We start from the raw sequence: 56,600 nt of genomic DNA, 5'->3' as shown, positions 1-56,600 counted from the left end.
CCTGGGGCGGCATCTCCTCGCTGCAGCTGGGCCTGTCCGCGGTGTGGACCGAGGCCCGCAGGCGCGGCCACACCCTCGTCGACGTCGCCCGCTGGATGGCGGCCGGCCCCGCGGCGCTCGCCGGGCTCTCCGCCAAGGGCGCGATCGCCCCCGGCAAGGACGCCGACTTCGCGGTGCTCGACCCGGACGCCGCCTTCACCGTCGACCCCGCCCGGCTGCACCACCGCAACCCCGTCACCGCCTACGCCGGCCGCACCCTGCACGGCGTGGTGCGCGAGACCTGGCTGCGCGGGCGCCGGGTGGCCCGCGACGGCGCCCCCGCCGGGCCGCCGTCCGGGCGGTTGCTGGCCCTGGCAGCGGAAGAGGGGTGACGCACCGGCGGGAAGCCGGTGGCGTCACCCCTCGCGCTGCGCCGGGTCAGGCGGCGCGGCGCGCCCTGCGGTGGTGCGCGGCGATGATCTCCGCGTACCGGCGGCCGCTGCCCTTGACGGTGCGCTTCTGCGTCGCGTAGTCGACGTGGACGAGGCCGAAGCGCTTGTCGTAGCCGTACGCCCACTCGAAGTTGTCCAGCAGCGACCAGGCGTAGTAGCCCGCCAGCGGCACGCCGCGGCGGACCGCGCGGGCGCAGGCCGCGAGGTGCTCCTCCAGGTACTGCGTGCGCTCCGGGTCGTCGACCTGCCCGTCCGCGCCGACCGTGTCGCGGTAGGCGGAGCCGTTCTCGGTGACGTAGATCTTCCCGGCGCCGTACTCCTCGTGCAGCCGGACCAGCAGCTGCTCCAGGCCGTCCGCGTTGACCTCCCAGTCCATCGCCGTGCGGCGCACGCCCGGCAGGTACACCGACGTGGCGTGCGGTGCGGGTCCGGTCGGGTCGTCGGCGACGACGTTGCGGAAGTAGTAGTTCAGGCCCAGCCAGTCCAGGGGCGCCGCGATGGACTCCAGGTCGCCGTCCTTGACCGGCAGTTCGACGCCGTAGTGGTCGACCATGTCCTGCGGGTAGCCGCGGCCGTGGATCGGGTCGAGCCACCAGCGGTTGGTGTGGCCGTCGGCCCGCCGCGCCGCCGCGACGTCCGCCTCCCGGTCGGTGGCCGGCTCGCACGGGCTGAGGTTGTTGACGATGCCGACCTGGACGTCGGAATACGCCGCCCGCAGTGCCTGCACCGCCAGGCCGTGCCCGACGTGCAGGTGGTACGACGCGCGGACCGCCGCGGTCAGGTCCGTCCACCCGGGGGCCATGGTGCCCTCCAGGTGGCCGATCCAGGCCGAGCACAGCGGCTCGTTGAGCGTCGCCCAGTTCTTGACGCGGTCGCCCAGCGCCTGCGCGACCACGGCCGCGTAGTCGCCGTACCGTTCCGCCGTCTCCCGCTCGGGCCAGCCGCCCCGGTCCTGCTGGGCCTGCGGGAGGTCCCAGTGGTAGAGGGTGGCGTTGGGCGTGATGCCCGCCTCCAGCAGGTCGTCGACCAGCTTGTCGTAGAAGGCGAGACCGGCCGCGTTGACCTCGCCGGACCCCTGGGGGATGACCCGGGGCCAGGCGACGGAGAAGCGGTAGGCGTCCAGGCCGAGGGTCTTCATGAGCCCGATGTCCTCGGCCGTGCGGTGGTAGTGGTCGCAGGCGACGTCGCCGGTGTCGCCGCCGTCGACCTTGCCGGGGGTGTGGGAGAAGGTGTCCCAGATGGACGGGGCCCGGCCGTCCTCGTCCGCGGCGCCTTCGATCTGGTAGGCGGCGGTGGCCGCGCCCCAGACGAAATCGGCGGGAAGAGCGCTCAGGTCGTTCACAAGCTGCCTTTCGGGAGGGGTCACTTGACCGCGCCGGCGGTGAGCCCGGCGACCAGGTAACGCTGGAGGAGCAGGAATCCGGCGACCACCGGCACGCTCACCACGATGGAGGCGGCCATGACCTGGTTCCAGTACACGTCGTTCTGGGTGGCGTACTCGCGCAGGCCGACCGCCAGCGTCCTGGTGGACTGGTTGGTCATGACCGACGCGAACAGCACCTCACCCCAGGCCGTCATGAACGCGTACACGCTCACGGCGACGATGCCCGGCACGGCGGCCGGCACGACGACCTGGAACAGCGCACGGATCGGGCCGCAGCCGTCGACCTTCGCGGCCTCGTCGAGGTCGCGCGGGATCGAGTCGAAGTAGCCCGCCAGCATCCAGATGGAGAAGGGCAGCGAGAAGGTGAGGTAGGTGATGACGAGCCCGAGCCGGCTGCCGTTGAGCGTGATCCCGGTCGTGTTGCCGATGTTGACGAAGATCAGGTACAGCGGCAGCAGGAAGAGGATGCCCGGGAACATCTGGGTGGACAGCACCGAGACGGTGAAGATCTTGCGGCCCGCGAAGCGGTAGCGGCTCACCGCGTAGGCGGCGAAGATCGCCAGCAGCACCGAGAAGACGGTCGCGCTCACGCACACGATCAGCGAGTTCACGAAGTAGTGCGCGAGCGGGATGGTCTTCCAGATGTCCACGTACGGCTTGACCGTCAGGCCGTGCGGTATCCACTTGAAGGAACCCTGCACGTCCTGGAGGTTCTTCAGGGACGAGCTGAACATCACGTACACGGGGATGAGCACGAAGGCCAGCAGGAGCGTCAGGACGATGCGCCGGGTCCACACGAAGGACCTCGGCTGCGCCATCGGGGACGGCTGCTCGGAGAACCTAGACATCGTTCTCGCTCCTTCCCCTGGACGTGACCAGCAGGTAGACCGCCGTCACCACGAGCAGGAAGAGCAGCAGGAGCACCGACATGGCGGAACCCGAGCCGAAGTTCCAGTTGATGAACGACGACTGGTAGATGTGGATGGAGATCAGGTCCGCCTGCCGCGGCGGGTTCTGGCCGAACATCACGAACGGCGTGTTGAAGTCGTTGAAGGTCCACAGGAACAGCACCAGCACGATCACCTGGTTGACCGGCCGCAGGGCCGGCATGGTGATCTTGCGGATCTGCTGCCAGACGCCGGCGCCGTCCATGGCGGCGGCCTCGTACAGCTCGCGCGGGATGTTCTGCAGACCGGCCATCAGGGCCAGGAAGGCGAACGGCCAGGACTTCCAGACCGATACGATCACCATCGACCAGAACGCGTTGTCGCCCAGCAGCCAGAAGGACTTGCCGGAGGTGACGTGCAACTGGTCGTGCAGGACGTGGTTCACCAGACCGGTGTCGTGCTGGAACATGAAGGCCCAGGTGATCAGCGCCGCGTACGCCGGGAGCGCGTACGGCACCAGGAAGACCGTGCGGATCAGGCCGCGGCCGCGGAACTTGTCCTGGAGGAGGATCGCGGCGGTGACGCCGAGCAGCCAGGACAGCGAGACCGACAGCAGGGTGTAGGAGAGCGTCACCCAGAACGAGTGCAGCAGCTCCTGGCCGATCGGCTGGTGGATCCTGACGGCGGCCTTGTAGTTGTCGAAGCCGTACCAGGGGGCCCTGTCCCAGTGGTGGATGTAGAACAGGGTGAGGTTCTTGAAGCTGATCAGGATGCCGAAGACCATCGGCACGATGTGGATCAGCAGTTCGACGAGGACGGCGGGGAGCAGGATCAGGTACGGGAGTCCGCCGCGGCGGACGCGTTCGATGACACGCGGCCGGAGCCGGCCGCCGGCAGCGGGTTTCCCGCTGTCGGGGCCGGCTTCGGGCACGCGCCTCGGGGGGGCGGTGGCAGTCATGGAGGAGGGCCGATCCTTAGGACGTCGGCATCTGCTGCTGCGCCTTCTGCAGCGCAGCCTTGACGGTGTCGTCCGTGACGGGCTTGCCGGCGGCGGCGTCGGCGAACAGCCCCTTCACGGCCGGGCCGACGAGGTTCTCGAACTGGCTCTCGTTGGCGACCTGCGGCAGCGGGGCGGCGGACTTCTGGAGGACCTGGGTCAGGACCTTCAGGTCCGGGGTCTGGAAGGCCGGGTCGCTCTGCGCCTCGATGACCGGCGGGATCGAGGCGTACTTGGTGTTGAGCACCTTCTGCTCGTCCGTGCTGGTCATGAACTTCACGAAGGCCTCGGCGGCCTCCTTGTGCTTGGTGTCGTTGAAGACGGCGATGTTGATACCGGCCACCATCGACGTCACACCCGCGTCACCGGTTGCGCCCGCGGTCTGCGTCGGCACCGGCACCACGCCGTAGTCCTCGGGCTTCATGCCGTGCGAGGCGATGCTCGCGGCGGCCGTCTGCCACATCATCATCGCGGCCTTGCCGGTCGCGAAGTCGGTGATCGTCTGGTTCTGGTCGTACTCGGCGTCGCCCTTGGCCGCGACCTTGTTCTTCGCGATGAAGTCGACGTACTGCTTGACGGCGGCGACCTGCTGCGGACCGGTGAAGGTCGCGTTGCCCTTGTCGTCGAACCAGCTCGCGCCGCGCTGCTTGGCGAGCACGAAGATGTGGTGGATGTTCTCCGCGGCGTTCGCGCCCTCGACCGCCAGGCCGTACTTGCCGCCGGTGGTGAGCTTGGTGGCGTCCTGGACCAGCTCGTCCCAGGTGGCGGGCGGGTTCTGGATGCCGGCCGCGGCGAACATCTTCTTGTTGTAGTACAGGCCGTACGCCATCGAGTAGATCGGCACGGCGGCCGGGTCCTTGCCCGCGGCACCCGCCGAGGCGATGGCCGACGGCATGAACCGGTCCTTGCCGCCGATGGTCTGGAAGGCGGCGTCGTCCCACGGCATGAGGGCACCGGTGGCCTGGAGGGAGGCCGACCAGGTGTTGCCGATGTTCAGCACGTCCGGGCCCTGGCCGGAGGTGGCGGCCGCCAGGATGCGGTTGAGCAGGTCCGCCCAGCCGATGACCTCGACCTTGACCTTGATGCCGGTCTGCTGGGTGAACTTGGCCGTCTCGGTGGCCAGGGTCTTCTTGTCGGCGTCGATGCTGGTGCCCTGGTTGCTGGCCCAGTACGTGATGGTCTGGCCCTTGAGGCTGCCGCCCGAGGACTTGCTGTCGCCGCTGTCGTCGTCGCCACCGCCACAGGCGGCGAGCGTGAGACCCAGCGCGGCCACGAGGGCGGTGGCCGCGACGAGTCTGCTGGAGGTGCTGGTGCGCATAACGGTTCCCTCTCAGGGGTGGGATCGCTTCAGGAAGTGAACAGCGCCTGTGCCTTATTTCAGGCCGTGATTTAACTTGTGAGAAAAGGTGGCGTCAAGACCCTGTGCAGCGATAGATTCACGCCGGACCCCCCGGGAGGGAGACTCGATGGCTGAGCGGAGCAAGCGCACCGTGCGTGACCTGCGGCGCGGCAACCGTGCATCGCTTCTGCGTCATTTGTATTTCGAAGGTCCCCTGAGCCGGCAGGAGCTGGGACGCGACACCGGGCTCAGCGCCGGGTCGATCAGCAACGTCGTCGGAGAACTGATCGCCGACGGCATGGTCGAGGAGGCCGGCGCCGTCGAGTCCGACGGCGGACGCCCGCGGACGCTGCTCCAGGTCGCCCCGGGCTACGGCTACGTCGTCGGCGTCGACGTCGGCGAGACCCGGGTCCGGGTCGAGCTGTTCGACCTCGCCCTGACCGAACGGGCCTCCGCCGACATGCCGCTGTCCGACAGCGGGCACGACGTCGACCACGTCGTGCGCCTCGCCCTCCAGGGCATCGCCGGGGTCGTTCGGGAGGCCGGGATCGACGACAGCGAGGTGCTCGGCGTCGGTGTCGGCGTACCCGGCATCGTCGCCCACGACGCGGCCCCCGGCGCCCTCCCCGGCGACGGGGAGGACATCGTCGTGCACGGCCAGACCATCGGCTGGGACGCCGTACCGCTCGGCCGGCTGCTGCGGGCCGGCACCACGCTGCCGCTCTTCATCGACAACGGGGCCAAGACCCTGGGCCAGGCCGAGATGTGGTTCGGCGCCGGACGCGGCTCCGACAACGTGGTGATCGCCCTCATCGGCTCCGGCGTCGGCGCCTGCGTCGTCACCAACGGCAAGCCCTACCACGGCGCCAGCAGCAGCGCGGGGGAGTGGGGCCACACCACCCTGCGGGTCGGCGGGCGCACCTGCCGCTGCGGCTCGCGCGGCTGCCTGGAGGCCTACGTCGGCGCCGAGGCGCTGCTCGGCCGCTGGCCCGCCGCGCCGCGGGACGTCAGTGAGGAGACCGCGCTCGCCGCGCTGCTCGCCGCCGCCGACACCGACCCCGAGGCCGACGCGCTGCTCGCCGAGGCCGCCGAGTACCTGGGCGCGGGCATCGCCGACCTGATCAACCTCTTCAACCCGCACCGCATCGTGCTCGGCGGCTGGGCCGGGCTCATGCTCGGCCCGCGCATCCTGCCCGCCGTCCGGGAGGTCGCCGCCGAGTACGCGCTGCGCCACCCCTGCGCCCAGACCTCCATCGAGCTGGGCCGGCTCGGCACCGACGCCGTCACCGTCGGCGCGGCCACGCTGCCGCTGGCCCGCTTCCTGGACACCGGCGGGGAGCGTACGGTACGGCTGGCGGCCCGGGCGGACACGGAACGGACCGGCGACGCGGCCCTCCCGGCGCGGAACCGGATCGCCCGGGCGGTACGTTGACGGCAGGGGCGTGAACCGTACCGGTTTCGCCCCTTTCCGCATCGTTCGTTTCAAGGAGTCCTGCGGTGACGCTCCAGCAGCAGATCGTCGGCAACGCCATGCAGATGGCCGTCTGCACCCTCAACCCCGGGCAGACGGTCTACTGCGAGGCCGGGAAATTCCTCTTCAAGACCGCCAACGTCTCCATGGAGACCCGGCTCGGCGGACGGCCCGGCGGCGGGGGCCAGCCGGGAGGCGCCGGTGGCGCCGGTGGCGCCGGTGGGGCCGGCGGCATGGGCGGCCTCCTGCGGCAGGCCATGGGCACCGCCATGCAGGTCGGCCAGCGCGCGCTGGCCGGCGAGTCGCTCGCCTTCCAGTACTTCACCGCCTCCGGCGGCGAGGGCACCGTCGGCTTCGCCGGTGTCCTGCCCGGCGAGATGCGCGCCCTGGAGCTGTCCGGATCGCGCGCCTGGTTCGCCGAGAAGGACGCCTTCGTGGCCGCCGAGGACACCGTCCAGTTCGGCATCGCCTTCGTCGGCGGACGGCAGGGCATGAGCGGCGGCGAGGGCTTCATCCTGGAGAAGTTCACCGGCCACGGCACCGTCATCATCGCCGGCGCCGGCAACTTCATCGACCTCAACCCCGCCGACTTCGGCGGCCGCATCGAGGTCGACACCGGCTGCATCGTCGCCTTCGAGGAAGGCATCCAGTACGGCATCCAGCGCATCGGCGGCCTCAACCGCCAGGGCATCATGAACGCCGTCTTCGGCGGGGAGGGCCTCTCGCTCGCCACCCTGGAGGGCAACGGGCGGGTCATCCTCCAGTCCATGACGATCGAGGGCCTCGCCAACGCGCTCAAGAAGGCCCAGGGCGGCGACAAGCAGGGCCCCACGGGGGGCCTCTTCTCCACGCACTCCGGGTGAGGCACCGCCGCGGTGCGGGTGCCGCCGGGGCGGGGGCGGGTGCGGGTGCCGCCGGGGCGGGGGCCGGGCGCGTGGTGCGGTTCGGCTGCGCGCCGGGCGTGGTGGGGGCTCGACTTCGCGCCGGGCATGGTGTTCGTGGTGCGGTTCGGCTTCGCGCCGGGCGTGGTGGGGCTCGGCTGCGCGCCGGGTGCCGCTCGCTGTGCGGCTCAGGTGTGTGCGCCGGGTGCTGTGCGCCGTGCGGCTTGGCTGTTTGTGTCGGGCGTGGTGTTCGTGGTGCGGCTCGGCTGCGCGCCGGGCGGGGTACCGCTCGGCCGCTGGCGTTGCGTGCCCGCGGATGCCCGGCGTTCGTCCTGTCGCCGCTGGCCACCACGGCTCGCGTTACGCGCGAGGATGCTTGCCCCGGCCGTGTCACGGTGCGGTGACAGCTGCGGGAACGCCTGGCGGACGGCCCCCGCCGTGCGGGTAGCGTTCTGCTCGCGCTCTCCCCAACCTGCGCACCTGCACTCCCGTGCACGACCGGGCAGCACCGTTAGGGAAGGACCGAGATCCTCCGTGTACCGCTGGGAGACCACCCGGGCCGCGCTCGCACAACGGGTCTTCGCCACCATCCGCACCGAGACGTACGACCAGGCCGCCGCCACCGCCGACACCCTGCTCTCCGCCGGGCTCACGACCCTGGAGATCTCCCTCACCACGCCCTTCGCGCTCGAAGCGGTCACCACGCTCGTGCGTGAGGTGGGTGACGACGCGATCATCGGGGCCGGGACGGTACTGGACGAGGTGGCCGCACGGCTCGCCATCGAGGCGGGGGCGCGCTTCCTGCTGACGCCCAACCTCGACGAGGGCGTGCTGCGCACCGGGCACCGCTACGGGGTGCCCGTCTTCCCCGGGGTCGCCACCCCGGGCGAGGCGGTGCGCGCGCTCGAACTCGGCGCCGACGCCCTGACCGTCTACCCCGCGGTCTCCCTCACCCCCGAGTGGGTGGCCGAGCTCCGCGCCGTGCTCCCGCAGGCGCCGTTCGTTCCGATCGGCGGTATCTCGCTCGCGGCGGCGCCCGAGTGGATCGCCGCGGGTGCGGTGGCGGTGGGGCTGGGCTCCGCGCTGACCGCCGGGGACCGGCTGACGGTGAGCACGCGCTTGGCGGAGCTTCTGGAGCGGCTCGCCGCGTAGCCCCTCCGGGGGGTGGGCCCAGGGTGGGGGCTGGTGCCGTTCTTTCCGCGTCCGTGCGGTGGGTGGGGGTGCTCCCGGAGTTCCCCGCGGGGCCTCTGCGCTGCGGGGTGCCTGGTGCGGTGCGCCGCGCGATCTTCTGCCGGTGGGGGCTGGTCGCGCCGTTCCCCGCGCCCCCAGGTTGCCCGGCGGGGCATCGCGCTCTTGCTCGGGGGGTGGGGTCGGGTGCCACTCCGGGGGTACCTCCTCGGAATGCGCGTCTGACCTCTCCCTTGTCCGGTGAGCGGCGGGGGTGCGCATTCCTGCGGGGGCACCCCCGGATCGTCCCCCTCCCGGGCCGGTGTGGCGGCTGCCTGCCGGTGGGGGTGAGGTCTTCTCGGGGACTGCGGTTCGCCCCCGACGGCGGCGCACCCCGACGAGAAGGCCGTCAGCCGACGTCGAATCTGCACGGGTGGTGGGGGTGGGAACACCCCGCGCCGCCAGGCGCGGGAAACCCCGGCGGCGGGTCAGCCGCTCACGCACCCCGGGCGGGCACCGCCCGAGTGCGGCGCCGCCAGGCGCGGGAAACCCCCGCGGCGCGAAAGCCGCCCACGTACCGGCAACCGGGCACCGCCCGGAGCGGCGCGCCGCCAGGCGCGGGAAACCCCGGCGGCGGGTCAGCCGTACGCACCCCGGGTGGGCATCGCCCGGGCGCGGCGCCGCCGACCGCGGGCTGAGACGGCGCGGGCGGGGCGGTGGCGGCGCCGTAAGATCGGGGCCGCCGGGGGGAGTGACCCGCCGGGGAGAACGGGAGGCAGTGGTGATCGTCGCCGTACCGGGGTCGAAGTCCGTGACGGCCCGGGCGCTGTTCCTGGCGGCCGCGGCGGGCGGCGAGAGCGTGCTGCGCAGGCCCCTGCTGTCGGACGACACCGACGGCTTCGCGCAGGGCCTGGCGGCGCTGGGGTACGGGGTGGCGCGGGCGGAGGACGCGTGGCGGGTCACCGGCAGCCCGGAGGGGCCGCCCGCGCCTGCGGCGGAGGTCGACTGCCGGGACGCGGGCACTGCGGCCCGTTTCCTGCCCGCGCTCGCTGCCGCCGGGCACCGCGGTGTCTACCGTTTCGACGCCTCCGCGCAGATGCGCCGCCGCCCGGTCGCCCCGCTGACCGGGGCGCTGCGCGCGCTCGGCGTGGACCTGACGCACGACGAGGCCGAGGGCCATCTGCCGCTGACGGTGCGGGCCTCGGGTGTGGAGGGCGGCGAGGTGGTGCTGGACGCGAGCCTGTCGTCGCAGTTCCTGACCGCGCTGCTGATGACCGGCCCGCTCACGCGGGAGGGCCTGCGGATCAAGGTGACGGGCATCGTGTCGGTGCCGTACGTCGAGATCACGCTGGCGATGATGCGGAGTTTCGGTGTCGAGGTGGCGCGTGAGGGCGATACTTTCGTGGTCCCGCCCGGCGGCTACCGGCCGGCCGATTACGCGGTGGAGCCGGACGCGTCGGCGGCCAGTTACGTCTTCGCCGCGGCTGCGCTCGCGGGAAGGACGGCGACGGTGCCGGGCCTGGGGCAGGGCGCCCTGCAGGGCGACCTCCGGTTCGTGGAGGTGCTGCGGGAGATGGGCGCCGACGTGGAGATCGGGGCGGAGGGGACGACGGTCACCGGGACCGGAAGGCTGTCCGGTGTGACGGTCAACATGCGCGACATCTCCGACACGATGCCGACGCTCGCGGCGATCGCCCCGTACGCGGACGGTCCGGTGCGGATCGAGGACGTCTACAACACGCGCGTCAAGGAGTGCGACCGGCTGGACGCGTGCGCGGAGAACCTGCGGGCGCAGGGCATCGAGGTCGCGACCGGCAGGGACTGGATCGAGATCCGCCCGGGTACACCGCGCCCGGTGGAGATCGCCTGCCGGGGCGACCACCGGATGGCGATGAGCTTCGCGGTCGCGGGCCTGCGCAACCCCGGGACGACCTTCGACGACCCGTCGTGCGTGAAGAAGACCTTCCCGGGCTTCCACGAGTTCTTCGCCGGCCTGCGGGCGCGCTGGGACGTCTGAGCCGGCTCCCGTACGGCGCCGGACCGGCGGCCTCCCGCCGCGGCGCTCACACGCGTGCCGGCGCGGGCAGGTAGGGGCTGATGCTGCGCCAGGCGCGGGCGACGTACTCCTCCTTCTCGCCGACCGGCGCCACGTAGTGCAGGGCCTCCTCGGCGGCGGCGGGACCGGCGAGGCGGGCGATGACCCAGCCGGCGAGGTAGGGGGAGGCGAGGCAGCCGCCGGCCGTGGCGAGGGCGCCGTCGGCGTAGAAGGGCTGGTCGAGGACGTCGACACCGGCGGCGACGACCCACGGCCTGGTCGTCAGGTCGGTGCAGGCGGGGATGCCGTCGAGGAGTCCGAGCCGCGCCAGGACGAGCGCGCCGGAGCACTGCGCGCCGATGAGCTGGCGGGAGGGGTCCAGGCCGCGCAGGACACCCATGAGCGCCGGGTCCTCGACGACCTCGCGGGTGGCGATGCCGCTGCCGACGATCACGGCGTCGGCGGCGCACGCTTCCTCGAGGGTCGACATCCCCTCGACGGTCACCCCGTTCATCGACGTGACCCTGGGGCCGGGGGTGGCCAGGGTGACCCGCCAGCCGTCGGCCCGGACGCGGTTCAGGACGCCGAGCGCGATGAGGGAGTCGAGTTCGTTGTAGCCCTCGAACGTGAGGATGGCGATGTGCACGGCGGCTGTCCTTCCCGGTGAGTGGGCTTTGACGGTAGGGATCCGCGGACGGGACAGTCAAAGAATTGTCATGGATACAATCCGGTCCATGGCGGCCTCGCGGTACAAGTCCCTGGTCGACGCCTTCGCGTCGGACATCCGGGCCGGCCGGCTCGCTGCGGGCGAGCGGCTGCCGACACACCGTGCGCTCGCCGCCCGTGAGGGGGTCGCCGTGGTGACCGCGACGCGGGTGTACGCCGAGCTGGAGGCCATGGGCCTGGTCAGCCGGGAGCAGGGCCGCGGCACCTTCGTGCGCGACACCGCGCTGCCCCCCGGCCACGGCATCGACCAACGGGCCGTGGCCAACGGCGCGGCCGACCTCAACTTCAACTACCCGGTGCTGCCCGAGCAGCCCGGCCTCCTGCGCCGGGCGCTGCGGGAGGTCGCCGCCTCCGGCGACCTCGACGCGCTGCTGCGCTACCAGCCGCACCCGGGGCGCCCCCAGGACCGGGCCTGCGTCGCCCGGCACCTCGGGCGCCGGGGGATCACCTGCGACCCGGACCGGATCCTCCTCGTCAGCGGGGCCCAGCACGGCCTGGCCGTCACGGTCATGGCCGCGCTCGCCGCCGGCGACGTCGTGGCGGTGGACGCGCTCACCTACCCGGGCTTCAAGGTGCTCGCGCACGCCTTCCACCTCGACCTGGAGCCGCTCCCGGTCACTGCCGCCGGGCCGGACCTCGACGCCCTGGAGCGGCTGTGCGCCACCCGGCCGGTGCGCGCCGTCTACACGATGCCCACCCTGCACAACCCGCTGGGCTGGGTCGTGCCGGCGGCCGACCGGGTCCGTCTGGCCGGGATCGCCCGGCGCCACGGCGCGCTGGTGATCGAGGACGCCTCGTACGCCTACCTCGCGGAGGACCCGCCACCGCCGCTGGCCGCCACGGCGCCCGACATCACCGTCCACGTCTCGGGGCTGTCCAAGAACGTCGCCACCGGGCTGCGCGTCGGCTTCGTCGTCGCACCGCCGTCCCTGGTGCCGGCGCTCGGACGCGCGGTGCGGGCGACGGTCTGGAACACCCCGGCGCTCAGCACCGCGATCGCCTGCCGCTGGCTCGACGACGGCACGGTGGACCGGCTGGAGGCCGCGAAACGGGAGGACGCCAGGGCCCGGCAGGCGATCGCCCGCGAGGAACTGGCGGGCCTGCCGCTCGTCGGCCACCCCTCGTCGTACTTCGCCTGGCTGCCGCTGCCCGACGACGCCCGCGCCGACCGCCTGGCCGCCACCCTCGCGCGCCGGGGCATCTCGGTGGCCACCGCCGAGCCCTTCTCCACCTCCGCCCACCCGCCGCAGGCGATCCGCCTCGCCCTCGGCTCGACCGGCCCCGACCGGCTCCGCCCGGCACTGCGCACGCTGCGGCGGCTCGTCGCCGAGGACGCCTACGCCTGAACCGCGCCGACCACCGGTTCGCGGTCGAGGGTGATGCCGAAGTGCTCGCGGTAGACGGGCAGGACCTCGCTCGCGGCCAACTCCCTTTCCTCACGGCGCCCTTCGGCGTCGGTACGGACGAGCGTGCGGCCGCTGAGGGTGAGACGGCCCCCGTCGCCGGTCAGACGTGAGCAGACGAGCGACTGCCGGAAGTGCGAGCCGGGCCAGGTGCGCTGGTACCAGCACGTCGCCGCGAAGTCGCCCAGCTCACGCGGGCGCTGCTCCAGCCGGTAGGCGGCCGCACCGTTGTGGAGGACGTCCAGGTCGCCGTGCGGGGCGTCGGCGAGACGGAAGCTGCCGCCGGGGTCCTGCTGCTCGTCGCGGCTCGCGTAGTCGAGCGGGAAGGTGCTGTGCCGTCCGAAGCCGACGTCCGCCAGCCACGGCCCGCCGCCGTCCGCGCCGGTGACCCGCAGCGCCATGTGGTCGTACGGCGGTCCGAGCCGCCCGCCGTCGCCGAACACGCGCGCCGCCAGCAGCTCCACGCCGAAGCCGAGGGAGCGCAACAGGGCGGCGAAAGCGCCGTTGAGTTCGTAGCAGAAACCGCCGCGGCGGGCGGTGACGAGCTTCTCCGTGAGGGCGTCCCCGGTGAGCACGATGTCCTCGCCGAGGTGGATCGACAGGTTCTCGAACGGCACGCTCACCAGGTGGCGGCGGTGCAGCTCGCGCAGCGCCTCCGCGTCGGCGGCCGCCGGGCGGACGGCGCCGATCCGGCGGAGGTAGGCGTCGGTACGGGCGGGGTCCATGCCCTTACCGTACGGACCCGGGCCGGCGTCCGGGCGGTCCGCCCCGGCGGCCTCCGCGACGCGCGGGTCCTCCCAGCGCAGCCGCCAGGGCCGCGGCCCGCCGCGGCCCCCGGAGTGCGGCGCCTCCTCCACGAGGCCGTGCCGGGCCAGTTGCCGCAGGTGGAAGGAGCACAGCCCGGAGCTGTGGCCCAGCCGGGCGGCCGCCTGCGTCGCGGTGACCGTGCCCTCCTCGGCGAGCAGGTCCAGGAGCGCGAGCCGTACCGGGTGGTCCGGCAGCTCCCGCCGGGCGCGGCTCGGCCGGGCCGCCGCCCTCCGCATCTCGTCCTCGGTCATTTGCAAAGAGTGCTACTTTGCAAATCGATTGGCAAGCCGGGGAGTTGCCGGCCGAACGGAGGGGCTGGGGATGAACGAGGACGTGCGCGAGGTGCGGGTGCAGGGGAAGCGCGTGGCGTCGTACCCCGCGCTGCCGCCCGAGGTGGAGCGCGGCACGGTGCGCCGCATCACCGTCGTCGGCGAAGAGGTGCTGCACCGTGCGTGCGCGGACGTCACGGACTTCGGCTCGCCCGAACTGGCCGGGCTCGTCGACGACATGTTCGCCACCAACGCCGTCGCCGAGGGCGCCGCCATCGCCGCCAACCAGATCGGCGTGCCGCTGCGGCTCTTCGTGTGGGACATGGCCGACGAGTGGGGCGTGCGCCACGTCGGCCACATCGCCAACCCCGTCCTCGACGAACTCCCCGCCGACCGGCGCCGTCTGGTCGAGGAGTCCGAGGGCTGCCTGTCCGTACCCGGCCCCCACCGCCCCCTCGCCCGCCCCGACACCGCCGTCGTCCGCGGCCAGGACATGCACGGCAACCCCCTCGTCGTCGAAGGACGCGGCTACTTCGCCCGCTGCCTCCAGCACGAGACCGACCACCTCTCCGGCAGCCTCTACGTCGACCGCCTCTCCGCCCGCGAACGCCGCTCCGTCCTCCGGGAGATGAGCCGCACGCAGGACGAGGTCCAGGCGCGCCGGGTCGCGCGGGCTGCCGGTCTCGGCAAGGAGATGCCCCTGCCCTGACACGCCCTGTCCCCCCGCCCGGCACCCATGACCCGGGGGTGCGCCCTCCACGGCCCCTCCGCGTCGGCCGCGGCCCCGGACGCCGGGTGTGCTGTCCCGGCGGAGGCGTGGGCAGGGCAATTCGAGTCCGGAGAGCCGGGTCGCCGAAAGCCGATCGAGTACGGCGTGGAGGGCCGTAGCGTGACCGGCATGTCGAACGCGAACTCCTCCTCCGCCCCCGCACCGCTCGCGCAACGGCTCAGGGCCGCGCTGCCGGCCGCCGTGCGGGCCCGCGACAAGGCGACGCTGGCCCTGCTCCGCTCCACGCTCGCCGCGATCGAGAACGCCGGGGCCGTCGAAGCGCCCGCCGCGACCGGCGGGGGTCCGGCGATCGAGCAGACCCCCGTGGGGGCGGGTGCGGCCGAGGCGGCCCGGCGGGAGCTGACCGACGCCGACGTGGAGCGGATCGTCCGCGCGGAACTGGCCGAACGGGAGGCCGCGGCCCAGGCCTACGACCAGGCGGGCCGGCCCGCCCAGGCCGAGGAACTCCGCGCCGGGGCCCGCGTTGTCGCCGCGTACCTGGAGCCCGGCGGCCGCTGAGCCCCCGGGGCGCACCCGCACCCGGCGTGCGGCGCCGGAGACTTCACCCCCACCGGCAGGCAGCCGCCCACGAGACACCGGGAGGGGGACGATCCGGGGGTGCCCCCGCAGGAATGCGCACCCCGCCGCCCACCAACTCAGGGAGAGGCCAGACGCGCATTCCGAGGAGGTACCCCCGGAGTGGCACCCGACCCCACCCCCGCACGGACAGCGCGATGCCCCGCCGGGCAACCCGGGGGCGCGGGGAACTGCGCGAGCAACCCCCCACCCACCGCAAGGTCGCGCGGCGCAGCGCACCACCCACCCCGCAGTGCAAGAGGCCCGCGGGGCGAGCCGCGAGCGCCCCCCACCGGCGGCAAGGTCGCGCAGCGCAGCGCACCACCCACCCCGCAGTGCAAGAGGCCCGCGGGGCGAGCCGCGAGCGCCCCCCACCGGCGGCAAGGTCGCGCAGCGCACCGCACCACCCACCCCGTAGCGCATGAGGCCCGCGGGGCGAGCCGCGAGCAGCCCCAGCCCACCGCGAGATCGAGCGAAGCGATCAGCGGGCCCCGCCCGCAGCCAACCGCTCCATCAGCACCGCACTCCGCGCCAGTACCCCCCGCTCCTCCTCCGTGAGTTCGGACTCGATCGCGAGGGCCAGCCACCCCGCCCGGCGGCCGCGTTCGGCTTCCAGGGCGGCCCGCCCGGCGGGGGACAGTTCCACGAGGGACTTGCGCCCGTCCGTGGGGTGGGCGCGGCGCGTGACGAGGCCCTGGTCGAGGAGGAGGCCCACCGCGCGGGCCATCGACTGCGGCCGCACCCGCTGGTCGGCCGCGAGGTCGCTCGTCGTCATCGCCCCGTCGCGGTCGAGCGCGCCGAGCACGGCGATCTGGCCGAGCGGGATGACGTCCTCGCCCTTCACGCGCCGGGTGAGCTTGCCCATCGCGGTACGCAGTTCGGCCGCGACGGTGGCGGCATCCGGGGTCGGCATAGGGCACTTTAACCCGTAACGCAACTATACAGCTGCACTGTACAGATCAGCTGAACAGCAGAACTGAACAGCAATACTGCACAGCCATGCTGTAGAGTTCATCGTGTCAGCCCGAGCGCCAGCGCCGCCGCAGCCGGGCCGCCCCCAGGCGAAGAGGGAAGGACCCCCCATGCCCGCACCCAGCAGCCCCACCACCATCCGCACCGTCACCGCCCGCCCCGTGCTCGACAGCCGCGGCAACCCGACCGTCGAGGTCGACGTCGTCCTCGACGACGGGTCCCTCGGCCGCGCCGCCGTGCCCTCCGGCGCCTCCACCGGAGCCCGCGAGGCGGTGGAGCTGCGCGACGGCGACCCCGGCCGCTGGCACGGCAGGGGCGTGGACCGGGCCGTGGCCCATGTGAAGGGCGAGATCGCCGACGCGGTGACCGGGCGCGACGCCCGCGACCAGGCGGCCCTGGACGCCGCGCTCGTCGCGCTCGACGGCACGCCCGCCAAGGCACGCCTCGGCGCGAACGCGCTGCTCGGGGTGTCCCTCGCGACGGCCAAGGCCGCCGCGGCCTCCCACCGGCAGCCGCTCTACCGCTACGTCGGCGGGGCGGACGCCCGCGTGCTGCCGGTCCCGATGATGAACATCGTCAACGGCGGCGCGCACGCCGACAACCCGCTGGACTTCCAGGAGTTCATGATCGCCCCGGTCGGCGCGGCCACCTTCGCCGAGGCCGTCCGGATGGGCTCCGAGGTCTTCCACACCCTGCGCCGCGACCTGCTGGCCGCCGGCCACTCCACCGGAGTCGGCGACGAGGGCGGCTTCGCACCCGCGCTGCGCACGGCCGAGGAGGCCCTCGACTTCGTCATGGCCGCGATCGAGCGGACCGGCTACCGGCCGGGTGCGGACATCGGGCTCGTCATGGACCCGGCGTCGTCGGAGTTCTACCGGGACGGCGTGTACGCGTACACGGGGGAGGGCGTGCGGCGGACCACGGCCGAGCAGGTCGACTACCTCGCCGGGCTCATCGACGCGTACCCGGTCGTCTCCGTCGAGGACCCGATGGCCGAGGACGACCACGACGGCTGGCGCGAGCTGACCGCCCGGGTCGGCGACCGGTGCCAGCTGACCGGCGACGACGTCTTCTGCACCAACGAGGCGCTGGTGCGCGAGGGCATCCGCACGGGGGTGGGCAACGCCGTCCTGGTCAAGGTCAACCAGATCGGCACGCTGACCGAGGCGCTCGGCACGGTGGCCACGGCCCGCCGCGCCGGATGGAAGGTCGTCATGTCCCACCGCTCCGGCGAGACGGAGGACACGACCATCGCGGACCTGGCCGTCGCGACGGGCTGCGGCCAGATCAAGACCGGCTCCCTTTCCCGCTCCGACCGCACGGCCAAGTACAACCAGCTCATCCGGATCGAGGAGGAGCTGGGCGAGTCCGCGCTGTACGGCCACGCGGCGGCGTAGCGCCCCGCGGGGGTGCGGGGGTGCGGGGAGCGGGCAGGTGCACGGCACCCGGGGCGCGCCCGGCGCATCGTGCGCGCGGGGCGAGCGTCGGTGCCCGGCGAAACGTGCGCACGGGGCGGGCGTCGGCACCTGGTGCACCGTTCGCGCCGGCGCAGCTCCGTACCCCGCGAACGACGGCCCCGGCGAAGCGGGCGCACGCTCAGAGGGTCAGCCGCGCCGCCACCGGCAGGTGATCGCTCGCGGTGGCGGGCAGTACCCACGAGCTGTCCGCCCGCACGCCCCGCACCAGGATCTGGTCGATCCGGACCACCGGGAATTTCGCGGGCCAGGTGAAGCCGAAGCCCATGCCGGCCGCGCTCTGCGCGGAGTGCAGCTGCGCGGTCAGGCCGCTGAACGCGCGGTCGTCCACCGTGCCGTTGAGGTCGCCGAGCAGCACCACCCGCGCGTCACCCTCCGCGGCGACCGCCTCGGTCAGCGCCTTCGCGCCCGCGTCGCGCTGGTCGGTCCAGAAGCCGTTCCGCGGGAAGACGCGCACGGAGCCGAGGTGCGCCACGTACACCGCGACCGGCCCCTCGGGCGTGGTGACCGTGGTGCGCAGCGCACGGGTCGCGTCCGTCGCGGTGGAGGCCGCCGTGCCGGTGTCCTGCGGCGGCGTCCGGTGCACGGCCCCGCGCAGGCCCCCGGGCCCGCGGCCCGGCCCGGAGCCGTACACCTTGACGTCGATCGGCCGGGTGCCGGACAGCGGCAGCCTGCTCCACAGCCCGACCGTGCCCTGCACCGTGTGGTACGGGTACGTGGCCGCGAGCGCCTGCTCGTACGCGGGCCGGGCCTGCGGCGTCAGCTCCACCAGGGCCACCACGTCCGCGCCGGAGGCGGCGAGGCCGCGGGCGGTGCCCGCGGGGTCGGGGTTGGCGTCGCTGACGTTGTGCTCGGCCACGGTGAGGTCGCCGCCCGGGCGGGACTTGTCCTGGAGCGCCCCGCCGAAGAGGTTCAGCCACACGACGGCGGGCAGCAGCAGCGCGACCACCGCTGTGGCGGAGCGCCGCCACAACGCCCCGGCCAGCAGGGCCGGGACGAGCGCGCCGAACCACGGCAGGAAGGTCTCGGCGAGGCTGCCGAGGCCCCCGGCCCCGTTCGGGATCCGCGCGTGGAGCAGCAGGAGCAGGCCGAGCGCGAGCGCGAACCCCGCGAGCACCCGGCCGCGCCTCCAGGGCCCCGGCCGTGAGGCCGCCCGTACCGCCCGCCGGGCGTGCGCGGGCCAGGCCCGGGGCCGCAGCCGCTCGCCCCACACGCGGGCCCTCAGGTTCCGCCGGACGCGCTCGCGCCTGCCCACGGCGCCGGGGGCAGGGCTGCCGTGGCTGCCCTCCTCCGTACCGGCGCGGCGCTCGCGCCTGCCCCCGGCGCCAGGGGCCGGGCGTACGGCACCGGCCCCTGGCGCTTCCGCGGCGGCCTTCCCCGCGTCCGCAACGGTCTTCGTTCGTGCTGGTGGTGCGGTCTCGTGCATGCCGCAAGCCAAGGCGGCACGGTGTTGCCACCGCGTATGCGCTTTTCGATACGCGGACGATATGTACCCGCTTGTAGCATCCGTGCCATGCGCGTGCTGATCGTCGAGGACGAACCCTTCATGGCGGAAGCCATCCGCGACGGCCTGCGCCTCGAAGCGATCGCCGCCGACATCGCCGGGGACGGCGACACCGCGCTGGAGCTGCTGGGCGTCAACACCTACGACATCGCCGTCCTCGACCGCGACATCCCCGGGCCCTCCGGCGACGAGGTCGCCCGCCGTATCGTCGCCTCCGGGAGCGGCATGCCGATCCTCATGCTCACCGCCGCCGACCGGCTCGACGACAAGGCCTCCGGCTTCGGGCTCGGCGCCGACGACTACCTGACCAAGCCCTTCGCCCTCCAGGAACTCGCCCTGCGGCTGCGGGCGCTGGACCGCAGGCGGGCCCACAGCAGGCCGCCCGTACGGGAGATCGCCGGGCTGCGGCTCGACCCCTTCCGTCGTGAGGTCTACCGGGACGGGCGTTTCGTCGCGCTGACCAGGAAGCAGTTCGCGGTGCTGGAGGTCCTGGCAGCAGCCGACGGGGGAGTGGTGAGCGCCGAGGAACTCCTCGAACGCGCGTGGGACGAGAACGCCGACCCGTTCACGAACGCGGTGCGCATCACCGTCTCCGCCCTGCGTAAGAGGCTCGGCGAGCCGTGGGTCATCGCGACGGTGCCGGGCGTCGGCTACCGCATCGACGCCGGGAGGGGCGGAGGAGCCGCCGGGCCGGGGGAAGCCCCCGGAGCACCCCGTGGCTAGACCCCCGGGCATGAGCGTCCGCCTCAAGCTCACCCTCAGCTACGCGGGTTTCCTCATGATCGCGGGCGCCCTGCTGCTCGCCGCCGTGTGGCTGTTCCTCCTCCGGTACGTCCCCGAGCGCGCCCTCATCGTCCCCGGCGGTACCCCCACCAGGCACGGCGTCTTCCCCATCCGCTCCCGGCTGCTGGACGTATTCGCCCCGCGGGCCGCCGCCGTCATGGCGCTCCTGCTGCTCTTCGGCCTGGCAGGCGGATGGTTCCTCGCCGGGCGCATGCTCGCCCCGCTGACCCGGATCACGGAGGCGACCCGTACGGCCACGGGCGGCACCCTCGCGCACCGCATCCGGCTGCCCGGCCGCAACGACGAATTCCGCGAACTGGCCGACGCCTTCGACGCGATGCTCGAACGCCTCGAAGCGCACGTTGCCGAGCAGCGGCGGTTCGCCGCCAACGCCTCGCACGAGCTGCGCACCCCGCTGGCGATCTCCCAGGCCCTCATCGACGTGGCCCGCACCGACCCCGACCGCGACACCGGCGAGATCCTCGACCGCCTCCACACCGTCAACACCCGGGCGATCGATCTCACCGAGGCGCTCCTCCTGCTCAGCCGCGCCGAGCAGCGGTCCTTCACCCCGGAGCCGGTCGACCTGTCGCTGCTCGCGGAGGAGGCCGCCGAGACGCTCCTGCCCCTCGCCGAGCGGCTCGGCGTCACCCTCGAAACCTCCGGCGGGATCGCCACCGCGAGCGGATCGCCCGCACTCCTGCAGCAACTGACCACGAACCTCGTCCACAACGCGATCGTCCACAACCTCCCGGACGGCGGCACCGTCCACGTCACCACGACCGCCACCGCCCACCCCCGGGGCGTCCGCCTCACCGTCGAGAACACCGGTGACCCCCTCCCCCCGCACCTGGTCGCGACCCTCACCGAACCTTTCCGCCGCGCCACCGACCGCGTGCGCAGCGACCACCCGGGCACGGGCCTCGGCCTGGCGATCGCCGAGACCATCACCCGGGTCCACGACGGCACCCTCACCCTCACCCCGCGCCCCGGCGGCGGCCTGCGCGCGACCGTCGAACTGCCCGCGGCGGACGGGCGCTGAGCTGGAGCGAAATGGTGCTGCGAGCAGGCCTTTCGCCTCGTAGCATGCGTCGGGGCCCGCGGGCCGGTGCACGGTCGTGCGCCGCGGCGGGCACGATTGGGGAGGGAAAACATATGAGAAGCTCATGGCGAGCACGTACGCGTGCGGGCGTGGCAGCGGGGGGTGCTCTCGGGCTGGCACTGCTCGCGGCCCCGCAGGCGGTGGCGACCGGCGGGACGCCGACGACACCCACCGAACTCTTCAACGGCTACAGGGCCTGCTCGACCGACCCGGCCGCGCCCGCGTACCTGTCGGGGAACGGGGGCGTCGAGCTGGAGGGCATCCCGGCGCTCATCGGCGACGAGGGCATGCCGACGGTGACCGCCACCGAGGAGTTCCAGGTCCACCCGGTGGCCGACCCGGCGCGGGTCACCAGCCTGATCCTGGGGACAGCTGTCCTCGGCAACGAAGGCTGGGTCACCGTGCCGGTCTCCGCGCTGACCGACGGCCAGGCCTACGCCTGGCAGGCGCGGACCGTGGCGGGAACGGCCGCTTCGGACTGGTCGGCCCCGTGCTACTTCGTCGCCGACAACACCAGGCCGTCCACGCCCCCGGCCGTCACCTCGGACAACTACCCGCAGGACCAGATCTCCGACGGTGGCGACCCCGTCCGGTTCACCTTCGACGCCAACGGCGTGGACGACGTCGAAGGCTACGAGTTCGCCTGGCAGGACCCGCTCCCCGTCCATGTCGTGGGTTTCGGTGAGCATGCAGTCCCGCAGCCGTCGGACCCGTACGCGGACAGCAGGTACTACGTGCGCGCCGACCACCTCGGCGGCTCCGCCACGGTGAGCCTGATCCCGCCGGCCGGCTTCGGTCCGGTGACACTCCACGTGGTGAGCCTGGACCGGGCCGGCACCCGCTCGTTCGACGAGGCCACGTACGGTTTCCGCCTCACCTCGCAGGTGCCGACGGTGACACCGCCGGCCAACCCGGCCTTCGACGAGCCCGCAACCTTCCGGTTCACGCCCAACGCCCAGCTCCAGGCCAAGAGCCCGACCGTGAGCTACACCGTTCGGACCCTGGGCGGGCAGCACGACCAGACCGTCGAGGTGCCCGCGGACGAGGACGGCAGCGCCAGGATCACGCTCAAGCTGGATGGCATCTACGGCGAGGAAGACGTGCTTGTGAGCAGCACGAGCGCCAACGGGTGGGTCAGCGACGAGGGCGGCTGGAGCGGCAGCTTCGACACCGAGACCACCGTGACCTCGGACGTCTACCCCGAGGACGCGTCGGGCGGCGGCGTCGGTGTCCCGGGGGCCTTCACCTTCACCCCGAAGGTCCCGCACGTGGTGAGCTACACGTACTCCTTCAACTACGGCGAGCCCGTCACCGTCAAGGCCGGCCTCGGCCACGCAGCGCGCGTCACCTGGACTCCGGAGGAGAGCGGCTTCACCTCGCTGACCGTCGACGCAACCTTGGCGGACGGTACGCAGCTTGCCACCAGGTACTACTACTTCACCGTCAACTGACACACCCGCACCCGCACTCCAGGGGCGGCCGGCGGCGCGACGAGCGCCGCCGGCCGCCCCTGCCGTTCGAGGCGGCCTCTCCGGAGGCCCTTGACCCTCACGCGGCGTCATGCCGCATGGTCGGGGGCGTGGAAGAACTCCTGACCGTGGGGCGCGTGGCCGGGCTGACCGGAGTCAGCGTGCGCACGTTGCACCACTACGACGAGATCGGGCTCGTGCGGCCGTCCGCCCGGACGGCGGCGGGCTACCGGGCCTACGCGGCGGCGGACGTGGAGCGGCTGCGGGAGGTGCTGGGGTACCGGCGGCTCGGGTTCGGGCTGCGGGAGATCGCCGACCTCGTCGACGACCCCGGCACCGACGCCGTCGCGCATCTGCACCGGCTGCGCGGGCTGCTGCTGGAGCAGCGCGACCGGGCCGCCGCCACCGTCAGGGCCATCGACCGGGAACTGGAGGCACGCGCCATGGGGATCAAGACCACACCGGAGGAGCAACTGCAGGCGTTCGGGGCGCAGTTGTACGAGAGGATCGGGTCCGGCTACCCGGCGACGCGGCGCACCGAGCCGCGGATCGCCGCGCAGATCTGGGAGGCGCTCGGGGACGCCCGGACGGTGCTGAACGTCGGGGCGGGCACGGGCTCCTACGAGCCCGCCGACCGCGAGGTCACGGCCGTGGAGCCGTCCGCCGTCATGCGGGCGCAGCGGCCCGCGGGCGCGGCGCCGTGCGTGGCCGCCGCGGCGGAGAGCCTGCCCTTCGAGGACGGGTCCTTCGACGCGGCGATGGCGGTCAGCACCGTCCACCACTGGCAGGACGCCGTCGCCGGGCTGCGCGAGATGCGGCGCGTCGCCCGCCGGGTGGTGGTGCTCACGTACGACGCGAGCAGCCCCGGCTGGCACGACCGCTTCTGGCTCTCCCGCGACTACCTGCCGGAATTCGCCGACATCCTGGTCCACTGGCCGTCCTTCTCCGAGCTGACCGCCGCGGTCGGCGGCCACGCCGAGCCCGTCCTCGTCCCCTGGGACTGCACCGACGGCTTCTTCGAGGCCTACTGGCGCCGCCCCGAGGCCTACCTGGAGGAGCACGTCCGCCGCGCGGTCTCGGTCTGGGCGCGGGTCGGCCCCGAGGCCGAGCACCGCGCGGTCGAGGCCCTGCGCGCCGACCTCACCTCGGGCCGCTGGGCGGAGCGCAACCGCGACCTGGCGGCGCTGGAGGCGGCGGAACTGGGCCTGCGGCTGCTCGTGGCCTGAGCGGCCCGTGGCAGCCGCCGAACGGGCTGCCGCCGATCCGCCCGCCGGGCCCCGAAGAGCAGCGCCGGAGCGGCATCGCCGCCGGGAGGACCGGCCTCCCGTGAGCGGGGCTCCCGGCGGCAGACGCCCTTGAGGAAGAGGGCGGCGTGCCTGCGCCGCGGGCGATGCGGACGAGGTCCTCGGGGCGCAGGTCCCCACGGAGGAGTCCGGCGTCGAGGGCGCGCGGCACGACGCGCCCGGGGACGGCCGTCATCCGGGCGATCACCTCGACCGTCTCACCGGGCCGGTGCCCGGCGTTGCGCGGCTCCGGCCGGGGCGTCACCAGTTCAGGGCGTCGTCCATCGTCTGCTGCCAGTAGGTGGTCCTGAGGGTGCTGTCGATGTACAGGCCCTTCGCGGGCAGCGGCGGGTGGGCGGCGGCGCCGGTGCTCTCGGTGCCGGACCGGCCGTAGAAGTGGACCGTGAGGGTCTTGGCGGTGTAGCCGTCCTGTCCGCTGCCGTCGGCGGCGGCCAGCGTCACCGAGGCGTAGCCGGACTCTCCGGGGCGGAGGGTCACGACGGCCTGGGGGTGGGAGTCGTCGATGACCGGCGGCACGGCCTGGGCTCCGGTGAACTGGAGCGCCGGGTAGGCGTAGAGGTAGCAGGTCGTGCTGCCGGTGTTGGTGACGGTGAGCAGCATGTGGTTCACGGGGCGGTTCAGTGGTGCCGCGACCGTCCTGGTGTCGGAGCCCTCGCACGTGACCGGCTTGCGGGACGAGGCCGGCGCCTTGGCGGTGGTGCTCTTCGGTGCCGCCTTCGGGGCGGCGGACCCCTGTCGGCCGGGGCTGCCGGGCGCGGTGGTCGGCGTGGCGTCCGCCGTGGAGGGGGAGGCGGACGGGGCCGGGGCGGTGGTGGGCGCCGTGGAGGCGTTCGTCGCCGTCTTCGCCGCGCGCGGGCCCGTTCCGTCGTCGCCGCACGCGGTCAGGGAGAGCGCGGCGACGGCGACGGACGCGGCAGCGGCGGCGAGCCGGACGCGGGAGGTGCGGATGCCGGTCATGGTGCGGACCTCTTTCACTGGTGGCGGTGGTGTGCTGCTCGGATGCCAGGAGCGTGTCCGGTGATCCGTCCCGGTCGCCACGCCCGCCGGGCAGTTGGGGATACTGGAACGGCGAAACGGGCTCTGACCAGGGCGCGTTGGACGAGGTTGGAACGCCGGAACGGGACACGGGGGGACGCTGTCCGATGGAGGAACACGTGGCAGGAGCGGCGGAAGACGGGCCCGCGGAGCGGTTCGCGACGCTGCTGCACGAGCTCAAGGACCGCTCGGGGCTCAGTTACGGGACGCTGGCGAGACGGCTGCACATGAGCACGTCGACGCTGCACCGCTACTGCAACGGCACCGCGTTCCCGAACGACTACGCGCCGGTGGAGCGCCTCGCACGGGTCTGCAAGGCGTCGCCCCGGGAACTGGTGGAGCTGCACCGCCACTGGGTCCTGGCGGACGCGGCCCGGGCGGCGGCGCAGGAGCGGCGCAGGAACCGGGACGGCCGCCCCGGCGCGGTCCTCGCGGCCGGCGGCCCTGAGACGGCCGCTCCCGGCGAGGCACCTGCGGCCACGACCCCGGACGCTCCCGCCGGGCCGGATGCCTCCACGACCCCGGATGCTCCCGCCGGGCCGGACGCCTCTGCCGCGCCCGGCGCAACCGGCGCACCTGCCGGGCCGGACGCGCCGTCCGGCCCGGACGAGCCGGTCGTCGTCAGCGTGACGGGCGGGCCCGCCGCGCCGCGGCGGCGACGCTCGGTGCTGGCCGCCTCCGCCGCCGCGGCCGTGCTGGTGGCCGTCGGGCTCGCGGTGCACCCGCCGTGGGCGGGCGGCGCGGGGAGCGGCGAGCAGGACCCGGGCGACGCGGGGAAGCAGAAGGCGGTCGCGGCCTCCGCCCCGCAAGCGACCCCCACGCCGGAGACGCCGAGTCCACCGACCCGCGGCCCGAGCGCGTCCCCCCACCGGAAGGCGGCCGTCGCCTCCGCCGAGCCGAGCAGCCCGGCCCCGGGCACCTCCGCCGCGCCCGCCGACGGCGGCACCGCGGTACCGATCACCGTCCGCACCCGTGCGTACGTCTACGACAACCCGTGCAGCCAGCACTTCCTCGTCGACAGCGAACCCGCGCAGATGGGGCCGCCCGCCAACGAGGAGAACGCGCCGCGCTGGGCCGCAGCCTACGGGGCCGTCGCCTCCGACGAGCAGCGGGTCGCTCTCACCGTCCAGGGCACCGGCGCGCAGACGGTCGTCCTCGAGGCGCTGCACGTGCGCATCGAGTCCAGGAACGCGCCGCTCGCCTGGAACGACTACGCGATGGGTTCTGGCTGCGGCGGCGACGTCGAGAGCGCGTCCTTCTTCACCGACCTGGACAGCGGCAGCCCCACCGTCACGGTCAGGAACGGCCAGCGCGACTTCCCGTACAGCGTCACCGAGTCCGATCCCGAGGTCTTCTACGTCACCGCCCGCACCAGGGCGCACGACGTCCGCTGGGACCTCACCCTCGACTGGTCGAGCGGCGGGCGGCACGGCACCGTCCGCGTCAGCAACGACGGCACCCCCTTCCGTACCAGCGCCGACGTCAACCGTCCCGGCTACGACTACCCGCCGGGGTACAGCGACTGGATCCCCCGCACGAGCTGAGCGCCGCGTCCGGGACGGGCCGGCTACTCCACCCGCTCCAGCGCCTCGCGTCCCACCGCGTGGAGCAGCGGCTCGCCGCGCAGGTGGCGGGCGATCTCGGCGACCGTGCTGTCGCCCAGAGCCTGGCGGCCCTCGGCCGTCGCCGCCGCCTGGTGCGGGGTCAGCAGCACGTTGGGCAGGGTGCGGAAGGCGTGGTCCGGGGGGAGGGGTTCGGCGTCGAAGACGTCGAGAGCCGCGTCGAGGCGGCCGGTGCGCAGTTCCGCCAGCAGGGCGGCCTCGTCGACGAGCCAGGAGCGGGCCGTGTTCACCAGACCCGCGCCGTCCGGCATCAGGGCGAGTTCGCGGGCGGCCAGCAGGTGGTGGGTCTCCGGGAGGGCGGGAGCGTGGACGGCGACGACGCGGCTGGTCGCCAGCAGGTCGTCCAGGTCCGTGGCGCGTACGCCGAGGGCCCGGGCGTCCTGTGCGGTCAGGTACGGGTCGTAGACGCTCACGTCGGCGCCCAGGGCGCGGGCCAGCGCGACGTACGCGCGGCCCGTGCGGGAGGCGCCGACGACGCCGACCGGGCAGCCGCCGATCTCGTGGCGCTCGGGCGCGGCCGAGGCCTCCTCCCAGGGAAGGCCCGCGTGCAGGGCGTGGGTGAAGCGGTGGACGCGGTGCAGCAGCGCCAGCGTGAAGGTGAGGGCGACCTCGGCGACCGGGCGGGCCATCGCCGCCCCGGCCTGCGTGACGCGCACCCCGCGGTCGAGGACGGCGCCGGTCACGTACGGGCTGACGGCGCCTCCGGTGTGGGCCACCAGCCGCAGCCGCGGGGCCCGTTCGAGCAGGGCGGCGTCCAGCCGGGCGGTGCCCCACGCGGTCACCAGGATCTCGGCGCCGGCGAGGGCGGCGGCGAGCGCGGCCGGGTCGGAGTGGTCCTCGACCACGGTGACGTCGGCCAGCAGCTCCAGCCGGCGCCACGCGGCGGGCGTGAAGAACTGCGCGCGCAGCCGTGCGGGCACCGCGACCACTGCGCGCGGGGCCTCAGCGGAGCCAGTCATCGCGGTGCTCCGCCACGAAGTCGTCGTCGGTGAGCCACGGGTACGCCGCCGCGACGGCGGCGATCTCCTCCGCCTGGCGGGGGGAGAGCCGCTCGTCCGGGTCCAGGCACCAGGTGCCCTCCAGCAGGCCCTGGCGACGCAGCACCTCGTGGACGCCGGGGATGCAGCCGCGGAAGGCGTTGCGGACGTCGAAGACCGCGGCGTTGGCCTGGCTGAGCTGGGGCGCCCGGCGCAGCAGGTCGGTCATCAGGGCGTGGTCGCCGGCCCGCGCCGCCCGTACCTCTTCCAGCAGCGCGACCGCGCCGCGGGTCCACACCGCCCACTGGCCGAGCAGACCGCCCGCGAACCACTTCAGGTCGCCGCCGGGGGTGCGGTACGGGGTGAGCAGGTCGTTCAGGATCGCGTCGTCGTTGCCGGTGTAGAGGGCGACCTCGTCGGCCCGGTCGCTCGCCCCGACCGCGGCGATGACCTCGGCGGTGCGGTAGCGGTCGAAGGGGGCGGTCTTGACGGCGACGACCGAGGGCAGTTCGGCGAAGGCCCGCCAGAAGGCGGGGGAGAGGTAGCGGCCGCCGACGGCGTCCTGGAGGTAGAAGCCGATGACGGGCAGCACCTCGCCGACCGCCCGGGCGCGGTCCAGCAGCCCGGCCTCGTCGGCGCCGGGCACGGCGGGGCTCAGCAGCACCGCGTCGTAGCCCAGTTCGGCGGCGAGGGTGGCCTCGGCGACGGCCTGCGCGGTGTAACCGCAGGCGCCCGCGACCTTCACGACCGGGCGCCCGGCCTCCCGGTCGGCGGTCTCGGCGGCGAGCGCGAGGACGGGGCGCAGCAGGTCGACCCCGGCGTCCCGGACGGCGAACTGCGTGGTGTGGACGCCGACCGCGATGCCGCCGGCGCCGGAGGCCAGGTAGTAGCGGGTCAGCGCGCGCTGGCGGCGTTCGTCGAGGCGGCGCCCGGCGTCCAGCGCGAGGGGGTGGGCGGGGATGACCGTACCGGCGGCGAGCAGTGCCAGCGGGTCGGCGGCCGCTTCGGCGGCGGGGACGGCGGCGGGTGTGGGGAGGGACACGGCGGGTCAGAACCTTCCGTCGCGGACGTGGAATTTGGTCGGGCGGCCGGACAGCGGGAGCCCGCGGCGCAGCCACTCCGCCTGCCAGCCGACGAGGGTGCGCAGGGACACCGGCGGGTAGCCGAAGAGCGCGTGGCAGTGGCTCGCGTCGGACAGCAGCGCGGTGCCGGACTCGGTGCCGGCCGTCACCGCGCCCTCGCGCTCGGCGCCGAACTCCGCGGCGAACAGGCCGGCCAGCCGCCGCACCGAGGCCGTCTCGGGGCCGGTCAGGTTGAGGGTGAAGACCTCCTCGTGGGCGTGCAGCAGTGCGCGCAGCGCGACCTCGTTGGCGTAGCCCTGCCACACGACGTTGACGTGACCGGTCGTCACGTCGACCGGCTCGCCCGCCTGCACGGCCGCGGCGATGTCGGCGAGCACGCCGTAGCGCAGGTCGACGGCGTAGTTCAGCCGCAGCAGCGCGACCCGGGTGTCGTGGACGGCGGCGTGGTAGCCGAAGACGCGCTCGCGGCCCAGGCAGGACATGGCGTACTCGCCGACCGGGCCCACGGGGTCGGTCTCGGCGGAGCCGGCCGAGGCGGTGTCGACCAGGGGGTAGACGTTGCCGGTGGAGAAGGCGGCGATCCGGGCGTCCCGGTAGCGGCGGGCGATCCGGTCCGGCAGTGCGGCGTTGACGGCCCAGGCGTGCGCGGGGTTGCCGGCGGAGCCGAACTTGGCGCCGACCATGAAGACGACGTTGCCGGCCTCGGGCAGGGCGGCCGGGTCGCCGTCGAGCAGATCGGCGGTGACCGGGCGGACGCCGTCGGCGGCGAGCGCCTCGGCGGCGGCGCGGTCCGACCAGCGCGACACCGCGTGCACGGCGAGGTCGGTGCGGCCCGCGGCGTCCAGGGCGCGGCGGGCGAGCCGGGCGAGGCTGGGGCCCATCTTGCCGCCGGCGCCGAGGATCACCAGGTCGCCGTCCAGCCGGGCGGCGTCGGCGACCAGCGCCGGCGAGGGGGTGGCGAGGAGGTCCTCCAACTGCTGCTCGTCCGCGGGGAATGCGGGGGCGGGAGGGAGTGGGGTCGGGTGGGTCATGTGCGGGGTCATCCTTTGACGGCCGAGCCGGTGACGCCTTCGGTGAAGTAGCGCTGGCCCGCGAGGTAGGCGGCGAAGATGGGGACGAAGGCGATCACCGATCCGGCGAGCACCTGGCTGAGCGGCACCTGCTGCTGCTGGAGGGAGGCGATGCCGACGGTGAGGGTGCGCATGTCGCTGCTCTGGCCCATGATGAGCGGCCACAGGAAGTCGTTCCAGTGCCACAGGAAGACGAACGTCCCGAGCGTGGCGAGGATCGGCTTGAGCAGCGGCAGCACGAGGCTGACGAAGATCCGCAGCTCGCCGCAGCCGTCCAGCCGGGCCGCCTCGAACATCTCGTCGGGCAGGTCGCGGATGAACTGCCGCATGAGGAAGACCGCCTGGGCGTTGGCGAGGGTCGGGATGATCAGGCCCCAGTACGTGTCCACACCGCCGAGCTTCGCCATCATGATGAACGTCGGGATCATCGTGACGTGGTAGGGCACCATCACCATCGACAGGAACGACCAGAACATCGTCTCCCGGCCGCGGAAGCGCTTCTTGGCGAAGGCGTAGCCGGCGAGCGACGCCAGGGCGAGCACGCCGACCACCGACACCACCGAGTAGACCAGGGTGTTGAGCAGCCAGCGCGGCACGTCCTGCGCGTCGAGCACCGCGCTGTAGGAGGAGCCGCTCAGGTGCCACGGCAGCAGGCTGCCGGGCAGCTCCACGGCGGCGCCGGGCTTCAGCGACAGCACGATCATCGCGTAGAACGGGAAGACGGTCGCGAGCGAGGCGACGGTCAGCAGCACCGCCCGCACCGCGAGTCCGGTCCTGCCGGGCCGCAGCGCCCGGGGTACGACGTCCTGGAACCTGTCCCGGGCCATGGTCACTTCTCCTTTCCGAGCACCATGCGCTGCACGAGCGCCACGACGACCGTCATGACGAACAGCACGCAGCCGAGCGCGCTCGCGTAGCCGAGGTCGGAGTACTTGAAGCCCGCGTCGTAGAGCTGGTACACGAGGCTGTAGCTGGCGTTGGCGGGTCCGCCGCCGGTCATCACGTACACGGCGTCGAAGATCTGGAAGCTGTTGGTCGTCTCGATCACCGCGAGGAAGAAGAACGCCGGCTTCAGCTGCGGGGCCACGATGTGGCGGAAGCGCTGGAAGGGCCCGGCGCCGTCCATGAGGGCGGCCTCCTCCAGCTCGCGCGGCACGTCCTGGAGCCGCGCGAGCAGGATGAGCATGCCGTAGCCGCAGCGCGACCAGATGCCGACCAGGGCCAGGGCCGGCAGCACGAGGGCGGAGTCGGTGAGCCAGGACTGCTCGGGCAGCCCGAGCAGCCCCATCAGCCCGGACCACGGGCCCTTGGTGGAGAAGATCCAGATGAAGACGGTGGACGCCAGGATCAGGCTGGTGACCACGGGCAGGAAGAAGATGGACCGGAAGAGCCTGGAGCCGCGGAACGCACGCCGCGTGAGCAGCGCGAGCCCCAGCGACGCCGCGATCGTGAACGGCACGGCGATGACGCTGTAGACCACCGTCACCTTCATCGACGACCAGAACAGAGGGTCGTGCACCATCCGCTGGAAGTTGTCCAGGCCGGTGAAGTGGGTGCTGTCCCCGATCGTGTAGTCGGTGAAGCCGAGCACGAGCCCGGCGACGCCCGGCCCGAACCGGAAGGCCAGGAAGAGCAGGAAGCAGGGCAGCACGAACAGCAGCCCGACACGGGCCTCCCGGCGGGCGTGCGGCCCGCGCCGGACGGGCTCCGGCGTGCTGCGGGGGCGGGAACGGGATTCCGCGACTGCGGCCACGGGACCTCCTTCGGGGGGACGGGAGACGGGAGTTCGGGGACGGGCTGCGGGCCGGCGGGACGCTCAGCGCTTGCGGGCGATGATCTGGTCGGCGGCCTGCGCCGCGTCGTCCAGCGCCTTCTTCGGGCTGGTCTTTCCGAGCAGCGCGGCCTGCAGCTGCGGGGCGAGCACGCCCATCACGTCGCGCGAGGCCTTGTTGAGCGGGCCGACGTCGGTGCTCTCCAGCACCTTCTCGGTGGCCTCCTGGTGCTGGTCACCGGGGTAGAGCGGGGCGGCGTCGGTACGCGGCGGGAAGTAGCCGCCGGGCTTCTGGAGCCCCGCCGAGTTCGCCGGCTGGGTGACGTAGGAGATCCACTTGCCGGCCGCGTCCCGGCCCGCGCTCTTGAACATCGCCAGCGTGCCGACGGTGCCGTACGCCGCCGCGGTCGTACCCGTCAGCGCCGGGCCGACCACGATGTTGTCCTTGCCCCAGAACGGCTCGACCTCGGCCGCGGTGTTCTGCCACGTGCAGGCGACCTTGTTCTTCGCCAGGTCCGTCTGCTCGATCTGCGGGGTGGTGGTGATCAGGTCCTTGGGCGTCCAGCCGTTGTCGACGAAGGTCTTGAGCCAGGTCAGCGCCTTGACACCGGCGTCGCTGTTGAAGGCGGCCTTGGTCCCGTCGGAGGAGAAGACGTCGCCGCCGGCCTGCCACAGCAGGGGGTAGAAGGTCATGTTGAGCGTCGCGGTGGTGTCGCCGCTGTAGCTGGTGGCGTAGAAGCCCTTGGCCTTGAGCGCGGGGGCGAGGGCCGCCAGCTGGTCCCAGGTGGTGGGGTAGGAGGTCTCGCCGATCGCGTCGAAGACCTTCTTGTCGCACAGCATCGGGTAGGTCGACATCAGCACGGGCGCCGCGTACGGCTTGCCGTCCACCGTCACGGCCTTGAGCGCGGAGGGGCGCAGGGCCGCCTTGTCCTTCGCCGTCATCCACTGGTCGGCGGGGATCAGGTTGCGCTGGTAGGCGGGCAGCTGGTCGGGGATCAGGTAGGCCACGTCCGGGCCCTTGCCGGCCGCGAGCGCGGTGGTCAGGGCGGTGTCGCGGTTGGCCCAGGGGTAGGTGGAGACCTTCACGGTGATGCCCGGGTTGGCCTTCTCGAAGCCCTTGACCAGGCCGTTCCAGTAGGCGTCGTTGGCCTTCGGGTCGTTGATCACCGGATAGACCCAGGTGGTGACGGTCTTCTTCGAGGACGAGCCGGAGCCGCTGCCGGAGCCGCACCCGGCGAGGGCGGCGGTGGCGCACAGGGCGGCGGCGGTGGCGAGGGCGGCGGTGCTGCGGCGTCTCACGGGGTGTCTCGCTTTCGGGGGAGGGTGGTGCTCGTTCGTGTCCTGGAGGGTGCGCTCACCGGGACGGCACGGTCTCGACGGTGCCGTGGTGCCGGGAGCGCTCCGCGGCGAAGGCCGCGAGGTGGCTGCCGAGCGAGTCGGCGGGGCCGGAGCGGATGTGGGAGCGGTCGCCGGTGGCGAGCGCGGTGACGAAGGCCCCGACGAGGGCGGAGTCGCCGCCGCCGTGGCCGTCCGCGGCGTTGGAGCCGAGGTCGCCGATGTCGCGGACCACCGTGGAGTCGTCCCGGAAGTCGTGGACGACGACGCGCTCGCCGTCGCCGCGCAGCCAGCCGTGGCTGCCGAAGATCCGGGTCTGCCGGTGGGTCTGCTCGGTGAAGGCGGTCATGGTGAAGACGGCGGTGGCACCGCCGGACAGCTTCATCGCGACGACCTGGTTGTCCACCACGTCGTTGTCGCAGGAGTAGACGCAGCGCCCGTAGGGGCCGGTGCGCAGCGCCTCGGTGAGCACGTCCTCGTCGTCCGGGCCGGTGGCGCGGGAGGTGACGTGGTCGATGGGCCAGGCGCCGCCGGTGCGGCGCAGCGCGGGGTAGTAGAGCTTGGGAGCGGAGTAGGGGCAGCCCGGTTCGGCCGCGCAGGACAGGCAGGTGTCGCCGGCGCCCGCGGGGGCGTTCCCGGGCCGGAAGTGCTGGAGCGAGCCGAAGCTCGCGACCGTCTCGATCCGGCGGCCGGTGACGTACGCGATCCAGTCCAGGTCGTGGCAGGACTTGGCGAGGATCATCGGCGACGACAGGTCCTCGCGGCGCCACGGGCCGCGGACGTAGGAGTGCGCGTAGTGCCACCAGCCGACCGGCTCCAGGTGGTCCAGGCCGGTGACCGTGCCCAGCACGCCGCTGTCCACGACGCTTTTCACCAGGTCGGTGTAGGGCGTGTAGCGCATGACGTGGCAGACGGCGAAGGGCACGCCGGTGGCCTCGACGCCCTCCACGATGGCGCGGCACTCGGCCTCGGTGGGGGCGAGCGGCTTCTCGGTCATGATCGCGTAGCCGGCCTCGGCGAGGGCGAGCACCGGTTCGGCGTGGTCGCGGTCCTGGGTGGCCACGATCACGCCGTCGGCCAGCGGTCCGCCGTTCGCCGCGGTGGCGGCGAGCAGCTCGCGCCAGCCGTCGTACCCGGTGGCGCCGGGTACGAGGGCGCGCGCCCCGGGCCGCGGATCGGCGACGGCGGTGACGCGGGCGCGTTCGGGGTGGTCGCGGATCCACGAGGCGTACGTCAGCCCGCGGTTCCCGGCGCCCACCAGGGCGATCCGCACGGGCCGGTCCCCGGCCGGGCCGCCGGTGGCGGCGCTGGTGGCGAAGTCGGTGGCCATGTCTCCCTCACGGTGGTGTGGTGGACGGGCGGGCCCGGGGGCCGGCCCGTGCGGTACGGAAAGAAGGGGGTGGGGCGGTGGGCGGGGCGGTGCGTCAGGCGGGGAGGAGCAGGTTGCCCGCGGTGTGCTGGACGCGGTCGCCCTCGGCCGGCATGGCCGCGCGTGCCACGCCGTCCTCGGTGCAGCCGGTGATCAGCAGGTGGCTGCCGCCCGTGAACGCGGCGGGCGCGAGCCGCAGACTGCCGCCGGTGAAGGCGCTGCCGGTCGCCCGGTAGCGGTTGACGCCGTCGGTCAGCAGGACGTGCGCGGTCTTCGCGTCGGGGGCGCGGAAGTCGGCGCCGTCCAGCTGCCAGGTGACGGTGCGCCCCGCGGTGTCGCGGGCGAGGTAGGCCCCGGCGCTGTTGCCGCCGCTGAAGCGGGCGCCGCCGTCGATCCACAGCCGCTGGTCCTTGGCGGAGTTCAGCCGCAGGCCGGTGCCGGTGAAGGTGCCGCCGTGCACGGCGGTGTCGGCGTGCGCGACGGTGCTGGGCGCCGCGCCGTCCCCCGCGCCGGTGAAGGTGCAGTGGTCCAGCACCAGGCCGCCGGTGCCGTTGAACTGCGCGCCGTCCAGGCCCTTCAGCGTGACGCGCAGCAGGTGCACGTCCGCGCTCACGTTGGCCGCGGTGACCTCGGACGCCTTGCCCTGGGTGAAGGCGGAGTCGGCGATCACCGTGGGCCGCTGCGAGCGGTGCGAGGACTGCGACACCACCAGCGGCCCGGACGCGACGCAGCCGCGCAGCTGGGCGCCGTCGGCGTTGACCCAGATCATCCCGGAGCCGGGCTGGGAGTTGCCGATGACGAGCATGTCCTCCAGCGTCAGGTCGGTGACGTTCGTCCTGGCCACGAACCACGAGCAGGCGTGCCGCCGCACCGTGACGCGCTTGGCCGCGCCGCCCCATGCCGCGCCGGAGTTGGCGAAGGTCATCAGGCCGGAGTTGCCGGTGAAGGTCAGGTCGTGCTCGAACTGCCCGTGCGTGACGAAGGGGCCCTGGTCGTCGCCGTCGCCGTGGCAGTTGGTGACGTAGCCGTAGGCGGAGGCCGTCCAGTCGTTGAGGTGCCGGGCGTTGGCGACGTGGCAGTCCTCGACGTGGCCGTACAGGCAGTAGATCTGCTGGGTGAGGTAGCCCGCGCCGCCGTACGTGACGGAGGCCGGGTTCTTCAGCCGGCACTCGGACGTGCGGAAGTACGTGCACCAGCGGCGCATCACGACCGGCCAGAAGGTGCCGGTGGCGTCGATGCCGGAGACGTCGCAGGAGACGGCGTACTCGTAAGCGACCGGGTGCGAGCCGGTCTCGGTGTCGTTGTCGGCGACGCCGGGCACGCCCTCGAAGACCATGTTGCGGACGTGGACGCGCTCGACGGGCTCGACGCGGGTCCAGGTGAAGGTGCGCCCGGCGGCGAGGTCCCAGCCGATCTTGTAGTTGACCCGGATGTGCGTGCCGTCCACGATCCCGGTGACCTGGACGAGCTTTTGCACCTCCTTCTCGTACAGGCCCGTGCCCGGGGCCGCGTCGATCTCCACGCTCCACCACTGGCCGAGCGCGAAGGCCCGGGAGTCCGGCACCTCGAAGACGTCCGCGAGGTCGGGCATGGCGGCCGACAGCTTCGACTTCACGGTGGTGTCCGTGACCTTGCCGAGGAAGTACAGGACCGCGCCGAAGGGGTTGTTGTAGGCGTTCTTCTCGATCCCGTCGGTGGTGACCCGGTTGCCGCCGAAGTCCAGCTCGATCCGGGAGCGGGAGAAGGTGTGGCGCTTGGTGAAGTTCAGGTCCGTGTGCGCCTCGATCCGGTGCACGGCGGGGTCGCCCATCATGGCGTCGAGCGCGGCGTCGGCCGGGGCGGAGGTGCCGAACAGGCCGAACTGGCGGAAGTCCAGGAGGCCGTCGTGGACCATGAGCCAGCGGCCCTTGCCGGCCGTGCCCGGTGCCAGGACCGTGCCGCCGTTGGCGGCGGCGGTGGAACCGGCGTCCCAGCGGGTGAGCATGCCCCCGCCGTCGCCGGGCGTGCGGTAGCCGGCGACCGCGGCGAGCACGCCGTCGGCGAGCTTGCCCGGGTCGAGGGCGAGCAGCTCGGCGACGGTGCCCGCGCTCAGCGGGGCGCTCTTGGGGGCGCTGTCGGCGTGCGCGGTGCCGGAACCGGCGGCGACCACGGTGCCGGTCGCGGCGGCCAGCAGGCCGCCGATGCCGCCGGCGCGCAGCAGGCTGCGGCGGGAGGAGTCGGGGCGCGGACCGGGGGTGGTGCGGGCCGGGCTGTCGGTGCCCGGCACGGAGCCAGGGGTGGGGTTCACGGGGGGTGCCTCCGCCTTCGGTGGGCCTAAGGGCGAGGACGAATCCCGTGACGCTTGTCGTCGGACGGATGGCCGTACCGGCCGGGTGCGGGGCAAAAGCGCTGACCAGAGGCAGGGTGCGAGCGCGGCACCGGTCGATGAGCGGAGACGTTAGGCCTGCTTGCGCGCTCCGGTCAAGCCCCTCCGCCGGCCGATCACGCTCCGGCGGGGGGCGCGGCGGGGGTGCCGAAGCCGAGGCTGCGGCTGATGTGGTCGGCCACATCCCTTACCTGCAGGCCCAGTTCGCGGAAGCGCCAGCCGGGCAGGTCGAGCTTCAGGCCGGTGATGCTGATCGCGCCCGCGCAGTCGCCGCGGTGGTCCCGGACGACGCTGCCGATGCAGAAGATCCCGTCGGCGTCCTCCTCGTCGTCCAGCGCGTAGCCGGTGGCGCGGACGTCGGCGAGGTGCTGGAAGAGCGTGGCCTCGTCGGTGATGGTGCGCGAGGTGCGGCGCGGCAGTCCGGTGCGGGCGACCAGCTCGCGGGCCTGCGGCTCGGGCATCGCCGCCAGCAGGGCCTTGCCGATGCCGGTGCAGTGCGGCAGCTCGCGGGCCCCCATCCGCAGGTCGAGGCGCAGGCCGCTGCGGGTGTCGACCTGGTCGATGATGACCGCCTGGCCGTCCTGCGGTACGGCGACCCGGGAGGCCATGCCGGTGGCCGCGGTGAGCTCGACCAGCAGTGGGCGTGCGACGTCGCGCAGCGAGACCTGGGCCTGGGCGCGGTCGCCCAGCCGGGCCAGGGCCATGCCGAGGCGGTAGCGGCGGTTCATGCCCTCGCCCTCGTCGGCGACGAGGCCGTAGTGGCGCAGCGTCTGGAGCAGGCCGAAGGCGGCGCTCTTGGAGACCGCGGCCCGCTGGGCGACCTCAGTGACGCTCAGTCCGCCCCCCGGACCGCCGGCGGCCAGCACCTCCAGCACTTCCGCGGCGCGGGCGACCGTCTTGACCAGGTACTTCGGGTCCGGCTCCGGACCTCGTACGGGACCGTCACCGAACCCGCTCTGGGGCGCGTTCGCACCACTGTTCTGCATATCAAAACACTTTAGCACTCAACACCCCTTGACCGGCGCGGTTTCGCGGATCTAGGATCCGTACTGTTCTGATATTCGGAACAGTGTTCTTGAAAATCGTTTCTGCATCGTCTCAGTACCGCAGCGAACGATTCCTGCGACGACTTGCCGGGCGGATGGCCCCGCGGTCCGGGCCGGGCAGGGCCCAGACCGTCACCCACAGCATCGACGCGAGGAGCACCACATGACGCTCGCCGAGCGGGCCCGCCAGGTGATACCGGGCGGAGTCAACAGCGGCCAGCGCAGCATTCCCGGCCTCACCGGTCTGGTCGTCACGCGCACCGAGGGCTCCCGGTTCTGGGACGCGGAAGGCCGGGAGTTCACCGACTACCACGCCGCCTTCGGGCCGCCGCTGCTCGGCCACAACGACCCCGACGTCGCGGCCGCGACCGCCGCGGCCGGCCGCCGCCTGGGCCTGGCCGGCGTGGCCGTCACCGAGGGCGAGGTCCTGCTCGCCGAGCAGCTCGTGGAGCTGATCCCCTCCGTGGAGCAGGTGCTGCTCACCAGCACCGGCAGCGAGGCCACCTTCCACGCCCTGCGGCTGGCCCGCGCGGTGACCGGCCGGCGGCTGGTCGTCAAGTTCCAGGGCTGCTACCACGGCTGGCACGACGCGGTGAGCCTCAACGTCATCTCCGCGCCCGACCGGGTCGGACGGCACGACCCCACGTCCACCGGGATCCTGCCCGAGGTGCTGGACGCCACGCTGGTGCTGCGCTTCAACGACCCGGCCGGGGTGCGGCAGGCGTTCGCCGAGCACGGCGCCGACATCGCCGCGGTCATCGTCGAGCCGGTCCCGCACAACGTCGGGGCGCTCCTGCCCACCGGCGAGTTCCTGCGCACCCTGCGCGAGGAGTGCACCCGGGCCGGCAGCGTCCTGGTCTTCGACGAGGTCATCACCGGCTTCCGGCACGCCCTCGGCGGCTACCAGTCGATCGCCGGCGTCACCCCCGACCTCACCACCCTCGGCAAGGCCATCGCCAACGGCGCCCCGCTCGGCGCGCTGGGCGGACGGGCCGACCTCATGCAGCACTTCAGCAGCCGCCCCGGCGGCCCGGTCTTCTTCGCCGGCACCTACAACGGCCACCCGGCCACCGTCGCCGCCGCGCTCGCGACCCTGCGCAAGCTGCGCGAGGAGCCCGTGCACGAGCACGTCTTCCGCCTCGGCGACCGGGTGCGCACCGAACTCGGCGCGCTCTACCGGCGGCTGGACGTGCCCGCGGTCGTCACCGGCTACGGCTCGGTCTTCGTCAGCTACTTCATGCCGGGACCGGCGCCGCTCACGTACGACGACCTGCTCGCCAACGACACCGCGCTCTTCGTCGGCTACCGCCGCAACCTCGTCGACCACGGCATCTTCGAGCTGCCGCTCAACCTCAAGCGCAGCCACCTGTCCTACGCCCACACCGACGACGACGTGGACCGGCTGCTCGCCGCCACCGAGGCCGCCGTCACCCGCACGCTGCGCGAGGGCGCCCCCGGCGACCTGGCGCACACCAGCACCATGGGCGGCGCCGCCGCGGAAGGGGCGGCGCGCTGATGCTGACCGTCGACACCACCCGCCCGGTCGGCCCCGCGGGCCGCATCAGCCGCGTGGAGACCCTCCAACTGGGCACCGCCTGGCGCGACTTCGGTTACGTCCGGATCCACACCGACGAGGGCCTGACCGGCATCGGCGAGATCACCCACCCTTACCGGGTGGACGAGACGTGCCGGCTGACCGAGGCCATGGCCCACCGCCACCTGCTGGGCGCCGACCCCTTCGACGTCGAGGAGATCTGGCTGCGGATGTACCAGGGCGACTTCCTGCGCGGCGGCGACGTCGGCGGAGTCGTCGTCTCGGGGGTCGACCAGGCCCTGTACGACATCATGGGCAAGGCGCTCGGCGTGCCCGCCTACCGGCTGACCGGCGGTGCCGTCCGGGACCGCGTCCGGGTCTACGCCAACGGCTGGTACACCGGCGAGCGCGTCCCGGAGGAGTTCGCCGCCAAGGCGAAGGAGGCCGTGGCCAGGGGCTTCTCGGCGCTGAAGTTCGACCCCTTCGGCGCGGGCCTGCACGAGCTGGAGCGCCCCGAGCTGAAGCGCTCGCTGGCACTCGTGGAGGCCGTGCGCGAGGCGGTCGGGCCGGACGTCGACCTGTTCATCGAGGGCCACGCCCGCTTCGGCACCGCGACCGCCCGCCGGCTGGTGCACGAACTGGCGCCGTACGACATCGGCTGGTTCGAGGAGCCGATGCCCTGGACGCACATCGAGCGTTACGCCGAGCTGCGCCGTGTCGCGCCCTTCCCGATCTCCGGCGGCGAGCACTTCCACAACCGCTACGAGTACAAGCAGCTCTTCGCCACCGAAGCGGTGGACATCGTGCAGCCCGACCTGTCCATGGCCGGCGGTTTCACCGAGCTGCGGAAGATCGCCGCGCAGGCCGACGCGCACGGCATGCTCGTCGCCCCGCACAACTCCAACTCGCCGCTGTGCACCACGGTGTCGGCGCACGCGGTGCTCGGCCTGACCAACCTGAAGATCCTGGAGACCTTCGACGCGCTCCTGGAGCCGTACGTCTTCGACGCGCTGCGCGGCGTGCTGCCCGTCCAGGACGGGTACGTGCCGCTGCCGACCGCGCCGGGGCTGGGCGTCGAGCTGGTGGACGAGGTCTTCGAGGAGCACCCGCCGAGCCACCGCTTCTGGAACATGTTCGCGGACGGCTGGGAGAAGAGGAACCGCACATGATCACCGACGTGCACTCCCATCTCTTCCGGCACAGCCACGACTTCGACGACACCTTCCGCGCCGAGTCCGCCCGCGCCCACGCCGGCGAGGTCGACCTCACCGTGCGCTACGAGGACTACGCGGCCACCGCCCCCGGGGGCACCCGCACGATCGTCGTCGGCGGCAAGGCCCGCCGCAGCGGCCTGTGGGTCGACGACGCCGCCGTGGCCGCGTACGTGGCGCAGCACCCCGACCGGCTGATCGGCTACCTCTCACTCGACCCGACGCAGCCCGGCTGGCAGGACGAGATGCGGTACGGCCACCAGGAACTGGGCCTGCGCGGCATCAAACTCATGCCGATGTACGCCGGGTTCGCGCCCGCCGACGAGGCCTACGACGAGCTGTACGCCTACGCCGAGCGCAACGGCCTGCCGCTGCTGGTCCACACCGGCACCACCTTCGTCTCCCAGGCGCCGCTGGAGTACGCCATGCCGCGGCACCTGGACTGGGTGGCCATGCGCCACCCCGAGCTGCGGATGGTGCTCGCGCACCTCAGCCACCCCTTCGAGGGCGAGTGCATCGCCGTCGTCCGCAAGCACCGGCACGTCTACGCCGACGTCAGCGCCCTGCACTACCGGCCCTTCCAGCTGTGGCACAGCCTGCGCCTGGTGCAGGACTACGGGGTGTGGGACAAGCTGCTGTTCGGCAGCGACTACCCCTTCACGACCGTCGACGACTCGGTCGAGGGCCTGCGCCGTATCGCCCGCATCCCCGGCATCCCCGGCCTGGACCCGCTCGACCAGGACGCCGTGGAGGCGCTGATCCACCGCCCGTCGCTCGAACTCCTCGGCCTGGAGCAGGGATGAGCCCGCACGGGCCGGGCGCACGCGGCAGCTTCGACCTCACCGGCCGCACCGCGCTGGTCACCGGCGCCGCCGGCGGCCTCGGCCGGGCCTTCGCCGTCGCGCTCGCGCGGGCCGGCGCCGACCTGGTGCTCACCGACCTGCCGGGTGCGGCGGGTCTGGCGGAGACGGCGGAGCTGGTCCGCGGCCTCGGCCGCCGCGCGCACGTGGACGCGCAGGACCTCGCCGACACCGGGGCGCTGCACGGCTTCGCCGACCGGGTACGGGCCGCGGCCGGGCCGCTGCACATCCTCGTCAACAACGCGGGCACCGCGGCCCTGGAGCGCTTCAACGAGATCACCCTTGAGAGCTGGCACCGCGTCATGCGGGTCAACCTCGACGCGGTGTTCTTCCTCACCCAGCGCGTCGCCGAGCACATGGTCGCGGACGCGGTGCCCGGCCGCATCGTGTCCGTCACCTCCAAGAACGCCCTGGTCGCGGAGGCGGGCCTGGCCCACTACAACGCCTCCAAGGCCGCCGTCGACCTGCTCACCCAGACCCTCGCGATCGAACTGGCCCCGCACGGCATCACCGTCAACAGCCTCGCACCCGGCATGGTCGAGACCCCCATCGACGGCGAATTCCCCTTCGACCGGGAGGCGTTCGAGGCCGCCTACCGGGCGCGCATCCCGCTCGGCCGCTACGCGAGCCCCGAGGAGTGCACGGGCGCGCTGCTGCTGCTCGCGAGCGACGAGGGCGCCTACCTGACGGGGAGCCGGATCGTCGTGGACGGCGGAGTGCTCGCCGACCAGATGCCCCGCACCGCCTTCATGCCCCCTTACCGCAGCTCGCTGCGGCCTCCGACGAAGGACGGCACCACACCATGACGTCACCTGCCGGCTTCACCGGCCCGCCCGCCGCCGCGGGCCCCACCAGCCGCAGACACCTGCTGCGGGCCGGCGGCCTGGGCGCCGCGGCCCTCGCCGGCGGCACCCTCGCCGCGACCCCGGCCGCCGCCGCGGACGGCGACGGCCAGGGCGGCAAGGGCGCGTCCGCGCCGCTCGCCGTCCCCACCGTCGCGGCGCTGCTGGGGCTCGCCTCCGCGCCGCTGCGCGACGGCGCCCTCGCCGTCGTCGCCGGCTACCGCACGCCGGGGGACGGCGGCGGCATGCTGACCCGCTGGGACGCCCGGTCGACGGCCGAGGCCAACGGCGGCACCGTGCTGCGGCCCGCCGACCGCCCCGCCCGCGGCCGCTGGCTGCGGGTGCACGAGGGCGTCCTGGACTTCCGGGGCTTCGGCCACTTCGACGCCTCCGCCCCCGCCGACGACGCGCTCGACGCGATGGTGAACGACCCGTCCGTGCACCGCGTCGAGGCCCACACCGACCTGCTCTTCCGGCGCCGCCACACCTACCACCGCTCCCACCTCGTCCTCGACTTCGGCGGGCGCACCGTCCACACCGGCGGCATCGAGCGCAACACCCACGACAACCCGTTCGGCGCCGTGCTGTTCTTCCAGGGCACCGTCACCTCCGACACCGTGAGCCACGAACTCCCCGCCGAGGTCATCGAGCGCACCGACGCCTTCCCGGTGCCCGACTCCCGGGCCTTCCGGGTCGGCCAGTGGTGGGCGGTGCAGAGCGACGAGGTCGCGGGCGGCGGCAGCGACGAGCGCGAGCTGCAGAAGATGGTCGAGGTCACCGAGATCGTCGACGGCACGCACATACGCGTCGGCTACCTCAACGGCTGGCCGCTCGCCGCCGGCCGCACCGTGACCTGGCGCCGGGTCGAGCCCGTCGTCGGGGTCGAGGTGCACGACATGGCCTTCCTCGGCGCCGGCCAGGACACCGGAGCCGTCGACGACGAGTACACCGGCTCGCACCCGGTGGCCTACGAGTACGCCGTCGACTGCCACGTCTCCGGCATCCAGGCCACCGGCACCTTCTGGCCGGTGATCATGCGCCGCTGGTGCACCCGCTACCGCACCACCGGCTGCGGCCTGAAGAACCCGCCCACGGTGATGTACGGCGGCGCGGGCTACCTCACCCAGCAGATCTACTGCCTCTACGGCCACGTCGCCGACTGCACCACCAGCAACGTCCGGCACCTCAACGACCTGACGGCGTCCGCCTACTGCCAGGTCGTCAACTGCCACGGCGACGGCGACGACGAGGGCGGCAACCCCTTCACCACGCACGGCCAGTACGAGCACGACCTGCTCTTCGACGGCAACTCCGGCCTCATGGACATCGCCAACTCCGGCGCCCAGTGGGGAAACGCCGCCAAGCGCATCACCGTGCGCAACCACGTCTGCTCGTGGTTCACGGCCAACACCCTCATCACCGACCTCACGCTGGAGAACGTGCACGTCGTCCCGCGGCCCACCTTCGACCCCTCCGGGACGCTGGTGGTCAACGCCGACGGCGCCCAGCTCCGCGGCTGCACCGCCTCGCTGTTCGCCGTGGCCCAGCGCTCCGCGCGCTCCGCGCGGCCGACGACCGTCACCGACTGCGCCTTCGACCTCCCCGCCGGGCAGGTGCTCGTGCAGACCCCGGTCACCACGCCCGTGCACTTCGTGCGGACGACCTTCAAGGGCCTCGACGGCGCGGTGCTGCGCGGCAGCGGACCGGTCCGCTTCACCGACTGCACGCTCGTCGGTGCCCCCGGGGCGGCGCCGGTCTCGGTCGGCGCCGCCGAGGTCGTGGTCGACGGCGGCAGCCTCACGAACACCGGCATCGCACTCAGCGCCGTACGCGACCAGCGGCTCGCGGTCGGCGGCGACGCCGTCCTGAGCGGCACCAACTCCGCGGGGGCGCTGCTCTCCCGGGCCGCCGGAGGCACCGCAACCGTCACCTGGGACCTCGGCCCCCTGCGCAGCACCGCCGCCGGCGACACCGCGCACGTCCGCGTCACGGACGGCACCAACCGCTACACCGCGGTCGGCGCCCGCCTCACCGGCGGCCGGCTGGCCCTCGCCGCCGCGGCCTTCACCGGTGCCTCCTCCCTGCTGCACACCTCCTGCACCGAGGAGGACGTCACCCGGGAGGGACTGCCGCCGGACGGCGCGCGGGTCAGCGCCGCCACCGGCAACCTGGTGCTCTGAGCCGCAACCCCGCCGAAGCCGGAGCCGGAGCCGGGGCCGCTCAGCAGCGGAGAACCAGAGCACCCGAGAAGCAGAGCACCACAGGAGAAGAGAAGGGGAAGGCCGCCGCATGCCGCGCTACCGCACCGCCACCCCGGCGGACGAACCGGCCCTGCACGCCCTGTGGGCGGCGGCCTTCCCGGACAGCGCCGGCACCGTCGCGCTGCTGTGGGGCCGGGACCCCGGCCGGCACGCCCGCACGTTCCTCGCCGAGGACGGCGGGCGGCCGGTGTCCGTGCTCCACTACCAGCCGCGCCCGATCCGCTCGGCCACCGGCGCCCCGCAGCGCGTCGGCTGCCTCGGCAGCGTCGCCACGCACCCCGACGCGCGCGGCCGCGGGCACGTCCGCCGCCTGCTCACCGCGGTGACCGAGGCGATGACGGCGGACGCGTGCGCCTGGTCGCTGCTGTTCACCGGCACCCCCGACGTCTACCGCGGCGCCGGCTGGCACTCCTTCACCGCCCCGGTCCTGACCGGCCCGCTCGCCGCACCGCGGCCCGGTGACGCCGGTGTGGCCGTGCGGCGGGCCACCCCCGCCGACGTGCCGGCCCTGCGGGCGCTGCGCGACGCATTCGACGCCACCCGGCCGCTCACCACCGTGCGCAGCGCGGCGGACTGGCGACGGCGGATCCCGGTCTGGTACGGCCCCCCGGCGGCGATCCTGCTCGCGCAGGAGACCACGGGCGGCGGGGAGGGCGCGGTGCTGGGGTTCGTCGCGGTGCGCCCGGACGGTCCCGCCGGAGCCGCGGTCGCGGAGATCGCCCTGGCCCGCGGCCGGGAGCCGGAAGCCGCCGCGGCCCTGCTGCGCGCCGCCGCCGGCCACGCCCGGGCCGGGGGTGCGAGGGCGGCGAGCGTCCACCTGCCCGCGGAGCCCGCCGTCGTGGCCGCGCTGCCGTGGCTGCTCGCCGACGCCACGGCGGGCACCACCGCCTACGGCATGGCGCGTCCGCTGCTCGCCTCCCCGGCCGAGGTGGCGGCGACGGTCACCGCGCCGGGGGCCGTCCACTGGTACGGCGATTCCTTCTGACGGGCCCCGGCCGCCGGACGGTGCGGCTAGGGTCCTGCCGTGGACGAACTGAGCTTCAGGGGGAAGGACCGGTATCGGATGGGGTGGCCCCACGGTGCCGGTGCGGGGACGGTTCTCCTGGCCGAGGCGGCCGGGGCGTACTCCCAACTGGGATGGGCGGGAGTGTGCTGGCTGTGCGGCGGGACGCTGCTGATCGTCGCCGTCTGCGCCTTCATGGCCAAGCGCTGCACGACCGGCGTCGGGGCGGACGGGATAACCGTCAGCTGGGGCTTCGGGGACGGGCGGACGTACCCCTGGCACGACATCCGCTGGCTCTACGTCTACCGGGGCAACGGCGGGCAGCTCGACGGGCGCACGGCCCGGATGGTCCTCGCGGACGGGCGGCACCGCTCGCTCCCGGCGCTCGCGACGAGCAGCGCCTACCCCGGCTCCACCTTCGACAGCGACTTCCGCCGTGTCGTCCGGTGGTGGGAGGCGAGCACCGACCCGGCCGAGCGGTTCCTGCCGCCGCCCACGCTGCGGCAGCGGATACCCCCGCAGTGGTGGGGCGTGATCGCCACCCTGGTCGTCACGGCCGGCCTCGTCGTCGGGGTCGTGGTGACCAACGCGTGACCGGCGCGGGTGCCGGGCGGCCGCCGCCCGGCACCCGCGACCGTCTCAGCCCTCGTCGCGCAGGCTGGAGGCCAGCGACTTCAGCGGCGCCGCCGCCTCCTCGTGGCCCAGCTCCGTCAGGCGGGCGATCGCCGGGTCGAGCGAGCGCAGGGCCTTCTCGGGGCGCTTGAGGTAGGCGCCCTCCACGACCCCCTTCAGACGCACCGCCTCCGCCCACTCCCCGGCGATCGCCGGGTCCTCGCCGGGCGCGCCGAGGTGGAGCAGCGATTCCTCCAGGGCCGCGAGCGACTCCTCGTACCGCCCGGCGTAGGCGTTGACGCGCCCGTGCTCGTACGCCAGCGCGGCGTCCAGCGGGCGGCCCTCGGCCTGGTAGCCCTCCGAGCGGGCCTCGTCGGCGATCCGGGCGGCGTCGGCGAGCACGGCGCGGGCGTCGTCGAGGCCGTCCGGACCCTGCTGCTGGGCCTGGAGCCGGGCGACCTCCCGCAGGCAGCCGCTCAGCTGCTCGTAGCGCGGCGCCGACGCGTGCGCGGCGAGCGCCTGGCCGAGCGCCTCGCGGGCGCGGGCGAACTCGCCCGTCTCGGCGAGCAGTACGGCCGTCTCCGCGGCGATCATCGCGTGCGAGCCCGGGTCGTCCTCCCACGCCGCCGACTCCGCGGCCAGCTCCAGGAATTCGGCCAGCGCCGCCTTGGTGTCGTCACCGGCGCGCAGCGCCCGCGCCCGGGTCAGGCGCAGCTGGGCGACCAGCCGGTCGTCCAACTCCCGGGAGGTGACGTCCGGTTCGGCGAGCAGCGAGTCCAGCAGCGCGATGCAGTCCTCGACGCGGCCCATCTCCAGGCCCAGCCGGGCCGCGTTGCTGTACGTGCAGAAGGCGTCCACCCGGCTGCCGTGCCGCATGTCCACCTCCGCCGAGCGCGTCAGGTGGCGCAGCGCCTCGTCGTGGCGGCCCAGCCCCATGCAGGCCCGGGCCAGCTCGCCGTGCAGGGTCCCGGAGTAGGCGGTGTAGGCCGGCCACCGGCGGGCCTCCCGCAGCGCCTCCGACAGGTGCGCGTGGGCCGCTTCCGCGTCGCGCAGGCCCAGGCGGATGCGGCCGCGCAGGCCCAGCGCGTGCGGCAGGTGCCAGTCGGGCCCCTCCGCCCGCAGCCGGGCCAGCAGCCCGTCCAGTTCGCGCTCGGCCGTGGCGAGGTCGCCGCCGATCGCGTACGTGCTGGCGCGCAGCAGCAGCGCCCGGCAGACCTGGCCGGGCAGGTCGTGCGCGGCGGCGAAGTCGTGCAGCAGCCCGACCTCGGCGAAAGCGGCCGCGGTGTGCTCCTGCGTCGGCTGGGCCTCCAGCCGCATCCCCAGCGCGGTCGACCGCAGCCGCAGCAGCCGGGCCTCCTGGTGGGGCGCGAGACCGGGCGCTTCGGCCTGGAGGCGGGTCAGCGCGGCGTGGGCCGCGGTCATCGCGGCGGCCCTCGCCTCGGCCGCGGCCTCCTGGGACGGCGGGTCCGCCGGGTCCCGGTCCTCCGCGGGCCCGGGTGCCTCCGCGGCCGCGAGCAGCGCGCAGGCGCGGGCCACCGCGGCGTGCGCGGGCAGCCCGGCCTCTGCGTAGAGCTCCGCGGACTCCGTGTAGCGCGCGGCGGCCCCGGCCAGGTCGTCCTTCTCGCGGGCCGCGGCGCCCTCCTCGTCCAGCAGGTCCGCGCGCAGCTGTGCGAGCGGGCCCACGGCCGGGTCCTCGGGGTGGACGTAGCCGGGCCCGGCCACGAGCTCCGCGAGCCGCGCCCAGCACGCCTCCGCGTCGGGGTGGCCCACCTCGTCCAGCTCCCGGGCCCGCAGGACGAGGCCGGTGACCGACTCGGGCAGCGCGGCCGCCGCCGGCCGGGGCGCGGCGGCGGGGGAAGTCGCCGGCGCCACGTCGTCGAGGGTGCGCGGGCGCAGCGTCAGTTCCAGCGACTCCAGCAGCGGGGCGCGCTCCAGCCGGATCCTGCGGCGGTCGGTGTGCGCCGGCGTGCCGTTGCGGGCGTCGAAGCGGGCGGCCAGGTCGTCGGCGCGGCCCGCCACCTCGGCACGCAGGGCGGCGACCGTCCACGTCCGGCCGGGGAAGCCGGCCGCGGGCAGTTCTCCGTGGCCCAGCGACTCCACGCGCTGGAGCAGCACCTCCACGCCGGTGAGGAAGGCGAGCATGTCGCTCGGCGAATCCACCTCGGAGAACAGCGTGCGGTTCTCGGCGAGCAGTTCGAGGCCGCGCGCCTCGTTGCCGGTCAGCGCGCAGAACTCCAGGTGCCGGCCGACGTCCGGCGCCATCGACGGGTTGCGGCGGCAGCCGCGGTAGCCGAACAGGTGCGCCTCGCGGGCGTCGTCCGTACGGCCGGTGCGGACCAGCGGCAGCAGGGCGTGGGAGATCGAGGTGGCGGGCTCCTCCTGGCAGGACTCCTTGCCCGTCAGCACCGGGTGCCAGATGTCGAGCGCGCGCTCGTCGTCGCCCGCGGCGAGGTGGTGGAGGGCGCGGCCGCGGATCTCGCACGCCTCGCAGTCGCTGTACTGGGTGCGCGCCCGCCCCGCCCACAGCTCGTACGCCAGCGCGGTGGCCTCGGCGCTCTCGCCGACGTGCGCGGCCAGGTGGTAGGCCTGCCCGTAGTACGGCTGGAGTCCGAGACCCGCCTTCTCGTACCGGTCGCGCATCTCCGCCAGCCACTGGCGCAGGCTGGTCAGCGGCATCTCGGGCACCGAGAGCAGGGCGCCCGCCACCCACTTGAAACGCCAGTACATGTGGTGCCGCAGCCGCTCGTCGAAGACGTCCGGCTGCTCGTCGAAGAGCTGGAGCAGCCGCGCGAAGACGACGGGCGACTTGCGGGGCTCCGAGCCGTACGTGTACGCCTCCTGGAGTTCGAGCAGTGCGTCGACGAGCGGGGCGGGCTCGGCGAACTGCTCGGCCGCGTCGACCAGTTCCTCGGCGATGACGGTACGGGCACGGCCGTAGGGGCGCTCGTCGTTCTCCTGGAGCGCCGCGTACAGCTCGTCGGTGGTCTGGGGTGCGGTCGGCATCGTCAGCTGTCCTTGCGGAGGGCGTGGGCGAGGAGGCCGAGGAAGGAGCGGTTGATCAGGCTCGACTCGGCGGGCCGCAGCGGGCGCCGGGACAGCAGCGCGGCCTGCCCGTAGAGGGCTTCGGCGCTGGTGCGGGCCAGCTCCGGCTCGGTGATGGCGACGGCCGCGCGCACCAGGGGGTTGAGCTGGTTCAGGATCAGCTGGGCCTTGGGGGCCTCCTGGCGCAGCGCGCCGAGGATGTCGCCCCACAGGCCGCCGTCCTGCTCGCGGGCGAGCTGGGAGCGGGTGCGCTCGTGCCGCGCCTCGCGGCTGTCGAGCAGCAGCGCGGGCGCGGAGGCCGGCTGGAAGGTGCGCAGCGCCACGTCGCAGTCGAAGACGGCGAGCGCGTCGCGGGCCAGCGTGAGGTAGGAGGCGGCGGACAGCTCCGTCTCCCGGTCCACCGGGTCCAGGTGCGCGGTGAGCGTCGCCGGGTCCAGGTCGGCGACGCTCGCCTCCGGCCGGATCTCCGGCAGCCGGTGCACGAGCGCCCGGTCGTAGGTGTAGCCGCCGTTGACGACACCGAGGCCGGCCGCCGAGGCGATCGCCGCGACCTGCCGGAACTCCTCCACGCTGGAGGTCACCAGCACGGTGGCGTGGGTACGGGCGAACTCGTCGAGCGTCGTGTGGCCGTCGGTGGTCTCGAACGGCAGCCAGGGCAGCAGCATCCGCAGGATCTCGTCGTCGTGCACCGCGAGCGACTTGACCGCCAGGTGGTGGGCCTGGAGGAAGCGGCCCAGCAGCTCCGGGTCGCTCGCCGCGGCCCGCGCCATCCACGCGCGCAGCCGCTCGGCGAGCGCGTCCCGTACGGCCGCGAGCGTGTCGTCCTCGTACAGCGACTCGCGCGACGCCGTGGGGCGCAGACTCTCGGCGTCCACGACGCAGCGGACGAAGAAGGCCCACTCCGGGAGGATCTCCTCGGCCTGCTCCGACAGCAGCATCCCCTTGACGTGCACCCGGTGGCCGTGCCGCCGCCCGGCGGGCACCGCCTCCGGCAGCACGCACGCGATGCCCTTCAGGCCCACCGCCGGGAGGTCCAGCTCGATCGTGTCCAGCGGAGTGAAGCCGAAGACGTCCGCGCCGTACGCGGCGAGTGCGCGCTGCCGGGCGCCCGGCGTCGGGTAGGACCTCGCCCAGGGCGCGGGCTCGGGGTTGACGGGTGCGGGCTCGCCGCCGTCCGAGAAGGTGACCGGGTGCCGCAGCAGGGAGCCGAAGTGCCGGGCCAGCGACCGGACCTCGGCCGGCCTGGTCCATTCGCCGGTGTCGGTGCGCGGGGTCAGCGACACCGTCGTGCCCGGCTGCGGGCGGGCGGAGGCGGGCAGGGTGCGCACCGAGTAGCTGCCGTCGCCCCGCCCGCGCCACTCCACGGCGGGCGCGTCGGGCGTACGGGCGGAGCGGCTGACGACGAGGATCTCGTCCGCGACCAGGAAGCAGGACAGCAGGCCGATGCCGAACTGGCCGATGAAGTCGGCCCGCTGCTCGGCGATCCGCTCGGCCCGCTTGCTGCTGCGGCCGATCGTGGCCAGGAAGGCGTGCACGTCCGCCTCGGTGAGGCCGACGCCGTCGTCCTCGACGCGGACCACCGAGCCGTCGGCGTACAGCCGGATACCGAAGGCGTCCGCGGGCGCGCCGGGTTCGAGGGCGCGCCGGGCGGTCAGCGCGTCCACCGCGTTCTGGAGCAGTTCGCGCAGGTAGACCCGGGGGCTGGAGTAGAGGTGGTGGGACAGGAGGTCGACGAGGCCGCGCAGATCCACCTGGAAGGTGCGGTCGGCGGCGCCGGCGTTCGCGGTGTCGTGCTGGGTCATCGGGCAGTCCGGAAGTCAGGGAGCGGGCAGGGCGGAAGGGGCCGGGGGAGTGGCGGCGGTGCGGGAGGGGCGGCGGTGCGCACGCGGCGGGCCGGGCCTCAGGCGCGGCTCTGGTAGCGGGCGAACTGCGCGGCCGGGTCCGGCAGGTAGTCCCAGGGCCGCCGCGTGTACGCGCCGTCGAGCGCCTGGAAGACGCGGCGGGCCGTGGGGCCCTCGCCGGCCAGCGACAGCGCCATCGCGAACAGGTTGAACTCGTACTGCCAGCCAGGCCGGCGCTCGTACCCGGGGTGCAGCACACTGCACTCGGCCGCCTCGCGCAGCTCGTCGCGGACCGCGGGGCGGTCGAGGCGGTCCGTGCCCTCCGCCTCCACCCAGTCCTCGATGTGCGCGAAGGCGATGACGCAGCCCAGCCGCTGCCCCAGCGGGGCGCGCGCGAACGCGTCCCGCGCGAAGGCCAGCGCCTCGCCGGGCTCGCCGCCCCACCGCGTCTGCAGCTGCGTCACCCACTCCAGATGGGTCTCCAGATCCAGCGGGTCGCGGCGCAGCGCGGCATCCCGCCGCGCCTCGCCCACCGGGCGGCCCAGTGACATGCCGCGCCCGGACATCAGGAGGCGGCGCCACGGGGCGATCCACTCCGGCCGCAGTTCGGCGGCCCGCAGCAGCTGCTCCTCGGCGACGGTCAGCCGCTCGCGGAAGGTCCGCCACTGCTCCTGCGACACCTGCGAGGCCGCGGCCCTGGTGCGGGCCTGCCAGCCCCAGCTGATGTACCGCGCGCCGGAGACCAGCAGCGCCGTCGCGCGGCCCTCGGTGCCGTCCGCCTCGTTCCCGACGGCCCCGCCGATCCACTCCTCGACGCCCTCGGTGTCCGCGATCTCGCTCAGGACGCGGTGGTCGCGGTCCAGGTCGAAGGGGGCGGCGGCCTGCCGCAGCGCCGCCCAGTCACCGGCGCGGGCGGCGGCGGTGAGGGCGAGCACGCGCGCGTCGTCCAGCCCCTGGACCTCGTGCACGCCCTTCTTCGGCCGGCGGCCGGCCGGCCGGGCGGGCGCGTCCGCCGCCCGGTCCCCCGCACCCCTGGTGAACAGCTTGCCGAACATGCCGCGCCCTCCCCTGGTCCGCGTGATCACGGGTGCAGGATAGGGGGTCCCACCGACACGGCCTCCACAGGGTTTTCACCCCGCGCCCACCGCCTCCCCGCCCCGGCGCGGCAGGACGGGGCGCGGTGCCGCCCGGCCGGTCCGCCGCGAGGGCGCCCGCCGCCCGCCGCACGGTCCTGCCGCCCTGCCGGACAGCCCGTCAGGCGGTGTGCGCCGCCAGCGCCTCGACCAGCACGGGCCACAGCTCGCGCGGCCGGTCGTGGCCCATGTCCGGGACGAGCAGCAGCTTCGCGCCCGGTACCAGCTCCGCCGTCCGCTCGCCGCCGCTGGGGGCGATGAGCGTGTCGTCCAGGCCGTGGATCACGAGCGTCGGCACGGTCAGCTTCCGCAGGGCGTCGGCCCGCGAGCCGGCGAGGACCATCGCCCCGAGCTGCCGCCCGATCCCCGCCGGGTAGTACGCACGGTCGTAGGAGCGCCCGGCGAGGTCCCGCAGCACCGCCGCGTCCCCGTACCGCCGTGACGCCCACACCAGGTCCCGCTCGGCCGCCGCGACATGGCCCTCGCGGTCGGCGGGCCGGCCGCGGAAGAGGACCGCCTGCGCCTCCCGCGTCGCCTGTCCGTACTCCTGCTCACCGGTCGAGGACATCATCGAGGTCAGGGTCAGCACCCGCTCCGGGTGGGCGATCGCCATGAGCTGCGCGATCATCCCGCCCATCGAGGCCCCGACGACGTGTGCCCGCTCGATCCCCAGCGCGGTGAGCAGCCCCATCCCGTCCTCGGCCATGTCCGCCAGCGAGTACGGCACCATGGCGAGCGCCCGGTCGACGTCGCCCGAGCTGACCGCCGCGACGAAGCGCAGCAGGTCGACGGGCCGGTCGTCGAAGCGGGTGGACAGCCCGCAGTCCCGGTTGTCGTACCGGATGACGTACCGCCCGCGGTCGGCGAGCGCCTGGCAGAAGCCCTCCTCCCACGCGAGCAGTTGCGCCCCGAAGCCCATGACGAGCAGCACGGGCGGATCCCCCGGGTCCCCGAAGGTGTCGTAGGCGAGGCGTACGTCGGGCGGCACGTCGGCAATCGGCATGCCCGGATCCTGCCAGCCCGCCGGGCGGGCGCGCACACGGGATCCCGCCGCGTGGGAGGCTGCCCTCATGGGAGCGACGGACGCGCAGCACGGGGTGGCCGTACGGATCGCGGGGCAGGCCGAACGGGAGGCCGTCGGCAGGCTGTGGGTGATGTTCGGGCACGACATGTCGGAGTTCACGGGGGAACTGCCCGGCGCGGACGGGGCCTTCCGCGGCGAGCGGCTCGCGGCGGCCTTCTCCGCGGACGGCTGGGTGCCGTACCTCTTCACGTGCGCCGGGCGGCCGGCCGGCTTCGCCTTCGTGCGCGGGGTGGGCGGGGCGGCACGGGTCGTCAGCAGCTGCTTCGTCGTACGCGGTGCGCGGCGCGGAGGGATCGGACTGCGGGCCGTGCGGCAGGTCGTGGGACGGCACCCGGGGCCGTGGGAGATCCCGTTCCAGGACGCCAACGCCGGCGCGTGCGCCTTCTGGCGGCGGGTCGCCGAGGATCTCGCCCCCGGCGCGTGGCGGGAGGAGCGGCGGGCGGTGCCCGGGCGGCCGGACGTGCCGCCCGACGTCTGGATCTCCTTCGACACCTCCGTGTGACGCCGCCGTTCAGGCCGGGGCATCGGCGTACCGGGCGGGCGGGACGCGCCACAGGCAGACCGAGGTGCCCTTGGCGACGGCGAGGACCGTGCCGTCCGGACTGAACGCCGTCGCGCGGACCGCCGCCAGCGGTTCGACGGTCCAGGACGTCACCGCCCTTCCCGTCCGCGCGTCCTGCAGGGCGACCGGGCGGGTGCGGCCGCCGCTCGCGAGCAGCGTGCCGTCCCGGCTGAAGGCGAGGGCCTCGACCCGGCCCTTCGTACCGGGCCAGGCCGGCAGCGGGGCGTGCGTGGCGGCGTCGAGGACCCGGAGGCCGAACTTCTTGCCGCCCACCGCCAGGACGGTGCCGTCCGGGCTGTACGCGAGCGTCCGCACCTTGCCCCCCAGGCCCGCCACGGTCCGGATCCGCTCCGCGGACGCCAGGTCCCAGACGCGCACCTCCCGGCCGCCGCCCGCCGCGAGGGTCCGCCCGTCCGGGCCGAAGGCGATCGCGCGCACCCAGCCCGGGTGGCCGGGCAGCGTGGCCAGCTGCGCGCCGGTGGCCGGATCCCACAGCCGTACGGTCTTGTCGTCGCCCGCGGTGGCGAGCGTGCGGCCGTCCGGGCCGAAGGCGATCGCGCGGACCCAGTCGGTGTGCTCCGCCAGCGTCCTGACGGTGCGGCCGGTCGCGGCGTCCCACAGCCGTACCGTCCGGTCGTAGCCCCCGGTGGCGATCAGCGTGCCGTCCGGGCTCCAGGCCACCGCCTCGTTGGCCCCGCGGTGCCCGGTCAGTTCGGTGCAGGTGCCCCGACCGGAGGTGAGGTCCCACAGCCGGACGGTCCTGTCGCCGCCCACGCCGGCCAGGACGGTGCCCTCCGGGCCGAACGCCAGGCCGTGGACGTCGGCCGGCGTGCGCAGCAGGAACGGGCCGGGCAGCCGCGCCGTCGCCGTCGCAGCGTGGCGGAGGGCCGGGCCGGCCGCCGGCGCGTGCCCGGGCACCGCCGCCGCCACGGGGGCGGGCCCGGGCGGCGGTGCGCCGTACGGCCCCGGCGCCGGCACCAGGGCCAGCGCCTCGCGGGCGCTCGGCCGGCGCGCGGGGTCGCGGGCGAGGAGCGCGGTGAGCAGCGGCGCCAGGCGGCCCGCACGGACCGGCGGGACAAGATCGGCGGACACCGCCGCGAAGGGGTCCGCCGGGTCGAAGGGGAGGCGGCCCTCGACCGCCTGGTAGAGCGTCACGCCGAGCGCGAAGAGGTCGGCGGCCGCACCGTCCGCGGTCCCGTCGCCGTGCGCGGCCGCGACGCCCTCGGGCGCGACGTGGCCCGGCGGGCCGGTGGGCGCGCCGGGCCGTGCGGGCTCCGGGCCCCGCGAGCCGCCGGGAGCGCACACGTCCGCCAGCAGGATCCCGCCGTCCGCGGCGAGCAGCACGTTCGACGGCTTGACGCCGAGACCGGTGAGGTCGGCGGTGCGGGCCGCGTCCATCGCCGAGAGCAGCGCGCGGGCGACGTCCGCGGCGCGCGCCACCGACAGCGGGCCGTACGCGTCGAGGTGGTCGGCCAGCGAGCGGCCCTCCACCAGGTGCGACACCGTCCACGGGGTGCCGCCGCCGTCCACGACGACGTCGTGCAGCGTGACCACGTGCGGGTGCCCGCGCAGCCGCGCCGCGGCCCCCGCCCGGAGCGCGGCCCGCGCCCGCAGCTGCGCCGCGTCGGCGACGCCGTCGCCCGGTGCGGACGGCGGCAGCACGCGCTTGACGGCCACCTCCACGCGCAGCCACTCGTCATGGGCCCGCCAGGCGTTGCCCCCCGGGCCCGCCCCCAGCCTTCCCCCCAGCCGGTACCTGCCGCCGAGCACGTGCCGCTGCGCTGCGTCCGTCACCTGAGTCCCCCTCACGGCTGCCCCGAGCAGCGTACGCACCCGCCCCGCCGCGCCGGGCCCGTACGCCCGGGCCTGCGCGGCCGTTCAGGCCGGCGGCGCGGGCACCGTGCGGAAGCGGTCGGTTGCCGCCACGACGGCCTCGGTGGTGGAGCTGCCGGACAGGCCGTGGCCCTCGCCGCCGATGAGCTGCAGCTCCGCGTCCGGCCAGGCCTGCGCGAGCTGCCAGGCGACGTCCGGCGGGCTGCTGATGTCGAGCCGCCCGTGGACCAGGACACCGGGGATGCCCGCGAGCCGGTCCGCGCCGCGCAGCAGCGCGCCGTCCGGCAGGAAGCCGGCGTGCCGCCAGTAGTGCGTGACGAGGCGGGCGAAGCGCATCCGGAAGCGCGGGTCGTCGTAGCGCGGGTCGGGCCGGTGGCCCGCGTAGGTGGAGACGTGCACGTCCTCCCACCGGCACCACGCGCGCGCGGCCCGGTCCCGCACGTCCGGATCCGGGTCGGCGAGCATCCGGGCGTAGGCGGCGGCGAGGTCCCCGTCGCGCTCGTCCTCCGGCACGGTGTCGCGGAAGGCGGCCCACTCCTCGGGGAAGACCCGGCCCATGTCCCGCGTCACCCACTCCACTTCGCGCCGGGTGGTGTTCGTGACGCTGAAGAGCACCAGCCCGCTGACGCTGCCCGGGTGCTCCTCGGCGTACGCGAGTGCGAGGGTCACACCCCAGGAGCCGCCGAGCACGAGCCAGGTGCCGACGCCCAGGTGACGGCGCAGCAGCTCGATGTCGGCGATCAGGTGCTGCGTGGTGTTGACGGCGAGCGAGGTGCCCGGGTCGGCGGCGTCGGGCGTGCTGAGCCCGCAGCCGCGCTGGTCGAGGAGGACGACGCGGTAGGCCGCCGGGTCGAACAGCCGCGCCCAGTACGGCCCCGCGCCCGAGCCGGGCCCGCCGTGCAGGACGAGCGCGGGTCTGCCGGCGGGATTGCCGTACGTCTGCCAGTGGACGCGGTTGCCGTCGCCGACGTCGAGCATGCCGTGCGCGTACGGCTCGGCGGCGGGATAGAGCTGGGGCATGCGGGGCGCGCCTTCCTCGCCGGGCCAGATATGACAGTGCTGTCAGATTAGCAGCCGGGAGCGCGGCGGCGGCCGTTCGGGGCGCGGCCGGGCGGCCGGGGCCGGCGGCCCGGTCCGTGAGCCGCCGCCCGCCCCGGCGCCGGGCACCGCTTCCGGGCGCGGCACCGTACCGCCGCCCCGCGGGGCCGGGGTTCCGGGCCCGGCCCGGGGCGTTGTCGGAGGCTGCCCCCAGGGCGTGTCCGCGAAGTCCCGTCGTCCGCCCGGAGGGCGGGGCAGACGGTGTCTGGTGCGTGCGATCGCAAGGCGGAGGGTCGTCCTCGTAGTGGGCCTACTCGGACG

General features: G+C 74.3%; 46 protein-coding genes (1 of these 46 running past the window's edge). 22 read left to right on the top strand and 24 right to left on the bottom strand.

Going from position 1 to position 56,600, the window contains the following annotated elements; translation table 11 throughout:
* Positions 1 to 371 carry the 3' portion of an allantoinase AllB gene (gene allB / locus ACH4SE_RS34175; RefSeq protein ID WP_398547473.1) on the top strand. 970 nt of this gene lie to the left of the window's left edge, so the window shows 371 of its 1,341 coding nt (coding positions 971–1,341); the start codon falls outside the window, past its left edge; its stop codon occupies positions 369 to 371.
* A gap of 46 nt (positions 372 to 417) precedes the next feature.
* On the opposite strand, the gene ACH4SE_RS34170 is transcribed toward allB, so the two are convergent.
* Genes ACH4SE_RS34170 through ACH4SE_RS34155 form a run of 4 tightly spaced genes read right to left on the bottom strand, consistent with a single transcriptional unit; the run spans position 418 to position 5,017 of the window.
* Positions 418 to 1,773 (bottom strand): GH1 family beta-glucosidase, encoded by a 1,356-nt coding sequence (locus ACH4SE_RS34170; protein ID WP_398547455.1) that lies wholly within the window; start codon positions 1,771 to 1,773, stop codon positions 418 to 420.
* A 20-nt stretch (positions 1,774 to 1,793) separates the two neighbouring features.
* On the bottom strand, positions 1,794 to 2,633 hold the full coding sequence (locus tag ACH4SE_RS34165) for a carbohydrate ABC transporter permease (protein WP_398547472.1): 840 nt from the start codon (positions 2,631 to 2,633) through the stop codon (positions 1,794 to 1,796).
* A 22-nt stretch (positions 2,634 to 2,655) separates the two neighbouring features.
* On the bottom strand, positions 2,656 to 3,660 hold the full coding sequence (locus tag ACH4SE_RS34160) for a carbohydrate ABC transporter permease (protein ID WP_398547454.1): 1,005 nt from the start codon (positions 3,658 to 3,660) through the stop codon (positions 2,656 to 2,658).
* 16 nt (positions 3,661 to 3,676) lie between these two features.
* Complete coding sequence (locus ACH4SE_RS34155) at positions 3,677 to 5,017, bottom strand: ABC transporter substrate-binding protein (RefSeq protein ID WP_398547453.1); 1,341 nt, start codon at positions 5,015 to 5,017, stop codon at positions 3,677 to 3,679.
* Between the two features lie 148 nt (positions 5,018 to 5,165).
* On the opposite strand from ACH4SE_RS34155, the gene ACH4SE_RS34150 reads away from it, so the two are divergent.
* From ACH4SE_RS34150 to aroA, 4 genes are all read left to right on the top strand, one after another.
* Positions 5,166 to 6,470, top strand: a complete 1,305-nt coding sequence (locus tag ACH4SE_RS34150; RefSeq protein WP_398547452.1) for an ROK family transcriptional regulator — start codon at positions 5,166 to 5,168, stop codon at positions 6,468 to 6,470.
* Positions 6,471 to 6,535: 65 nt separating this feature from the next.
* Positions 6,536 to 7,372 carry an AIM24 family protein gene (locus ACH4SE_RS34145; protein ID WP_398547451.1) on the top strand — a complete coding sequence of 279 codons (837 nt, stop codon included), beginning with the start codon at positions 6,536 to 6,538 and terminating at the stop codon, positions 7,370 to 7,372.
* Positions 7,373 to 7,924: 552 nt separating this feature from the next.
* On the top strand, positions 7,925 to 8,542 hold the full coding sequence (locus ACH4SE_RS34140; protein ID WP_398547450.1) for a bifunctional 4-hydroxy-2-oxoglutarate aldolase/2-dehydro-3-deoxy-phosphogluconate aldolase: 618 nt from the start codon (positions 7,925 to 7,927) through the stop codon (positions 8,540 to 8,542).
* A gap of 796 nt (positions 8,543 to 9,338) precedes the next feature.
* Positions 9,339 to 10,574: a 3-phosphoshikimate 1-carboxyvinyltransferase gene (aroA, locus tag ACH4SE_RS34135; RefSeq protein WP_398547449.1), complete on the top strand. Its 1,236-nt coding sequence runs from the start codon at positions 9,339 to 9,341 to the stop codon at positions 10,572 to 10,574.
* A 46-nt stretch (positions 10,575 to 10,620) separates the two neighbouring features.
* Here aroA and ACH4SE_RS34130 read toward each other — a convergent pair whose 3' ends face one another.
* Complete coding sequence (locus tag ACH4SE_RS34130; RefSeq protein ID WP_398547448.1) at positions 10,621 to 11,238, bottom strand: DJ-1/PfpI family protein; 618 nt, start codon at positions 11,236 to 11,238, stop codon at positions 10,621 to 10,623.
* An 88-nt stretch (positions 11,239 to 11,326) separates the two neighbouring features.
* Here ACH4SE_RS34130 and ACH4SE_RS34125 point away from each other — a divergent pair, with 88 nt between their 5' ends.
* Positions 11,327 to 12,664 (top strand): PLP-dependent aminotransferase family protein, encoded by a 1,338-nt coding sequence (locus tag ACH4SE_RS34125; RefSeq protein ID WP_398547447.1) that lies wholly within the window; start codon positions 11,327 to 11,329, stop codon positions 12,662 to 12,664.
* Here ACH4SE_RS34125 and ACH4SE_RS34120 read toward each other — a convergent pair.
* Positions 12,655 to 13,779, bottom strand: a complete 1,125-nt coding sequence (locus ACH4SE_RS34120) for an arylamine N-acetyltransferase (protein WP_398547446.1) — start codon at positions 13,777 to 13,779, stop codon at positions 12,655 to 12,657. The genes ACH4SE_RS34125 and ACH4SE_RS34120 overlap by 10 nt on opposite strands.
* 70 nt (positions 13,780 to 13,849) lie before the next feature.
* Here ACH4SE_RS34120 and ACH4SE_RS34115 point away from each other — a divergent pair, with 70 nt between their 5' ends.
* Positions 13,850 to 14,506, top strand: coding sequence for a peptide deformylase (locus ACH4SE_RS34115; RefSeq protein ID WP_398547445.1), 657 nt, complete (start codon positions 13,850 to 13,852; stop codon positions 14,504 to 14,506).
* Positions 14,507 to 14,695: 189 nt separating this feature from the next.
* Positions 14,696 to 15,085, top strand: a complete 390-nt coding sequence (locus ACH4SE_RS34110; protein WP_398547444.1) for a hypothetical protein — start codon at positions 14,696 to 14,698, stop codon at positions 15,083 to 15,085.
* A gap of 538 nt (positions 15,086 to 15,623) precedes the next feature.
* On the opposite strand, the gene ACH4SE_RS34105 is transcribed toward ACH4SE_RS34110, so the two are convergent.
* Positions 15,624 to 16,055, bottom strand: a complete 432-nt coding sequence (locus ACH4SE_RS34105; protein WP_398547443.1) for a MarR family winged helix-turn-helix transcriptional regulator — start codon at positions 16,053 to 16,055, stop codon at positions 15,624 to 15,626.
* Positions 16,056 to 16,224: 169 nt separating this feature from the next.
* Between ACH4SE_RS34105 and eno the strand changes: the two genes are divergently transcribed.
* Positions 16,225 to 17,511, top strand: a complete 1,287-nt coding sequence (eno, locus tag ACH4SE_RS34100) for a phosphopyruvate hydratase (protein ID WP_398547442.1) — start codon at positions 16,225 to 16,227, stop codon at positions 17,509 to 17,511.
* A 199-nt stretch (positions 17,512 to 17,710) separates the two neighbouring features.
* Here eno and ACH4SE_RS34095 read toward each other — a convergent pair whose 3' ends face one another.
* Positions 17,711 to 18,787: an endonuclease/exonuclease/phosphatase family protein gene (locus ACH4SE_RS34095; RefSeq protein WP_398547471.1), complete on the bottom strand. Its 1,077-nt coding sequence runs from the start codon at positions 18,785 to 18,787 to the stop codon at positions 17,711 to 17,713.
* A 315-nt stretch (positions 18,788 to 19,102) separates the two neighbouring features.
* On the opposite strand from ACH4SE_RS34095, the gene ACH4SE_RS34090 reads away from it, so the two are divergent.
* The 4 genes from ACH4SE_RS34090 (at position 19,103) to ACH4SE_RS34075 (ending at position 23,673) form a co-directional block, all read left to right on the top strand.
* Positions 19,103 to 19,816 (top strand): response regulator transcription factor, encoded by a 714-nt coding sequence (locus tag ACH4SE_RS34090; RefSeq protein ID WP_398547441.1) that lies wholly within the window; start codon positions 19,103 to 19,105, stop codon positions 19,814 to 19,816.
* A 10-nt stretch (positions 19,817 to 19,826) separates the two neighbouring features.
* The gene (locus tag ACH4SE_RS34085; protein ID WP_398547440.1) at positions 19,827 to 20,918 is read left to right on the top strand and encodes a sensor histidine kinase; all 1,092 of its coding nucleotides are present in this window, start codon (positions 19,827 to 19,829) and stop codon (positions 20,916 to 20,918) included.
* Between the two features lie 149 nt (positions 20,919 to 21,067).
* Positions 21,068 to 22,429: a hypothetical protein gene (locus ACH4SE_RS34080; protein ID WP_398547439.1), complete on the top strand. Its 1,362-nt coding sequence runs from the start codon at positions 21,068 to 21,070 to the stop codon at positions 22,427 to 22,429.
* 116 nt (positions 22,430 to 22,545) lie between these two features.
* Positions 22,546 to 23,673, top strand: a complete 1,128-nt coding sequence (locus tag ACH4SE_RS34075; protein WP_398547438.1) for a MerR family transcriptional regulator — start codon at positions 22,546 to 22,548, stop codon at positions 23,671 to 23,673.
* Positions 23,674 to 23,991: 318 nt separating this feature from the next.
* Here the strand turns inward: ACH4SE_RS34075 and ACH4SE_RS34070 are convergent, their stop codons facing one another.
* Positions 23,992 to 24,708 (bottom strand): DUF4232 domain-containing protein, encoded by a 717-nt coding sequence (locus tag ACH4SE_RS34070; RefSeq protein ID WP_398547437.1) that lies wholly within the window; start codon positions 24,706 to 24,708, stop codon positions 23,992 to 23,994.
* Positions 24,709 to 24,905: 197 nt separating this feature from the next.
* Between ACH4SE_RS34070 and ACH4SE_RS34065 the strand changes: the two genes are divergently transcribed.
* Positions 24,906 to 26,330 (top strand): helix-turn-helix domain-containing protein, encoded by a 1,425-nt coding sequence (locus ACH4SE_RS34065; protein WP_398547436.1) that lies wholly within the window; start codon positions 24,906 to 24,908, stop codon positions 26,328 to 26,330.
* 23 nt (positions 26,331 to 26,353) lie between these two features.
* On the opposite strand, the gene ACH4SE_RS34060 is transcribed toward ACH4SE_RS34065, so the two are convergent.
* From ACH4SE_RS34060 to ACH4SE_RS34020, 9 genes are all read right to left on the bottom strand, one after another.
* A complete protein-coding gene (locus ACH4SE_RS34060) occupies positions 26,354 to 27,367 on the bottom strand; it encodes a hydroxyacid dehydrogenase (protein WP_398547435.1) in 1,014 nt (337 codons plus the stop codon).
* Complete coding sequence (locus ACH4SE_RS34055) at positions 27,351 to 28,427, bottom strand: dihydrodipicolinate synthase family protein (protein WP_398547434.1); 1,077 nt, start codon at positions 28,425 to 28,427, stop codon at positions 27,351 to 27,353. Before ACH4SE_RS34055 ends, ACH4SE_RS34060 begins: the two co-directional genes overlap by 17 nt.
* A gap of 6 nt (positions 28,428 to 28,433) precedes the next feature.
* A complete protein-coding gene (locus ACH4SE_RS34050; protein WP_398547433.1) occupies positions 28,434 to 29,498 on the bottom strand; it encodes an NAD-dependent epimerase/dehydratase family protein in 1,065 nt (354 codons plus the stop codon).
* An 8-nt stretch (positions 29,499 to 29,506) separates the two neighbouring features.
* A complete protein-coding gene (locus ACH4SE_RS34045; RefSeq protein ID WP_398547432.1) occupies positions 29,507 to 30,364 on the bottom strand; it encodes a carbohydrate ABC transporter permease in 858 nt (285 codons plus the stop codon).
* A gap of 2 nt (positions 30,365 to 30,366) precedes the next feature.
* Positions 30,367 to 31,290: a carbohydrate ABC transporter permease gene (locus ACH4SE_RS34040; protein WP_398547431.1), complete on the bottom strand. Its 924-nt coding sequence runs from the start codon at positions 31,288 to 31,290 to the stop codon at positions 30,367 to 30,369.
* Positions 31,291 to 31,353: 63 nt separating this feature from the next.
* Positions 31,354 to 32,607 (bottom strand): extracellular solute-binding protein, encoded by a 1,254-nt coding sequence (locus tag ACH4SE_RS34035; protein WP_398547430.1) that lies wholly within the window; start codon positions 32,605 to 32,607, stop codon positions 31,354 to 31,356.
* A gap of 55 nt (positions 32,608 to 32,662) precedes the next feature.
* On the bottom strand, positions 32,663 to 33,973 hold the full coding sequence (locus ACH4SE_RS34030) for a Gfo/Idh/MocA family protein (RefSeq protein WP_398547429.1): 1,311 nt from the start codon (positions 33,971 to 33,973) through the stop codon (positions 32,663 to 32,665).
* A gap of 94 nt (positions 33,974 to 34,067) precedes the next feature.
* Positions 34,068 to 35,996 carry a peptidase C14 gene (locus tag ACH4SE_RS34025; RefSeq protein ID WP_398547470.1) on the bottom strand — a complete coding sequence of 643 codons (1,929 nt, stop codon included), beginning with the start codon at positions 35,994 to 35,996 and terminating at the stop codon, positions 34,068 to 34,070.
* Between the two features lie 497 nt (positions 35,997 to 36,493).
* Positions 36,494 to 37,363 carry an IclR family transcriptional regulator gene (locus tag ACH4SE_RS34020; RefSeq protein WP_398547428.1) on the bottom strand — a complete coding sequence of 290 codons (870 nt, stop codon included), beginning with the start codon at positions 37,361 to 37,363 and terminating at the stop codon, positions 36,494 to 36,496.
* A gap of 223 nt (positions 37,364 to 37,586) precedes the next feature.
* On the opposite strand from ACH4SE_RS34020, the gene ACH4SE_RS34015 reads away from it, so the two are divergent.
* The 7 genes from ACH4SE_RS34015 to ACH4SE_RS33985 all read left to right on the top strand — a co-directional run bounded on the left by ACH4SE_RS34015 (position 37,587) and on the right by ACH4SE_RS33985 (position 45,728).
* Positions 37,587 to 38,939 (top strand): aspartate aminotransferase family protein, encoded by a 1,353-nt coding sequence (locus ACH4SE_RS34015; protein WP_398547427.1) that lies wholly within the window; start codon positions 37,587 to 37,589, stop codon positions 38,937 to 38,939.
* Complete coding sequence (locus ACH4SE_RS34010; protein WP_398547426.1) at positions 38,939 to 40,126, top strand: mandelate racemase/muconate lactonizing enzyme family protein; 1,188 nt, start codon at positions 38,939 to 38,941, stop codon at positions 40,124 to 40,126. The genes ACH4SE_RS34015 and ACH4SE_RS34010 overlap by 1 nt, the downstream gene beginning before the upstream one ends.
* Positions 40,123 to 40,971, top strand: a complete 849-nt coding sequence (locus ACH4SE_RS34005) for an amidohydrolase family protein (RefSeq protein WP_398547425.1) — start codon at positions 40,123 to 40,125, stop codon at positions 40,969 to 40,971. The genes ACH4SE_RS34010 and ACH4SE_RS34005 overlap by 4 nt, the downstream gene beginning before the upstream one ends.
* Complete coding sequence (locus ACH4SE_RS34000) at positions 40,968 to 41,834, top strand: SDR family NAD(P)-dependent oxidoreductase (protein ID WP_398547424.1); 867 nt, start codon at positions 40,968 to 40,970, stop codon at positions 41,832 to 41,834. The genes ACH4SE_RS34005 and ACH4SE_RS34000 overlap by 4 nt, the downstream gene beginning before the upstream one ends.
* Complete coding sequence (locus ACH4SE_RS33995; protein WP_398547423.1) at positions 41,831 to 44,050, top strand: peptidase C14; 2,220 nt, start codon at positions 41,831 to 41,833, stop codon at positions 44,048 to 44,050. The genes ACH4SE_RS34000 and ACH4SE_RS33995 overlap by 4 nt, the downstream gene beginning before the upstream one ends.
* Before the next feature lie 109 nt (positions 44,051 to 44,159).
* On the top strand, positions 44,160 to 45,116 hold the full coding sequence (locus tag ACH4SE_RS33990; protein ID WP_398547422.1) for a GNAT family N-acetyltransferase: 957 nt from the start codon (positions 44,160 to 44,162) through the stop codon (positions 45,114 to 45,116).
* Between the two features lie 78 nt (positions 45,117 to 45,194).
* On the top strand, positions 45,195 to 45,728 hold the full coding sequence (locus ACH4SE_RS33985) for a hypothetical protein (protein ID WP_398547421.1): 534 nt from the start codon (positions 45,195 to 45,197) through the stop codon (positions 45,726 to 45,728).
* A gap of 45 nt (positions 45,729 to 45,773) precedes the next feature.
* Here ACH4SE_RS33985 and ACH4SE_RS33980 read toward each other — a convergent pair whose 3' ends face one another.
* The 4 genes from ACH4SE_RS33980 to ACH4SE_RS33965 all read right to left on the bottom strand — a co-directional run bounded on the left by ACH4SE_RS33980 (position 45,774) and on the right by ACH4SE_RS33965 (position 52,765).
* On the bottom strand, positions 45,774 to 48,749 hold the full coding sequence (locus ACH4SE_RS33980) for a hypothetical protein (protein WP_398547420.1): 2,976 nt from the start codon (positions 48,747 to 48,749) through the stop codon (positions 45,774 to 45,776).
* A 2-nt stretch (positions 48,750 to 48,751) separates the two neighbouring features.
* Positions 48,752 to 50,590, bottom strand: a complete 1,839-nt coding sequence (locus ACH4SE_RS33975) for an HSP90 family protein (RefSeq protein WP_398547419.1) — start codon at positions 50,588 to 50,590, stop codon at positions 48,752 to 48,754.
* Between the two features lie 98 nt (positions 50,591 to 50,688).
* Positions 50,689 to 51,684, bottom strand: a complete 996-nt coding sequence (locus ACH4SE_RS33970) for a hypothetical protein (RefSeq protein ID WP_398547469.1) — start codon at positions 51,682 to 51,684, stop codon at positions 50,689 to 50,691.
* Between the two features lie 199 nt (positions 51,685 to 51,883).
* The gene (locus ACH4SE_RS33965; RefSeq protein WP_398547418.1) at positions 51,884 to 52,765 is read right to left on the bottom strand and encodes an alpha/beta fold hydrolase; all 882 of its coding nucleotides are present in this window, start codon (positions 52,763 to 52,765) and stop codon (positions 51,884 to 51,886) included.
* Between the two features lie 67 nt (positions 52,766 to 52,832).
* On the opposite strand from ACH4SE_RS33965, the gene ACH4SE_RS33960 reads away from it, so the two are divergent.
* Complete coding sequence (locus tag ACH4SE_RS33960; RefSeq protein WP_398547417.1) at positions 52,833 to 53,348, top strand: GNAT family N-acetyltransferase; 516 nt, start codon at positions 52,833 to 52,835, stop codon at positions 53,346 to 53,348.
* 9 nt (positions 53,349 to 53,357) lie between these two features.
* Here ACH4SE_RS33960 and ACH4SE_RS33955 read toward each other — a convergent pair whose 3' ends face one another.
* On the bottom strand, positions 53,358 to 55,202 hold the full coding sequence (locus ACH4SE_RS33955; protein WP_398547416.1) for a protein kinase family protein: 1,845 nt from the start codon (positions 55,200 to 55,202) through the stop codon (positions 53,358 to 53,360).
* 84 nt (positions 55,203 to 55,286) lie between these two features.
* Positions 55,287 to 56,261, bottom strand: coding sequence for a prolyl aminopeptidase (gene pip / locus ACH4SE_RS33950; RefSeq protein ID WP_398547415.1), 975 nt, complete (start codon positions 56,259 to 56,261; stop codon positions 55,287 to 55,289).
* Positions 56,262 to 56,600 lie beyond the last annotated feature (339 nt).

The organism is Streptomyces sp. NPDC020983, assembly GCF_044333485.1.
GTDB lineage: Bacteria > Actinomycetota > Actinomycetes > Streptomycetales > Streptomycetaceae > Actinacidiphila.
The sequence above is the reverse complement of the archived record's forward strand: the minus strand, read 5'-3'. Positions and strand labels throughout refer to the sequence as shown.

Excerpts from the sequence above, each read along its gene's own strand:
- ACH4SE_RS34165 (WP_398547472.1), bottom strand. The coding sequence starts at position 2,633 with ATGGCGCAGCCGAGGTCCTTCGTGTGGACCCGGCGCATCGTCCTGACG.
- ACH4SE_RS34160 (WP_398547454.1), bottom strand. The coding sequence starts at position 3,660 with ATGACTGCCACCGCCCCCCCGAGGCGCGTGCCCGAAGCCGGCCCCGAC.
- ACH4SE_RS34155 (WP_398547453.1), bottom strand. The coding sequence starts at position 5,017 with ATGCGCACCAGCACCTCCAGCAGACTCGTCGCGGCCACCGCCCTCGTG.
- ACH4SE_RS34150 (WP_398547452.1), top strand. The coding sequence starts at position 5,166 with ATGGCTGAGCGGAGCAAGCGCACCGTGCGTGACCTGCGGCGCGGCAAC.
- ACH4SE_RS34125 (WP_398547447.1), top strand. The coding sequence starts at position 11,327 with ATGGCGGCCTCGCGGTACAAGTCCCTGGTCGACGCCTTCGCGTCGGAC.
- ACH4SE_RS34120 (WP_398547446.1), bottom strand. The coding sequence starts at position 13,779 with ATGACCGAGGACGAGATGCGGAGGGCGGCGGCCCGGCCGAGCCGCGCC.
- ACH4SE_RS34115 (WP_398547445.1), top strand. The coding sequence starts at position 13,850 with ATGAACGAGGACGTGCGCGAGGTGCGGGTGCAGGGGAAGCGCGTGGCG.
- ACH4SE_RS34110 (WP_398547444.1), top strand. The coding sequence starts at position 14,696 with ATGTCGAACGCGAACTCCTCCTCCGCCCCCGCACCGCTCGCGCAACGG.
- ACH4SE_RS34105 (WP_398547443.1), bottom strand. The coding sequence starts at position 16,055 with ATGCCGACCCCGGATGCCGCCACCGTCGCGGCCGAACTGCGTACCGCG.
- eno (WP_398547442.1), top strand. The coding sequence starts at position 16,225 with ATGCCCGCACCCAGCAGCCCCACCACCATCCGCACCGTCACCGCCCGC.
- ACH4SE_RS34090 (WP_398547441.1), top strand. The coding sequence starts at position 19,103 with ATGCGCGTGCTGATCGTCGAGGACGAACCCTTCATGGCGGAAGCCATC.
- ACH4SE_RS34085 (WP_398547440.1), top strand. The coding sequence starts at position 19,827 with ATGAGCGTCCGCCTCAAGCTCACCCTCAGCTACGCGGGTTTCCTCATG.
- ACH4SE_RS34075 (WP_398547438.1), top strand. The coding sequence starts at position 22,546 with ATGGTCGGGGGCGTGGAAGAACTCCTGACCGTGGGGCGCGTGGCCGGG.
- ACH4SE_RS34070 (WP_398547437.1), bottom strand. The coding sequence starts at position 24,708 with ATGACCGGCATCCGCACCTCCCGCGTCCGGCTCGCCGCCGCTGCCGCG.
- ACH4SE_RS34060 (WP_398547435.1), bottom strand. The coding sequence starts at position 27,367 with ATGACTGGCTCCGCTGAGGCCCCGCGCGCAGTGGTCGCGGTGCCCGCA.
- ACH4SE_RS34050 (WP_398547433.1), bottom strand. The coding sequence starts at position 29,498 with ATGACCCACCCGACCCCACTCCCTCCCGCCCCCGCATTCCCCGCGGAC.
- ACH4SE_RS34045 (WP_398547432.1), bottom strand. The coding sequence starts at position 30,364 with ATGGCCCGGGACAGGTTCCAGGACGTCGTACCCCGGGCGCTGCGGCCC.
- ACH4SE_RS34030 (WP_398547429.1), bottom strand. The coding sequence starts at position 33,973 with ATGGCCACCGACTTCGCCACCAGCGCCGCCACCGGCGGCCCGGCCGGG.
- ACH4SE_RS34025 (WP_398547470.1), bottom strand. The coding sequence starts at position 35,996 with ATGCTCACCCGCTGGGACGCCGGTTCCACCGCCGCCGCCAACGGCGGC.
- ACH4SE_RS34020 (WP_398547428.1), bottom strand. The coding sequence starts at position 37,363 with ATGCAGAACAGTGGTGCGAACGCGCCCCAGAGCGGGTTCGGTGACGGT.
- ACH4SE_RS34015 (WP_398547427.1), top strand. The coding sequence starts at position 37,587 with ATGACGCTCGCCGAGCGGGCCCGCCAGGTGATACCGGGCGGAGTCAAC.
- ACH4SE_RS34010 (WP_398547426.1), top strand. The coding sequence starts at position 38,939 with ATGCTGACCGTCGACACCACCCGCCCGGTCGGCCCCGCGGGCCGCATC.
- ACH4SE_RS34005 (WP_398547425.1), top strand. The coding sequence starts at position 40,123 with ATGATCACCGACGTGCACTCCCATCTCTTCCGGCACAGCCACGACTTC.
- ACH4SE_RS34000 (WP_398547424.1), top strand. The coding sequence starts at position 40,968 with ATGAGCCCGCACGGGCCGGGCGCACGCGGCAGCTTCGACCTCACCGGC.
- ACH4SE_RS33995 (WP_398547423.1), top strand. The coding sequence starts at position 41,831 with ATGACGTCACCTGCCGGCTTCACCGGCCCGCCCGCCGCCGCGGGCCCC.
- ACH4SE_RS33990 (WP_398547422.1), top strand. The coding sequence starts at position 44,160 with ATGCCGCGCTACCGCACCGCCACCCCGGCGGACGAACCGGCCCTGCAC.
- ACH4SE_RS33985 (WP_398547421.1), top strand. The coding sequence starts at position 45,195 with ATGGGGTGGCCCCACGGTGCCGGTGCGGGGACGGTTCTCCTGGCCGAG.
- ACH4SE_RS33980 (WP_398547420.1), bottom strand. The coding sequence starts at position 48,749 with ATGCCGACCGCACCCCAGACCACCGACGAGCTGTACGCGGCGCTCCAG.
- ACH4SE_RS33975 (WP_398547419.1), bottom strand. The coding sequence starts at position 50,590 with ATGACCCAGCACGACACCGCGAACGCCGGCGCCGCCGACCGCACCTTC.
- ACH4SE_RS33970 (WP_398547469.1), bottom strand. The coding sequence starts at position 51,684 with ATGTTCGGCAAGCTGTTCACCAGGGGTGCGGGGGACCGGGCGGCGGAC.
- ACH4SE_RS33965 (WP_398547418.1), bottom strand. The coding sequence starts at position 52,765 with ATGCCGATTGCCGACGTGCCGCCCGACGTACGCCTCGCCTACGACACC.
- ACH4SE_RS33960 (WP_398547417.1), top strand. The coding sequence starts at position 52,833 with ATGGGAGCGACGGACGCGCAGCACGGGGTGGCCGTACGGATCGCGGGG.
- pip (WP_398547415.1), bottom strand. The coding sequence starts at position 56,261 with ATGCCCCAGCTCTATCCCGCCGCCGAGCCGTACGCGCACGGCATGCTC.